Source organism: Paenarthrobacter sp. NCHU4564, from assembly GCF_052156435.1.
In the GTDB taxonomy this organism is placed as follows: domain Bacteria; phylum Actinomycetota; class Actinomycetes; order Actinomycetales; family Micrococcaceae; genus Arthrobacter.
Genome location: NZ_JBQLIS010000016.1, coordinates 1 through 57,671, shown reverse-complemented (window position 1 = coordinate 57,671; position 57,671 = coordinate 1). Strand labels below are relative to the sequence as shown.

The following is a 57,671-nucleotide window of genomic DNA, read 5'->3' as shown; positions in this document are numbered from 1 at the left end:
GTCCGCAATGACGGCAACCGCTCGGACATCGTCTTCCAAACGGCGGACCAGACCTGGCAGGCCTACAACTCCTATGGCGGCGCCGATTACTACCAAGGGGCCAACGGGCGGGCCTACAAGGTCAGCTACAACCGGCCCATGGCAACGCGCGGCGGCCCTGGCGGCCGTGATTTCTACTTTGCCAATGAGTACCCCATGGTCCGCTTCCTGGAACAGAACGGTTACAACGTCAGCTACATCAGCGGGCTGGACGCGGACCGCAACGGCGCCGAACTGCTGAACCACAAGGTGTTCCTGTCTGTGGGCCACGATGAGTATTGGTCAGGCCCCCAGCGCGCCAATGTCACGGCGGCACGCGACGCCGGCGTCAACCTGCAGTTCCTCTCCGGAAATGAGATGTACTGGCGGACCCGGTTCGAGCCCTCCAGCGTGGACGGCGCGGCGGGCCGGACGCTGACCTGCTACAAGGAAACCTGGGCCAATGAAAAGATCGACCCAACGGCGCAGTGGACGGGCACCTGGCGCGATCCACGGTTCGCCTCCCAGAGCAATGGAGGCGGACTTCCCGAAAACGGGTTGACCGGCACGCTCTACATGTCCAACTTCTCCGACCTGCCGGTGACGGTCTCCGCGGAAGAAGGCAAGACCCGGCTGTGGCGCAACACGTCACTCGCGTCCCTTCCGGCGGGAACATCCGCAGCGCTGGCACCCCATACGGTGGGGTACGAATCCAACGAGGACCTGGACAACGGCTTCAGGCCCGCCGGGTTGATCCGGCTCTCCACCACCACGGGCAACGTACCCCAGTATTTGCAGGACTTCGGCAACACCGTGGCGCCAGGCACGACCACCCACAACGTGACCCTCTACAGGGCGGCCAGTGGCGCACTGGTCTTCTCCGCCGGCAGCGTCCAATGGACCTGGGGCCTGGACCAGGAGCATGACGGAGACGGCGCGGCCGCCGACATCCGGATGCGGCAGGCCCAGGTGAACCTCCTGGCCGACATGGGTGCACAACCCGCCACCCGGGCCGCAGGCCTGGTCGCAGCCACCGCGAGCAGCGACAAAACTGCGCCGACCGCCGCAATAACGGCCCCTGCCAACGGCACTGCGATCGCCCATGGCGCCAAGGTGACCGTCACGGGAACCGCAGCGGACACCGGCGGCGTGGTGGCCGGCGTCGAGGTTTCCACCGACAACGGTGCCACCTGGCATCCAGCCCAAGGCAAACAGAACTGGACCTACAGCTACATTCAGCAGGGATTTGCAACCGCCGCCATCCAGGCCCGCGCGATCGACGACAGCGCAAACATCGGTGCCGCAACATCCCGAAGCCTCACAGTGAACGGTCCCTACAGCGTCTTCGGACAAACGATTCCTGCCAAACCGGATTCCGGCGACGGTGGATCCTACGAGATGGGACTGCGGTTCACCCCGACAGTGGACGGATTCATCACAGGAGTCCGTTTCTACAAGAGTGCAGCCAACACAGGAACCCACACCGGCTCCCTGTGGAACTCCAGCGGAAGCCGCCTGGCCACCGCCACCTTCACCAACGAGACATCCACCGGCTGGCAAACCGTCCTCTTCAGCCAGGCCGTGGCCGTAGCAGCCGGACAAAAGTACACCGTCTCCTACACCGCACCCAACGGCCACTACGCCGTCAAGGAATTCCAATGGGCAAGTTTCGGCTCCACCGCCGCGCCCCTCACGGTGGCCGGAGGCTTCGGCGCCGAACCCGCCGGTGTCTATGCAGGCGGGCAGGGCTTCCCCACCTCCAGCTTCAACGGCGGCAACTACTTCGTTGACGCGGTGTTCAGCACGGTGGACACCAGTCCCATGACCGTCTCCGGGCACAACCCGCTGCCGTCATCCTCCAGTGTCTCGGTCAACACCTCCGTCAGCGCGGTATTCTCCAAGCCCGTCGCAGCTGCGTCCGTGAAGCTCAACCTCGCCTCCAGCTCCGGACCAGTGGCGGGAACCACCTCGTACGACTCCGCCACCCGCAGGGCAACCTTCACACCGTCAGCAGCGCTCGCCTTCAGCACCCAGTACACGGCAACGCTGTCCGGGACCGACACCAGCGGTGGCGGGGTGACGGCCGGCGGCACGTGGTCCTTCACCACCGGTGCCACGATCCCCGTTCCCGGTTCGTGCCCGTGCAGCCTGTTCAACGACTCCGTCACCCCCGGGATCGAGGAACTGAGGGAAGGTGTTCCGCTGACCCTCGGCGTACGGTTCTCGAGCGTTTCTGCCGGTGAAGTGCTGGGTATGCGCTTCTATAAGTCGGCGGGCAACACCGGCACGCACAACGGCGCCCTTTACACAGCATCCGGGCAGCAGCTTGCCACGGTGAGCTTCACCAACGAATCTGCCTCCGGATGGCAGTCCGCCATGTTCAGCCAACCGGTCCAGATGGCAGCCAACACCGAGTACATCGTGTCCTACAAGTCATTGACCGGGACCTATTCGGCCACGCCCAACGGATTCGGCCAAGGCATGAGCGTAGGACCACTGCGGACGGGCTCCGACGCCGGCGCCTACACCTACAGCGGCGACTTCCCCGGTTCACGGTCCTCTACGAGCTACCTGGTGGATGTGATCGTCAACGTGCCGCCGCCCGCCTTCACGCCGACCAACAAGACACCGTTGCCAGGATCATCCAGTGTTCCGTTGGACACCGCCGTCAGCGCGGTGCTGTCCGAGGCAGCCACGGGAGTCAGCCTCTCCGTCAAGACGGCGGCCGGCGCCACGGTGGCCGGCACCTCGACCTACAACACGGACACCAGGAAAGTGACCTTCACGCCGAGCGCACCACTGGCCGCGGCTACCAGCTACACGGCCACCGTCACGGCAACAGCAGTGTCGCGGCAGGTACTGAGCGATGCCACGTGGACGTTCACCACGGTTCCTGCGCCGCGGACACCCGGCGCCTGCCCCTGCACGCTCTATCAGGACACGGTGACACCGGCAACGCCGGACGCCAACGATGGCGTTCCCCTGACCCTCGGCGTCAGGTTCGCCAGCGACACCGAAGGCCAGGTCACCGGCATCCGGTTCTACAAGTCGTCCGGAAACACCGGAGCCCACACCGGCTTCCTGTACACGGCAACGGGCCAACTGCTTGCCAGCGTTGCTTTCGCCAACGAATCGACCATGGGCTGGCAAACGGCAATGCTCAACCAGCCCGTCACCATCCAGGCGGATGTCGAGTACGTGGTGGCGTACAAGTCACCCACGGGCAACTACTCCTACACGGCCAATGGTTTCGGCCCGGGCTTCACCAGCGGACCCCTCCGGACCGCGTCCGACTCCGGCGCTTTCGCCTACGGCAGCGACTTCCCCAACGCCTCCTCCAGTTCGAGCTACCTGGTGGATCTGGTGTTCGCGGTAACCCCGCCTCCGTTCACCATCAGTGAGCAGGTTCCGGCACCCGGTGCCACGGGCATACCCGGCGACGTGAAGCCGTCCATCACCTTCTCCAGCGCAATCCGTCCCGGCGCCACGTTCACGCTGGGCACCAACGGGTCCTCCATCGCCGGAACCGCGGCATTGTCGGCCGACGCCCGTACGCTGGTCTTCACCCCCGCCACGGCCCTCCCCGCGAGCGCAACAGTCACGGCGACTGTTTCAAATGTGGTGTCCCAACAGGGCCAGACCCTGCCCACCACCACGTGGCAGTTCACTACTGCTGCTGCCACTATCCAGCAGTCCTCGATGTTCGGGTCTCTGGCTCCCCAGGTGGCAGCAGCGTCCGATCCGCAGCCCGTTGAACTAGGAACGGCCTTCACTGTGTCCCAGCCCGGCAACGTAACAGCGATCCGTTTCTACAAGGGGACGGGCAATTCCGGAACGCATGTGGGCTCGCTCTGGAATTCCGCGGGAACACGGATAGCCCAGGTGACGTTCACCAACGAGACGGCGACGGGCTGGCAGACAGCCACCTTGTCCACGCCGGTAGCGCTCACGGCGGGCCAGCGGTACGTGGTTTCCTACCGCGCACCCAACGGCCGCTACTCCTACACCTCGGGCTTCTTCAACCAAACCTGGACCAGTGGAGTCTTCACTGCGTCCGGACCCAACAACGGCCTCTACCGGTATGGCTCGGGCAGTGTGATGCCGGGCAACTCGTGGAATGCAACAAACTACTTTGTTGACGTTGTCTTCGCGACCACCGGAACCTCCCAAGCAGCACCAGCCCAGACACAGACGGCTACGGCAACCCCAACAGCCACCAGTACGGCAACGGCTTCCCCGAGCCCCACGCCAACACCCTCACCCACCACAACGCAATCCGGCGGACTGCTCTGCACGCTGTTGCGGACCTGCTGAAACCCAACCGCCCCTAAGCTGCCGGCGCCCGTTCCCCCGAACTCCAGGAGCGGACGCCGGCATCGTTGTGAAAGATTACCGAACCACGCTGGGCGACCACGCGTGCTTGATGAAGACGGACGGTTGGGACGCCGGATCGGTACCCAGCTTCCAGATATTGCTGTCGCCCTCCAGCGACTCGTCCGCGAGGCCATAGAGCAGGTTGTCGTTGTCCAGCCACTCAATCTGGTCATCCACGCTGCGCTTCTCAGCCAGGACTGTTTCCCGTCCTGAAGCGAGGTCAAGAACTGCGACGTTCCAGTGGGCGGCCAGCGTCCCGCCGTCGTTCTTCTTATAGGCAATCCTGGTGCCGTCCGGAGAGATGGACGGGCACTCGACGTTGTCGTGGACGGCGGTCAGGGTCTTAGCCGACAGGCTTCCCCGAACCAGCCAGATGCGGCCGGACGATGCTGCCGTTGCATAAAAAGCATCCTCCTGACCGGGCACGAAGGTGACACCCCAGATATTCCTGTCCGCCGCCGTCAGTTGCTGGCCGTTGACCATCAGGGCAAAGTCCTCAAGATTGCCGGTGGTGCCCGATGGCAGGGCGATTTCGGTGGCCGTGGAGAATCCGGCCGTGGCGTACGAGTGTCCTGTGACGAAGACGGTGGTGGCAATCATGGAGCCGTCGGGACTGGTCCGGGTCCGGCTGGGAATTCCAGGCAAAGGCCACGTGCGTTCGCGGTTCCAGTCCTTGTCCAGCACCTCGGCTTGAAAAGCTGTGACGAGTCCGCGGTTTGTCTTCAGGCAGACCACGCTCGACCTGGTCCCGTACACCCTGTCACAGGCTTGGCCACTGACGGCCCGGGTGCCGTCAGGCTCGGACAAGGGAACTGTTGCGGCGTTGCCGTAGCCTTGGCCCGCAGCGGTGTTCCTGAACAGGACAAAGGGAACCGAAGGAAGCTGACCGCCTGCAGTCACGCCAACGGAAGGGGCCGCCGTGAGGCTCTCCTGGAAGCGCTGATAGGCACTGGCAGCATAGATTCCCGCCGCCGCCAGCACCACTGCCGTCACGGCCAGCAGGATGCCCCAGCGCAGCCGCCCCGTGACGATCGTCCCGCTCACGCACTTGCCTTCGCGCCTTTGGCGCCGGGCAGGATGAAGAGCACAGCCACCACGGCGCATGCCAGCAAAGCGCCGGCAATGACCATGGCAGTGGTCGCACCCACGGCGAACCACAGCACACCGAATCCTGCTGAAGCGGCCATTCTGCTCAGCGCCACCACGGTCTGCGCCGACGCAATGCCCATGGCCAGCTTGCCATGCGGCGTCAGTTGGGCCGCCAGGGCGGCCAGCACGCCGTCGGTGGCCGCATAGAAAGCGCCGAGGAGGATGAGGCAGCCCGCGGTACTCCACAAGCCGCCCCATGGCAACGCAGCCAGGAAGTAGCAGGCGAGCAGAGCGACGTGGCCGCCGATGAACACGGGAACCCTGCCAACCCTGTCAGCCAACCGTCCCAAGGGAATCGCGAATGCCAGGAAGACCACGTTCGTCCCCACGAACAGCAGGGGGAACCACTGGACCGCAAAGGAATCGCGCGCCTGCAGGACAAGGTAGATGAACGCATCGCCGATCGTGAGGATGCCCAGGAGTCCGGCTGCGATGAGCAACCTGCCAAGTCCCGGTTCTTTGAAATGCCCCCACGAGAGAGCGAAGAGGCGGCGTTCGGTGCCCGGCCCTGTTTTGGCGCTCTGCGCGTCCCGCAGTCCGGGCGCCTTGAGGTCCGGCACCACCAGGGCCAGCACGGCCACGCCGATGACGGCAAACGCAAGCGAGACGACGAAAACCGTGCTGAAGCCGTTGGGGATCATCAGCAGGACAAGGAAGGCAATCATGGGTCCGGCAGCGGCACCGATGTTGTCCAGCATCCTGTGGACACCAAAAGACCTCGCCAGGTGTTCCGGTTGGGCAGAAACCGTAATAAGTGCGTCCCGGGGGGCGGTGCGGATGCCCTTGCCGATCCGGTCGCCCGTGACGATCGCCGCTATGGTCCAGAAACCGCCGGCAAACAGGAAACCGATGCGGGCCAGCATGGAAAGCCCGTATCCGGCCAAGGCCACACGTTTGGGATGGCCCGTGCGGTCGGCGGCCCAACCCGCTGCAATCCGCACGATCGCGCTGGCACCCTGGTTGATCGCATCGATAAATCCGAAGGCGATCGTCCCAAGTCCCAGGAACCCGGTGATGTACAGCGGCAGGACAGCGGCCACGGATTCGGAGGAAACATCCGTGACCATGCTGACGATGCCCAACCACAGAATGACCGGAGACAAACGAAACGGAACGTCGACCGCTGACATTCCGTCCACCGGCGCCGGACCGGCGCCCTTCGGCTTGTCCCGCTTACCTCCGCTGCGGTCAGAAAGAGAAATATACATCCATGCCCCTACCCTGCCGTACGGATGCTGCCCAGCAACTGGAAGCGTGAGCTCCCTGTTCCTGTCGTCGAAACCGATACCGTGACCGTGTCCCCGCCCCGGACAAACCTCTGCGCCAGGGAACCGTCGGGGGCGGGCGCGTCCTCGAACCAGAAACCCCGGCCCACAAGGGTCTGCCGGAAGTCGGCCAGGACGTCAGACTGGGAGGCGCCGACGATCCCGTCTGCGGTCAGCTGCACGATGTCCCCCGACGTCGAAATGCTGGTGGAGCCTACGGTGGTCCCTTTGGGCAGGGTGAGGATGTCTGCCGGCCAGCCGTCCACCACTTCTCCCTGGGCCGTGCCCGGCGCCGGTGGCACTCCTGTGAGCAGCGGGGCGGGCTCTGACGGAGCAGGAAGTCCCGTCGGCGTGGCCGTGACCGGCGGAAGGACCTCCAGGGGCTTGGTGCCGGAAGGTTGCTCTGCGGCGCCGTAGGTCGGATTGGGTTCGGAAGCGTTCGACGTCGGGCTGCCGGAGCCGGGTGCCGCGGCACTGGCGGAAGGGTCTGCACCGGCAGCACTGCTTGTACTGGTGGAGGGGGCCGGGGAGGCGGTACTCCCCTGCCGGGCCAGCTGATCGAAAACCACGGCAGCCACGGCAATCACCAAGGCAAGACACAGCCCCACGATCACCAGCCGCCGCGCCGTCATGGCCGGTCCAGCCCTGTCGCATCACCTTGCGCCAAGCTTTTCATGGGGACAGTCTGCCAGTTGCCACCCCTGATGCGGAACAGTTTGAACGGTGCGGAAAATTGCGCGGTCCGCGTGCTTGCCGGAGGGCTTTTACCAGCGCCCGTTCCTGGGACGCGGCTGGCAGACAGGGCACGTGTAGGAGGAACGGTTCATGAACTGTTCCCGCTTTATGATGCTGTGCAGCCCGGCGGCTTCACACCGGCTGCAGGCCTGGCCTTCCCGCCCGTAGGCATTGAGGGACCGCGCGAAGTACCCGGAGTCGCCGTTGACGTTGACGTACAGCGAATCGAAGCTCGTTCCCCCGGCAGCGAGAGCTTCATCCATGACGTCCTTGACCGCCTGCAGGAGCCGTTCCGTGTCCGCGCGCCGCAGCCTGTCCGTGGGCCGTGCATAGTGGAGCCGTGCCCGCCATAGGGCCTCATCGGCGTAGATGTTGCCGATCCCGGAAATGAGGGACTGGTCCAGGAGCGCGCGCTTCAAGCCTGTTTTCCTGGCCTTAAGCCTGCGGTGGAACGCATCCAGGGAGAACAGGGGATCCAGGGGGTCCCTGGCAATGTGCGAGGCTTCTTCGGCAATCTCCGGCAGCGGGGTCTCACCGAGACCGCCGGGGCCGTGGTCCGGGGTGGGCACCATGGACGTCACGAACAATCCGCCAAAGATGCGCTGGTCGACGAACCGCAGTTGCTCCGGCATGCCGGCGGACTCGCTGAGCCGGATCCTGACCTTGAGGTGTTTTTCATCCGGAACATCCGGGTCCTGCATGAGCAGTTGCCCGCTCATGCCAAGATGCGCCATCAAGGCAACCTTGGGCATCGGCGCTGTCATTGCCGGGCCGTCGTCCATGGCCAGGGGCATCCACAGGAACTTGCCACGGCGGACCACGTCCACCACCCTCGTGTGTTCCAGGTTGCCGACGAAATCTTCCACACCCAGGGCATGCCTGCGGATGGAACGTGGGTCCAGGACCTCCACGGCGGTGATCGTGCGGCCCCTGACCCAGCGGGCCAGTCCGCGGCGGACAACCTCGACTTCGGGAAGTTCAGGCATGGTTCAGGCGGAAGCCGGTCCGGCGGGCGCCTGGTCCGTCGCCGTCAGGGCGCGCCAGGCATCGGCTGCGGCTTCCTGCTCGGCTTCCTTCTTCGAGTGTCCGGACCCGCGGCCGTAGGGCATACCGCCGATGTTCAGTACGGCCTCAAAGGTGCGCGCGTGGTCGGGGCCGGAGCCTTCCACGGCGTAGTGGATAGTGCCAAGCTGTCGGCTGGCGGTCAGCTCCTGGATGCTGGTTTTCCAGTCGGTTCCCGCGCCCAAGGCACCGGCGTCTTTAAGCAGCGGCCCCACCAGGCGCATGACCAGCTGGCGGGCGGTCTCAATGTCATTGGACAGGTAAGTTGCGCCGATCAGCGCCTCCATGGTGTCCGCGAGGATTGAGGCCTTGTTCTTGCCATCGGTCAGTTTCTCGCCCTGGCCGAGATAGATGAACTCCCCAAGGCCAAGCTGACGGCCGATACCGGCCAAGGCCCGCGTACTCACGACGGCGGAGCGCCGCTTTGCGAGCTCGCCTTCGGGCAGCTCGGGGTTCTCCCGGTACAGGGAATCTGTGACGGAGAAACCCAAAATGGAGTCGCCGAGGAACTCAAGGCGCTCGTTGGTGGGGATCCCGCCGTTCTCGTACGCGTAGGAGCGGTGTGTCAGAGCAAGACGAAGCGTCTCGGTGTCAATGGAGACACCGAGACGCTTCAGAAGCTCTTCAGTTGAAGACATCCTTGGTCAGCCTTTGACGGCAGATCAGGCGTCTGCGACCTTGCGGCCCTTGTATTCAAGGAACAGCGCGGTACCGGCGGAGTCGGTGACGACCTTCGCCTGGTGCGGCAGGCTGTAGGTAACGCGACCGTTTTCGACGGTCTTGACCAGGTTGGGGGCAGTTGCCTTCCACTGGGCACGGCGTGCGCGCGTGTTTGCGCGAGACATTTTCCGCTTGGGAACAGCCACGGCTATCTCATTTCTCTCTTAGTCCAACACTTACTAATCAGTTTGCCGGTCATTCTTAGCCAGATCAGCTAGGGCAGCCCAGCGAGGGTCAATGACCTCGTGGTGGTGCCCCGGCTCGTCTTCCAGGCGTATTCCACATTCGGAACAAAGGCCCTGGCAGTCTTCCCGGCACACCGGCTGGAACGGCAGCGTGGTTACCACTGCGTCCCGCAACACCGGCTCAAGATCGATCAGATCGTGCTCGACTCGACGTTGCTCTTCATCGTCTTCTCCTTCTGAAAGCTCAACACCTTCATAGAAGAAAAGTTCTTGCACATTGACCTCAAGGTCATACGCAAGGGGATCCAGGCATCGCCCGCATTCGCCGGTAACTTCGACGATCGCGGATCCGGATACCAGAATTCCTTCGTGTACGGCCTCCAGACGAAGGTCCAGCTCGACATCCGAGCCTTCCTCCACGCCAATGAGTGCCACACCAAGGTCACTTGGTGCAGGTACATGCTCGTTGAGTGTCCGCATTGTGCCCGGGCTGCGCCCGAGGTCCTTGACTGACAGCGCCAAGGGCGAACTTGCATCGCTCTTAATGAGAACTCCTGTAGAACATATGACCGACGTACCATCTTAGCCTGATCGCGAGTGAGGACTCAAACCGGCGCCGGGGCGCGCAAAAGCACGGCGGTTTCCGTTTGGATCCCCGGGGCATCAAGCCATCGAGGCACCTGACAAGCCTACCCCTTGCGCGGACTGTCCGACGGAGGCTCGCCAGCCAGGAGGCGCTTGAGCACCGATTTGGGCACGAAGTCCGAGATGTCACCACCGAGGACGTTGACCTCTTTGATCAGTGTGGAGGACAGATGGACATAATGCGCTTCCGCCGGAAGGAACACGGTTTCGACACCGGACAATTGCCTGTTCATCGTGGCCATGGGCAGTTCGTAGTCGAAGTCGGAAGACGAGCGCAGACCCTTGACGATCGCCGACACTCCACGGTGACGGCAATACTCCGCCAGAAGCCCCTCCCCCATGGGCTCCACGATGATGCCACGCAGCGAGGCCAGGGTCTCCCGCGCCATTTCCATCCGGTCCTCCAGGCTGAAACGGTACTTCTTGGCGTAGTTGGTGGACACAGCCACGATGACTTCGTCGAACAAGCCGGCCGCGCGGGCAATGACCTCGAGATGGCCGTTGTGGATGGGGTCAAAGGATCCGGGGCATACCGCGCGTCTCATGAGACGAACCTACCCCAAAGCTTCGCCGGGATACCATGGCTGACATGTCATCCGCAGGCAGCACCGTCCCCTTGGCCGCTCCCGGCAGTTCCGCCAGCCCGTGGCAACGCGCAGCCAGCGGAGCCAACCTGTTGTCCGCGGACGGAACGCTGGGCATGACGATCTTCGAAGAGATGACCACGCTGGCCAACTCCACAGGTGCCATCAACCTCGGCCAGGGTTTCCCCGACGAGGACGGACCGGCCGACATCAAGGCAGCGGCGCAGGCGGCTATCGCCGCCGGCGCCAACCAATATGCGCCCGGCAAGGGCGTCCTCGAACTCCGTGAGGGCGTAGCCGCCCACCAGCACCGCTTCTACGGGCTGGATGTTGACCCGCAAGCTGAAGTCGTGGTCACCACCGGAGCCACGGAAGCCATTGCTGCATCGCTGCTGGCTTTTGTACAGCCCGGAGACGACGTTCTCACCTTCGAGCCTTTCTACGACTCCTATGGGGCCATCATCGGGATGGCCGGCGCCCGCCACGTGACCGCTCCCCTGCAGGCCCCGGATTTCCTCCCCGATCTCCAGGCCCTCGAGACCGCCTTCACCGACCGCACCAAGGTGGTTCTCCTCAACAACCCGCACAATCCCACAGGCGCCGTCTTCCCCCGGGAAGTCCTGTCCAGGATCGTGGAGCTGGCCGTCAAGCACGACGCCATCATTGTCAGCGACGAGGTCTACGAGCACCTGACCTTCGGCGTGCCGCACATACCGGTAGCTACGGTGCCCGGCGCCGCTGGACGGACAATCACGATTTCCTCGGCGGGCAAAACCTTCTCCTTCACCGGTTGGAAGGTCGGCTGGCTCACGGGGCCGGCAGACCTCGTGGCGGCGATCCGTACGGTCAAGCAGTTCCTGACCTACAGTTCCGGGACACCGTTCCAGAGCGCCATTGCCGTGGGCCTTGCCCTTCCCGACGACTTCTACACCGGCATCGCCAGGGAACTTGAGCAGAAACGGGACATCCTTTCCGAGGGACTCCGCGCGGCAGGGTTCGGCGTCTACACCCCCAGCGGGACATACTTCGTTAACGTAGATACTGCCCCGCTGGGAATAGCGGATTCCGTGGACCTGGCCCGGCGCCTGCCGGAACTGGCAGGAGTGGCGGCCATACCAGTTCCGGTGTTTTGCCATGCCGAAGGTGCTGAACGGACGCGGACCCTCCTGCGGTTCGCATTCTGCAAGAAACGCGAAGTCCTGGAAGCTGCTGCCGAACGGCTCGCAACCCTGAGGGACCGGCTCTGAAAGGCACCGGAGGTCCCCACGCTGCAAGCCGCTTCCTGCGTGCCACGGGACAACATGCCACCATCGAGGCCGACACCTTGGTGGAGGGCGCCTGCATCCTCAGCATCGGCGGGGCTGAGCAGTCCCACGTCAACCTGGCCCACCCCGAGGACATCTTCTACGAATACCTCCGCAGGATCGGACATCTTGTGGACCTGGCCGCCCGCCCAGGCATCCCCGTCACCGCGCTGCACCTCGGCGCCGGCGCCCTGACGCTGGCCCGGTATATCCAGGCGACCAGGCCGGGCTCGGAACAGTACGCCGTGGAACTGGAACGCGAACTGCTGGACTTCGTCCTGCATCACCTGCCCATGCCGGAGGGCACCCGCCTTCACACGCACATCGGCGACGCCCGCGACGCACTGGCAGAGCTTCCCGCCAAGCTGCGCTTCGACGTCGTCATTCTCGATATCTTTTCCGGTCCCGAAGCCCCGGCACATATTGCGTGCCGGGAATTCTACGAGGAAGCGGCGGCCCGTTTGCAGCCCTCCGGAGTCCTGATCGTCAACGTCGGCGATGAAGCAGCTTTGACCTTGGTGCGAAGCCAGGTGGCCGCGCTCAGGGAAAGCATGGCGGACGTTGCTGCGTTCGCCGAAAGCGGCATGTTTGACGGCCGCTACCCGGGAAACATCGTGCTGGCCGGCACACTGGCGCCCTGGCCACAGGACTGGACGACGCAACTGCTGGCCCGCGGCCCGCACCCCGCCGCCGTGCTGACGGGCGTGGACCTCGACAAGATCACCGGCTAGGCCGGTTCAGCAAACCACAACCTGGTTTCGCCGTACTTCTTCTCCGCAAAGCACTCCAGGCTTTCCGGCCACTGGGGCTCCGCACTGCGGGCGGATCTTTCCACCACCACAACGGCGCCTTCGTCCAGGTGCGGCGCAAGCTTGCCGAGCACCGCACCCAGTGCCGGTTCGGCCAGCGGGTAGGGCGGGTCCAGGAACACCAGATCCCACAAGTCGCCCGGCCCTGCCCGGTCCAGATACGACTCCACTTTGGAACGGTGGACCGAAACTTTCCTGCCGCCAAGGACCTGGTTGACCATGTCTGCGTTGCGCTGGCACACATCGCTGGCGCGGGCATCGAATTCCACCAGGTCAACGCTGCGTGCACCGCGGCTGGCGCTCTCTATGCCCAGGGAACCGGACCCGGCGTACAAATCCAGGACACGGGCGTCCTCCACCACGTCCAGTGATTCCAGACGGGAAAACAAAGCCTCCTTGACCCTGTCGGTGGTGGGCCTGGTGGCCGTTCCCGGAACGCTCGTCAGCGGGTTCCCGCCTGCAACGCCGGCGATAACGCGGCTCATGCACGTGCTCCTTTAACCGCGTTCAAGGAACGCCTCTTTCTCAGGGTTCAGGTACTCATCAATGGCAGCAGCCAGCGAAGGCTGGCCCCGCAGGGTGGGATCGACGGCCACCAGGTCCTGGGCGTCCGATCGCGCGCGCACAATGAGGTCTTCGTGCTCAAGGACCCGCAGAAGCTTCAACGTTGACCGCCCACCTGACTGTGAGGCACCCAGGATGTCGCCTTCGCGGCGGAGCTTCAAGTCCTCCTGGGACAGTTCGAAACCGTCCGTGGTCGAGGCGACCGCATCAAGCCTGCGCCGGCTCGGATGGCCCGGTTCCAGCGTGGTGACCAGGAGGCAGGTTCCGGGCAGTCCGCCACGGCCCACCCGGCCACGCAGCTGATGGAGCTGCGAAATGCCAAACCTGTCCGCATCCAAAATCACCATGAGCGTGGCGTTGTGGACATCCACACCGACCTCGATAACGGTGGTGGAAACCAACAGCTTGGTCTGGTTCCCGGCGAACGACGCCATGGTCTCTGACTTGACCACCGGGTCCTGCCGCCCGTGAAGCGGGGCCAAGGGAACTCCCGCCAGCGAAGGCTCCTGGAGGAGGCTTTCGACCACGGCCGTGACGGACGCGAGCTCGCGGGACGGTCCTTCAGCCGACAGTTCGGCATCGCCCGGTTCAGCCTCCCCCGGACTGAAATCGCCGTCGTCGTCCGTTCCGATCTTGGGGCAGACGACGTACACCTGGTGCCCGGCGTCAATTTCCTCACGGGAGCGCTTCCAGATCCGGTCCACCCAGCCCGGGTTTTCCGCCAGGCCTACCACGTGGGTGGAGATCGGCGCCCGGCCTGCCGGCAGTTCATCCAGGACGGAGGTCTCCAGATCACCGAACACCGTCATGGCTACCGTGCGGGGAATGGGGGTGGCGGTCATGACCAGCAGGTGCGGCGGCCGCTGCGCTTTGGCCCGCAGCGCATCACGCTGCTCCACCCCAAAGCGGTGCTGTTCATCCACCACGATCAAGCCAAGGTCCTGGAAACTGGTCTTGTCGCTCAACAGGGCATGGGTGCCGATCACGATGCCCGCATTGCCCGACGCGGCATCGAGCATGGCCTGCTTGCGGGCGGCCGTGGGCATGGATCCGGTCAGGAGCACCACCTGGACGCCTTCCTCTGCGGCATCACCGCCCAGCATCCCGGAACCACCGAACAGCGTATCGCGGGCCAAGGGGCCGAGGGTCCGGCGGATGGAATCGTAGTGCTGGGCCGCGAGTACTTCCGTCGGGGCAAGGAGGGCGGCCTGGCCGCCGGCATCCACCACCTGCAGCATGGCCCGGAGCGCCACAATCGTCTTGCCGGACCCCACTTCCCCTTGCAGGAGGCGGTTCATGGGTGTGTCCCGTGCGAGTTCTTCGGACAAGGTCTTTCCCACGGCCGCCTGCCCCGCTGTGAGGGTGAAGGGAAGGTTTCGGTCGAACACACCCAGGATGCCCTCGGCCACGGGACGGCGTGCGGTGGCTTCCTCCGCCGCAAGCTGTGCACGGCGCCGGGCAAGCGCGGCCTGGAGGACCAACGCCTCCTGGTACCGGAAGCGTTCCTGGGCACGTTGCCAGTCCCTGGCTGTTTCCGGCATGTGGATCAGGCGGTAGGCCTCAGCCACGCCCAGGAGCTTGTCCCGGTGGACCACCGGCTGCGGCAAGGGGTCAGGGAGTGACTGCAGGTCCAGCGTCTGCAGCAGGGTGGTGATGACCTTGTGGATCGACCAACTGGTCAGCTTGGCAGTGGCCGGATACACGGGAATGGGCATGGCTGCCAGCTTTTCCGGATCCATGGCGCCTTCGACATCCGGGTCCTCGTCCAGCAGCAGGAAATCGGGATTGGTCAAGCCAAGTGCCCCTCCGTAACGGGTCACTTTGCCGGAGAACATCGCACGCCGGCCCGGCAGGAGTTCAGCCTTGGCCCGGAATCCGTTGAAGAAGCTCACTTTCAGCGTCCCGGCCACGGTGCTGCCGCCGGCTTCGTCCGTGACCACGACGTCGGTAATCGAACCGCGGCGGGCACGCATCTGACGCGTGCTGTTGGAAATGACCCGTGCGATCAGGGTTACTTCTTCGTCCAGCGGCAGCTTGGAGATAGGAGTCAGCTCGCCGCGGCTGAGGTAGCGCCTGGGAAAGTAGTTGAGCAACGCACCCGTGGTTTTAATGCCCAGGTGTTTCTCCAGCACCCCTGCCGAGCGTTTGCCGATCCGGCGTTCCAGGGGCAGTTCGAGCTCAGTGTTCATGCGGCGAAGGGTGCGCTGCGGGCCCGGCATCCTGCACTGCCGCGGGCTCCCGGGGAACTGCAAGTTGGCTCACGGCAAGGTCCGTGGGCTCCCCCAGGGAGCGGATCAAGGCCACTGCGGGCTCAGGGTCGGGGACGTGGACATGGACGCGCCAGCGGTACCGCACCTCCGCCGCGGAGTCGTCGTCTTGGTGATGGTTTGCCGAGCTGCCCACCTGGCTCATGATCACCGAATCCCCCATCTCATCAAGCCGCTGGCGGAGGATCGCCGCATCCAGGGGCAGGAGGTCGATGGTGCACATCACTTCAACGCCGTCATCTGCCGGCATGTGCTGGTGGATGTGCGGGTCCTGCAGCTGGTAACCGTGCAGGCCGTCCAGGAGCTCGTCCTGCAGCTCCTCTCCCAGCACTGCGGACCGGAGGCAATCGAGAACCAACAGCATGCCCACCCCGCCGGCATCCACTACATGGGCATCGTGGAGCGGTGCCAGTTGGTCTTCGGTGCGCACCACAGCCTGGAACGCTGCCTCCACCACGGCATCCAGCGCAAGGCCGAGCGCATGGTTGGAGTCGTCTCCGTTCTGGGTGGCGTCTACCGCCTGGGCAGCGTGGGCTGCTGCTTCCAGGACGGAGAGCATGGTTCCGGAAACGGGCTCGCTCAGTGCGGACCAGGCCCTGATTTGGGCCCGGTGCAGCGCGGCGGCAAGCAAAGGGGCACTCAGCCGGGTTTTTCCGGCCAGCGGTTCGGCGGCCGCGCACAGGAAGACGGCCAGCAACGTCCCGGAGTTGCCACGGGCTTGTTCGATGGCAGCCTGGCCGGCGTGTGCAAGGACCGCTCCGACGTCGGCACCGGCTTCGGTATTCCCGGCCGGAGAGTCGTCGAGGGCGCCAAAGGCTGCACGGGCCGTCAGATAGAGGTTCGTACCGGTGTCGCCATCAGCGACGGGAAAAATGTTGATCGCGTTGAGGCGGTCGCTGTGGTTGCCCAGGACCACCTCCGTTTTGCCTAGCCAACGTCTCATGGCGTGCGCATTCGCGGCGATCTTAGTCTGCAAAATGATCCCATCCCACGGTGTCGGCAGCTTGCCCGGCAATCCGGACCCCGTTGTCTCCCGGCGGTGCAACGGCATGCACTGAGCCTATCGCAGTGAACCCCTCCGGCAGCTGAATTCCGGCTGGGAAAGTGGCCAGCAACCCGTGGTCCTCTCCCCCGCCCAACACCCACTCCATGGCATCGGCGACCAGCAGGGCAGCGGCAGGTTCGAGCGGCGTGGCATAGCTTTTGAGGACGCCAGGGTCGAGGTCGATCAGCACGTTGCTGGCTGCGGCGAGCCGGGCGGCGTCACGGATGAGCCCGTCGGAAATGTCCATCATGGCGGACACTCCGGAGGCCGCCGCCAGGGGGCCCGCGGCCAGAGGTGGCCAGGGCCTGCACTGGCTGTCCATGAGGTCCCGCTGTTCAAGCGTGAGGCCAGTGACCGCCATGCCGCTTTCCAGCAGGGCCAGGCCGGCGGCAGCGCGACCCACGGTTCCGGCCACGGCCACGGAATCCCCGGGCCGGGCACCTGAGCGGAGCACCGGCGGCTTGCCCGCCAACGTGCCCATGACGGCCACGGTCACGGACAGTTCACGCCCCCGGCCCAAATCGCCCCCCGCCACGGAACATTCCGCTGCCCCTAAACCTGAGATGCCCGCTGTGAGCCCGTCGGCAAACTCCTCCACCCATGAGACGGGAGTGGCCGGCGGCATGCTGAGGCTCACGACGAGGGACGTGGCGGTTCCGCCCATGGCATTGATGTCGCTCAGGTTTTGTGCGGCGGACTTCCAACCGACGTCGAAGCCCGTGGTCCGGTACCCGTTGTTCCACTCGACACGGAAATCCTGGTCCTGGGTCTGGGTATCAATGGAGATGAGTGTCCTGCCGTCCGGTGCAGCCACCAGCGCAGCATCATCGCCCGGGCCCAGGAGGACCCCCGGGCCCTGATGAAGCCGCGGAAAAATCCGGGCAAGGAGCTGTGGCTCCGACAACTGGCCGACGGTGAGGTGATCTTCGTGCACGCATCTACGCTATCGCGGCCGGCCGACAGAATAGCCGTGGCCATTGCCAGCGCCGGGATACCGCCTTCCCGGAGGTTATGTGACCAGCGCAACGTAAAGCCGGCGGGTCCGGCGGGCCGGGATAGTCTGGACTGATGCACCAGGATTTCGTTCGCCGTACCAGCCTTGTCCTTTCGCTGGGTGCGGCTTCCGCGCTGGCTTTGTCGGCGTGCGCCCCCGCTGTGGACGTCCCGGCCGCTGCCGACGCGGCCAACCCCGCCTGCGCCCCCATGATGGTCGCGCTGCCGGATTCAATCGGCGACGCAACGCTCCGGAAAACCAACAGCCAGGCAACAGCAGCCTGGGGTGACCCTTCCCAGGTGATCCTCCGGTGCGGGGTCAACGTACCCGGTCCCACCACCGACCGCTGTGTCAGCGTCAACGATGTCGACTGGGTTATCAAGGAAGGCAACCCCGTGTGGACGCTGACCACGTTCGGCCGCGAGCCCGCCACTGAAATCCTGATCGACCCCGCCAAGCTCGAATCGGCCAATATCAGCTCTGCGACCGTCCTGACGGAACTGGCCAACGCCGCCGGCAAGATCAAGGCAACCAAGGGCTGCGTAGGCCAGGAAGAACTGCAGGACCTGCCCTCAAGCCAGTAGCCGTCCCCGGCCGAGCGGCACGGCCTGCCCCGCTGACTGTTGTCCGGTTCTAGCGCAGGCCGGTCTTCCGGGTCAGCGCCAAGTGGATCAGTTCGTCGATGAGTTCGCTGTAGGAAAGCCCGGACGCAGCCCACATCTGCGGGTACATGCTCTTGGGAGTGAACCCGGGCATGGTGTTGATCTCATTGATGATCAGCTCACCGGACGGCGTGTAGAAGAAGTCCACCCTGCTGAGTCCCTCGGCGCCCACGGCATCGAAGGCCACAGCGGCCAGCTCACGGACCCTGGAAATGGCCTCCTCCGGCATGTCTGCCGGGCAGCTCAGCGCCGCTGCGCCGTCCTCGACATACTTGGCGGCAAAATCGTAGAACTGGTGCTCGCCGGCAGAGACGGCGATTTCCCCTGGCATGGACGTCCGCGGAGCATCGGTGCCGCGTCCCTGGAGCACGGCGCATTCAATTTCCCGGCCGCTGATACCGGCTTCAATGACCAGCTTGAGGTCGTGGCGGCGTGCCTCTTCAATGGCCGAATCCAGGCCGTCCAGGGAGTCCACCTTGGAAATGCCCATGGAGGAGCCTGCCCGGGCGGGCTTGACGAAAACAGGGAAACCAAGCTTGTCCACCCGTTTCCGGACACCGTCGGCATCGGTCAGCCATTCGCGGTCCGTCACCGCGATGTATGGTCCCACCGTCAATCCCGCGGCTTCGAAGACCACCTTCATGTAGTGCTTGTCCATGCCCACTGCGGAAGCCAGGACACCGGCTCCCACATACCGCGTGTCGGACAGTTCCAGCAGTCCCTGGATGGTTCCGTCCTCGCCAAAGGGGCCGTGCAGCAAAGGGAAAACCACATCCACGGAGCCGAGCTCCTGCGGAACAGCGTTGGGAGCGGTGACGATCAGCTGGTGCTCGCCTCCGATCTCGGCCAGGGTGACAGTCTTGTCCGACGGCGGGACTTCCGGCAGCGCTGCGGCGCTCAGGGACCACTGGCTGGTGTCGCCCGCCGCCAGGACCCATTGTCCCGACTTGGCGATGCCGATCGGGACGACATCGTACTTGCTCTTGTCCATGGCGCCCATGACGCCTGCCGCTGTGACACAGCTGACGGCATGCTCACTCGAACGTCCGCCAAAGAGGACCGCCACGCGGGGGCGGCGTCCAGCGGGAAGATTTTGTTCAGTCACCATTCAGTAGTCGCCTTCGGACTTCAGCGCCCGGGCCAGCAATCGTGGCCCCAGGTCGTCAACGGACATTTTGCCTTCAAGGACGGCCACCACTGCTGCAGTGATCGGCATTTCCACGTCAAGCTTGCCTGCGAGTTCGTGCACTGCAGGCCCTGATTTGATGCCTTCGGCGGTCTGCGTCATGCGTTCACCCACCTGCTCCAGGCTGAGGCCTTCACCCAGCAACCGGCCGGCCGTGTGATTCCGCGACAGCGCCGAAGAGCAGGTAGCCACGAGGTCCCCAAGGCCCGCCAGGCCGGCCATGGTGTGGGCTTCTCCGCCGAGGGCCAAGGCCAGCCGCGAGGTTTCGGCCAGGCCCCTGGTGATCACCGACGCCTTGGTGTTGTCACCCATCTGGCGTCCTTCGCAGATACCTACGGCAAGGGCAATCACATTCTTCACGATGCCCCCGATTTCCACGCCCACGACATCAGTGCTCGTGTATGGGCGGAAGTATGGCGCCGTGCAGCACAACGCCACAGAAGCAGCGGTTTCGGCATCACTGCAGGCGACCACGGACGCCGTTGGCTGTTCCCTGGCGATTTCCATCGCCAGGTTGGGACCTGAAACCACCACAACGCGCGACGCGGGAATGCCCAGCTCCTGCGCGATGACCTCGCTCATACGGGCATCCGTAGTGAGTTCCAGGCCCTTCATCAGCGAAACGACAACGGCGTCCTGCGCGATCAGCGGCTTCCACTCGCCCAGCTGTGGCCTGAGGGATTGGGCCGGCACTGCGAGCACCACCAGCTGCGCATCCTTCAGGACTTCGGCGACATCCGTGGACGCCGTGATACCGCCGGGCAGCTCGATGTCCTTGAGGTATTGCCCGTTGCGGTGTTCCTTGTTGATCTGCTCAACGACTTCAGCGCGGCGTCCCCAAATGCGGATGTCGCGCACGGCGCCCGTAGCGGCAGCAGAGTCTGCAAGGACTTTGGCAAACGTGGTTCCCCACGAGCCTGCACCCAGGACCGCGATTGTCTCCGGTGTTCCCGTGCTGCCCGGGGCAATCGTCATTTCGTGTCCCCTTCCGGGGCGCCGGGTTCAGCCTGGTCGCGGGCCGGTTCGGTACCCCGCTCCACGAACCGGCCGTGCTTGGACTGGTTGTTGCTGGCCGGGTCCCACCTCTCGGCGGGCGGCTGGCTACCCCTGAGTTCGGCCAGGAGCGCGGTGATGGCGTCCATGATCACGTCGGTCGCTTCCTGCAGCGTCGTGCGGTCAAGCGGCCGGTCGGCGAAAGCGCTCAAATCAACGGGATCACCCACCAGGACCCGGACGGTCTTCCTGGGGAAGATATGGAACCGCTTCGCGTAGCGCGGAAAAACTTCCTGGGCGCCCCAATGGGCGATCGGTACCACAGGCGCCCCGGTCTTCAACGCCAGCCGCGCAGCTCCGGTGTGCCCCTTCATGGGCCACATGTCGGGATCGCGGGTCAGTGTCCCTTCGGGGTAGATGATGATGGCGCCTCCGGCGTCCACCACCTCACGGGCCACTTGCAGCGAGCGGTTGGCACCCGCCGTCGAACGTTCAACGGGGATCTGGCGGGTTGCCCGCAACAAGGAACCAAGCACGGGAGCCTTGAACAGGCCGGACTTGGCCAGGAAGTGCGGCGGGCGGTTTTGGTTGTACAGCATGTGGCCGACCACGATGGGGTCGATCTCCGTGCAGTGGTTGGGTGCTGCGATGAAACCTCCGGCGGGAAGCTTCTCCGTTCCCTCCCACTTCTTGGCCATCAGGATATTCATGAGCGGACGGGCAATGCCCGCCAGGAACACGAACGTGGCACGGCTCTTGGCCGATTCCTTCAAAGGAGTCCCCCGCTAGTTGGTGGTGAGGTCGAAATCGGCGCCCAAGGCGGCGAGCTTTTCCGTGAACCGTTCGTAGCCACGGTTGATGATGTCGATGCCCGTCACCCGGGAGGTGCCGGTTGCGGCCAGCGCAGCGATGAGGTGGCTGAACCCGCCGCGGAGGTCCGGGATATCGATCTCGGTACCCCTGAGCGGCGTGGGCCCGGAAATGACGGCCGAATGCAGGAAATTGCGCTGGCCGAACCGGCACGGGACACTGCCAAGGCACTCACGGTGCACCTGGATGTTGGCTCCCATCCGGGCCAGGGCGTCCGTGAAGCCGAATCGGTTCTCATAGACCGTCTCGTGGACAATGGACACCCCTTCGGCCTGGCTCAGGGCAACCACCAGCGGCTGCTGCCAGTCCGTCATGAACCCGGGGTGGACGTCTGTCTCAAGCACCAGCGGCGTGAGCTTGCCGCCGGGGTGGTAGAAACGGATGCCGTCATCCCCGATGTCCATGCCTCCGCCGACCTTGCGGTAGGTGTTCAGGAACGTCATCATGTCGCGCTGAGAGGCGCCCTCGACGAAGATATCTCCACGGGTCACCAGGGCGGCCGAGGCCCAGGACGCGGTCTCGTTGCGGTCCGGAAGGGCACGGTGGTTGTAGCCGCCAAGGTCCTTGACGCCTTCGATCCTGATGGTGCGGTCCGTTTGGACGCTGATGATGGCGCCCATCTTCTGGAGCACGGCGATCAGGTCAATGACTTCCGGCTCGGTGGCGGCACCGCTGAGTTCAGTGATGCCCTCTGCCCGGGTGGCACTGAGCAGGACCTGTTCCGTGGCCCCCACCGACGGATACGGCAGGGAAATCTTGGCCCCGTGGAGGCCGTTCGGGGCGGAGATGTGGATGCCGCCGGGGCGCTTCTCCACCACCGCACCGAACTGGCGCAGGACATTCAGGTGGTAGTCGATGGGACGGTCGCCGATTTTGCATCCGCCGAGATCGGGGATGAAGGCTTCACCGATCGCGTGAATCAGGGGACCACACAACAGGATCGGGATCCGGGAGTCGCCCGCATGGGCGTCGATGGCGGTACTGGAAGCCGTCTTGGCCTCTTTGGGGTCAAGGGTCAGGTCCCCCGTGGCCGGGTCCTTTGCCACAGTGACCCCGTGGAGCTGCAGAAGGCTGGTGACGACCTCGACGTCCTTGATCTCCGGGACGTTCCTCAGCACTGATGGTTCATTGCCCAGCAAGGCCGCAACCATGGCCTTGGGTACGAGGTTCTTGGCACCGCGAACGGTCACTCGCCCAGTCAAAGGCACGCCACCGCGGATTGTCAGAACACTACTCATCTATACCGGTTTCCTCACGACTACTCGCCCCCCAAACTAACAAAGGCTCCAGCTAAGCATAGAAGCTCGCGTTACCGAACCGAAATGCATCCGCGCCGTGCCGGGGAGATCTCCAGCCCCGGCAGCGGAAACGGAAATGGGCCGGCGGGCTCCCGGAAAGGAGCCCGCCGGCCCATGGCCGGCAGCAATTCAGTGCCGTTGTCTATCAGCTTTTCGCCGGCAGCGTGGTCGGTTTGAAGGCAGGCCGGGTGGCCTCGTACGCCGTAATGTCTTCCTCGTGCTGCAGGGTCAGGCCAATGTCGTCGAGGCCTTCCAGCAGGCGCCAGCGGGTGTAGTCGTCGATATCGAACGGAGCCACGACGTTGCCGCATTCGACAGTCTTGGAGACCAGATCCACTTTGACTTCGGCGCCCGGGTTGTTCTCCAGGACCTTCCAGATGAGCTCGATGTCGTCCTGGGCCACTTGCGCCGCCAGGAGGCCCTGCTTGCCGGAGTTGCCCCGGAAGATGTCGGCAAAACGGGAGGAGAGGACGGCCTTGAAGCCGTAGTCCTTCAGGGCCCAGACCGCGTGTTCACGCGACGAGCCGGTACCGAAGTCCGGTCCGGCCACCAGCACGGAGCCGGCGTTGAACGGAGCCTGGTTGAGGATGAACGACTCGTCCTTGCGCCACGCTGCGAACAGGGCGTCTTCGAAGCCCGTGCGGGTGATCCGCTTGAGGTAGACAGCGGGGATGATCTGGTCCGTGTCCACATTGCTCTGGCGCAGTGGGACCCCGATACCGGTGTGGGTGGTGAACTTTTCCATGGGGATCCTCCTAGACTGCGGTTCCGGTCAGCGTTCCGGCCGTTGCGGGCTCAAGGTCCGACGGCGAGCTCAGCGTCCCCCGGATGGCAGTGGCTGCAGCGACCACGGGTGAGACCAGGTGGGTCCGTCCACCCTTGCCCTGGCGGCCTTCGAAGTTACGGTTGGACGTTGATGCGCAGCGCTCACCCGGTTCGAGCTGGTCCGGGTTCATGCCCAGGCACATGGAGCAGCCGGCAAAACGCCATTCGGCGCCGAAGTCCTTGAACACCTTGTCCAACCCCATTGCTTCGGCTTCCAGCCTGACGCGGGCAGAACCGGGAACCACCAGCATGCGCACGTTCGGGTCCTTCTCCCGGCCACGGATGATGTCCGCGGCGGCGCTCAGGTCCTCAATGCGGGAGTTGGTGCAGGAGCCCAGGAAGACGGTGTCCACGCGGATGTCTTTCATGGGGGTTCCCGCTTCCAGGCCCATGTAGTGCAGGGCACGCTCTGCCGCGAGCTTGGCGTTCTCATCACCGAAGTCTTCCGGCGAAGGCACCTTGGCAGAGAGGGAGACGCCCTGGCCCGGGTTGGTTCCCCAGGTCACGAACGGCTCCAGCGTGTTGGCGTCCAGGTCAACTTCGACGTCGAACGTCGCGTCTTCGTCGGTGTGCAGCGTGTTCCAGTACTCGACGGCGGCATCCCAGTCCGCGCCTTCGGGCGCATGCGGGCGGCCCTTCATGTAGTCGTACGTCGTCTGGTCCGGAGCGACCATGCCTGCGCGGGCGCCGGCTTCGATGGACATGTTGCAGATGGTCATGCGGGCGTCCATGGACAGCGAGCGGATCGCCGAGCCACGGTATTCCAGCACGTAACCCTGTCCACCGCCGGTGCCGATCTTGGCGATGACCGCCAGGATGATGTCCTTGGCCGTCACGCCGGGACGCAAGGTACCCTCGACGTTGATGGCCATGGTCTTGAACGGCTTCAGGGACAGCGTCTGGGTGGCCATGACGTGCTCCACCTCGGACGTGCCAATGCCCATGGCCAGGGCTCCGAACGCTCCGTGGGTGGAGGTGTGCGAGTCACCACAGACAACTGTCATGCCCGGCTGCGTCAGTCCCAGCTGGGGACCGACCACATGCACGATGCCCTGTTCCTTGTCGCCCAGGGAGTGCAGGCGGACGCCGAACTCCTTGCAGTTGGCGCGCAGGGTTTCGATCTGCGTCCGGCTCGTCAGGTCGGCGATCGGCTTGTCGATGTCCAGCGTCGGCGTGTTGTGGTCTTCGGTGGCAATGGTGAGGTCCACGCGGCGCAGCTTGCGGCCGGCCAGCCGCAGGCCCTCGAACGCCTGCGGGGAGGTTACCTCGTGGACCAGGTGAAGGTCGATGAAAAGAAGGTCGGGCTGGGCATTGGCTCCTTCGCCTTCACCCTTGCGCACCACGTGCGCGTCCCAGACTTTCTCGGCCAGTGTCTTTCCCACGGCCTTGCTCCCTTCACTGCGGTTGGTTGTTCCAGTTCACCGGAATGTTCTTCATCCACTGAAGCAGCACCTCCGGCGAACAAGCCAGCGAAACAACTTGCATCTCAGATATTGAGACGGCAATATCATTACATGGACAATTCTAGTGGAGTCGGTGTCATTGATAAAGCGGCCCAGGTACTCGATGCACTTGAGGCCGGACCAACGACTCTTGCCCAGCTTGTAGCCGCCACGGGATTGGCCCGCCCCACCGTCCACCGCCTGGCGCTGGCCTTGGTGCACCATCGCCTGGTCAGCCGTGACATCCAGGGCCGCTTCGTCCTGGGCAGCCGCCTCGTGGAGCTCGCCTCCGCGGCCGGCGAAGACCGGCTCATCGCTTCGGCAGGACCGGTCCTCATCCAATTGCGCGACGCCACCGGCGAGAGCGCGCAGATCTTCCGGCGCCAGGGCGACTGGCGGGTTTGCGTCGCATCCGCCGAACGGCCTATCGGCCTTCGGGACACCATTCCCGTCGGAACCCAATTGTCCATGAAGGCCGGCTCAGCTGCCCAAGTCCTGCTCGCCTGGGAAGATCACGACCGCCTCTTGGAAGGACTGCAAAACGCGCGGTTCACCCCCACTGTCCTGGCAGGAGTACGACGGCGGGGCTGGGGTCAGAGCCTTGGCGAACGCGAGCCCGGGGTCGCCTCGGTGTCGGCTCCGGTCCGTGGACCGTCCGGCCGCGTCATCGCCGCCGTTTCGATTTCGGGTCCAATCGAGCGCCTCACCCGCCAGCCCGGTCGACTGCACGCGGAAGTTGTCTGCAACGCCGCACGGGTCCTCACCGAAGCACTGCGCAAGAACAACGACTAACTCCAGGAGTGGCATGGAAAGCTACGCGGTTTTCCTCCGGGGCATCAACGTTGGCGGCATCAACATCAAGATGGCCGACCTCAAGGCCGCGCTGGCGGACTACCCCTTCAGCAAGGTCAAAACGCTCCTGGCCAGCGGCAATGTGGTCCTGCAAAGCGACCTCGCCGCCAAGGACGTGAAGGCGGAATTCGAGGCTTGCCTGCGGAAGGCTTTCGGATACGACGCATGGGTGGTCGTCCTGACCGCTGCCCGCGTTGCTGAACTGGTGGACGCTTGCCCCTACCCGGCGGACGACAAGGCAACCCATAGCTACATCACGCTCGCCTCGGACACTTCGATGCTCGATGAACTCTTCCAGGCAGGCCAGGAGCTTGGCGGCGTGGAACAGGTACGGCTGGGTCCGGAGGCCTCTGCCTGGTTGGCGCCGGCAGGCGGAACCTTGGACAGCCCCTTCAGCAAACTGTCCGCCAAAGCCCGCTACAAGGCATCAACCACCACACGGAACCTGCGGACCCTGGTCAAGGTCCGGGACGCAGCCGCTGCACTGTAGGGCTGAATGAGCGGGGGCGCCTGTCCCTTGGGGCGGGGACTCTCAGCTGCGGGCGTCCTTCAGCGCCGCGTTGAAGTCCCTCAGGCGCTTGATACCGGCGTCCACGGGCGCAACGATCCGCTGGTTTGCCACCGCAGCCACTGCCGCCCGCAGTCGCCTTCCGGCTCCCCTTGCCCTGACCCTGGCGGCCCATCCTGAGATGATCCTGCCCAGAAGGCCCAGGGCGATGCCCAGCCCGACCCCTCCTGCCACCATGAGAGTCGGCCACGGCCAGCCCTCAGTCCTGGGAACGTCCGGCACCGGCATCTGGAAGTAGGCAAGCAGGGCAAGGATACCCAGCCAGCCCAAGCCTCCCGCGGCAAGCAGCAGGGCAGTCCATTGCAGGACATTGAACAGCATCCACCAAGCCGGGCGCCTGGACGCCTTCAGATCAGTGCCGGCGATCGCCTGGTCCAAGGCGTCCGGCAGTTGCTCCCGCCCTTCCCGGGCGGCGTTGCGGATGCTGGCCCGCCAAGGGCCCGGAGCCCCTTCCGATGCCGTGTCTGCAAATTCCCGGACAGCAGCATCCGTCCGGGCGCGCTCAGGCGCTCCCGCTGCCGGAAGGGAAGTCCGGTTGAGGTCCGGCCGTACGTCCTTCCTGCCAAGGTTCAGCCTTCGGAGGGGGTCTGCACGGAACCGAAGCAGCCAGCGGACAGCGGGCCATCCGGTCCGCCGGGCTGACTCGAGCCGGTAGGAGCGCGCCACTGCATCGACCACCACGGGAACATTCGCCGCCGTCGCCAATTCCGCGGCCAGTCTTGCCGTGGCACTGCCCTTGACGCCCCGGGCTTCCCCGGTTCCGGAGGCTGCGGTGAGACCGGCGGCAACCCCGTCGACATCGGCGGACAGCCTCCTGGTGACAGCGTCCCGCTGCGTCACCACCCGCTCTATGGCGCCCCTGACCTCCCCGACGCCGGCCCCGGTCACCGCTGAGGCGCCCAGCACGGTGACACCGCCGAGCCCGTCGCGGTCCAGGATGCCTTCCAGGGATGCCATGACCGCAGCAGCGTCCACATCATTGAGCTTGTCGATCTGGTTGAGTACCACAAGGGTGACTGCCCCGTGCGAGGCCATGGGGCGGAGGAACCCGTGATGGACTGCTGCGTCGGCGTACTTTTGCGGGTCAAGGACCCATACCAACACGTCCACCATTCCCGCGAGCCGCTGGACGATTTCCCGGTTTGCCACCGCGGTGGAATCAAAGTCCGGCAGGTCCAGCAAAATCAGGCCTGAGTCCTCCGACGCCAGCCCGGGCACAGCCGGAAGAACGTGGCGCTCCTGGACATCGAGCCAGTCGAGCAGGGGTCCGCTGTCCTGTTCGCCCCAAATGCCGGCCAGCGGAGCCGACGTCGTGGGCCGGCGGGCAGCCGCGGTTGCCAGCGAAGTGTTGCTCACAGCGTTGAAGAGGGACGATTTGCCACTGCCGGTGGCACCGAAGAAACCCACTACCGTGTGGCCTGCGGACAGGGAACGGCGCGAGGAGGCTCGTTCCAATACCTCGTAGACTGCCTGAAGCTCCGGCCCGGGAAGAATGCCCTCCGCGAGTTCCCGCGCAGTGTTCAATGCCTCCAACCGTTGCTGGAGGCGGGACGCTTGCCTGACCTGGCTGTGTCGGCTCATGCGGCTCCTGCCAGGCGCCGGAGGGAAGTTGCGTGGGGGTGGAGGTCCACACCGTCTCCGGACTGCATGCCATCCAACTTGTCCAGGAAGCGCCCGCGCTCCCCGTCCAGCAGCCGCTGGCAGGTGGTGTGCAGGTCCTCCCTCGCCTGATGCGCCAGCCGGCGGACGGCGTCCTCACCAAAAACGGCTTCCAGCAACCGCTGCCCTACCACGGCGGTGCCTCCTGCGATGCCGATCTCCAGTCCGGTGAGGCCCGCGGTCATGGAGAACACCACCACCATGAGCGCGGCTCCCAGGCCGTTCACGCCGAACGAAAGCCACCGCGCCTGGGTTCTCTTTCCCTGGCCCTGCGTCCGGATAAGGTCCATCAGGCCTTCCTGCCAGGCCCGGATGGCCGCCGCAGCACGGGCATCGAATCCCGGACTTGTTCCCGCCAGATCGTCCGTGCCCAACAACTGCCGTCCCGCAGGATCGGCCCGCCACCGCCGGTCAACATTTTCTGCCGCGTTGGCGGCCTCGTCCAGGATGACGGCCTGAAGACCGGTTTCGATGGCGGTTTCCACCTTGATCGCGGGCGCCGGCTCACCTCGAAAGAAGGCGCTGACCCTGTCCCGGAAGCGACCGATGTTCTGTTCAACGGCCCGGAAGAACTCGCCGGTTCCTACAAAGTCCTGCCACCGGGCGAGCACCTCGCCCCGCAGCAGGGCACCATCCTTGGTCGCCTCGAGAATCCGCGAGAGTGCCGCCCCGTACTCGTCCGTGCAGGCGGTGCGAAGTTGCCGGTCAGCAGCGTCCTGTTCTGCGGCTGCGGCTGCAATCTCTTCGAAGCGGCTGCTGATCGCCTTCACCGCACCATTGAGCGTCCGCCGCGCAACGCCGGACCTGGCGGCCGCGTCGGCTGCCAGCTCCGACAGCCAGGCCTGCAGCTCCGAAGCGGCGTCGGCGGGCAGCATGCCCATGGCGTCCAAAGTGGTTTCGCGGACCACGAAGAGTTGTGCCGCTCCGAGTCCCTGCCGGTGCAGCATTGCCTGCAGGTCCGTCCGGACCTCCTCTTCCGCCTCGGCGGGCACCCTGTCCAGCACTACGGCAACCGTAATGTCCCGGGAAGCTGCGTCCAGCAAAAGGCGCCATGGGACGGCGTCGGCGTACCGGTTGGCAGTGGTCACGAACACCCAGAGGTCGGCGGCGGCAAGCAGTTGGCCTGCGAGCCTGCGGTTGTCGTCGGATATGGAGTCAACGTCCGGGGCATCCAGCAAGGCAATCCCCCGGGGAACGTTGGGGTGGCCCACCAACACCAAGGACGATACGGCCTGGGCATCAGGCGAGGCACCGGCCTGGCTGGCGGGCATGGGTTCCTGGGAAACAGTCGCGTGGATCCTGCCCAGGCCGGGGAGGATCCGCTGCCCGCGGAACCACTCGGCATCTTCGGGATGGTGCAGGAGGATCGGCTGGCGGGTTGTGGGGCGGATTGCACCGGCACGGGTGACAGGCCACCCCACCAGCGCGTTGACCAGCGTCGATTTGCCGGCCCCAGTGGAACCTCCGACGACGGCCAGCAGCGGAGCGTCGAGGCTGCGGTACCGGGGAAGAATGTAGTCGTCGAGTTGGGCCAACGTCTCCTTGATCCGGCGCCGGTCGGCGTCGGCTCCCGGCAGTTCCAGCGGAAGGGTGGTGGCGGCAAGTGCTTCGCGTGCGTCCTCCAGGGTCCGGACAGCAGGGGTCAAGTCCTCGCGGTTCGGATCCGGTTCGTGATGTGTCACAAGGATCATCATGCCAGCCACTGGCCCCGGTGCTTTGCATTCGCACAAGCAGCAAACAAGAAATCCCCCGGAACGTGATGTTCCGGGGGATTTGCTGGTGACCCCAGCGGGATTCGAACCCGCGTTACCGCCGTGAGAGGGCGGCGTACTAGGCCGCTATACGATGGGGCCTTGCACTTTTGATCATCGTTTCCGCTGATCAAGCTGAACGAGTATTTCACACTTTCAGCTCTCATCCAAATCGACTCAGCGATTTGAATTTCCGAATTTCACCGTTCCAAACGGTGATATTCAGAGCTGGGATACCAGGACTCGAACCTAGAATGACGGTACCAGAAACCGTAGTGTTGCCAATTACACCATATCCCAAAGCACTTTTTGGACCGGAGTTCCTTACCGCGGTTTCCCTTGGTTTTTCCCTCCGTGCCCCTCAGCACGAGTAATTACTCTACCCGACACTTTTGACCTGCACAAATCGTCAGGCCGTTACCTGCATCACACCGACGCGGGGCCCGTCAGGACTCCACTGGCCAGCAGTTCAGACAGGGTGCTGACCTGCCGCCCGCTGAATCCCTCCACGAACTCTCCGGTTCGGTTCAGCCACACTCCCACCAGCCCCGCCGCGGTGGCGCCGTCCGCATCCAGCAGTCTGTTGTCCCCCACGTAGAGGGTCTCCCCGGGGGCAGTGCCCAACAGGCGGACGCCCTCCAGGTAGATCGCCGGATCAGGTTTGGGGACACCCACGGTATCCGTACCGACCAAGGTCCGGATCCTGGAGAGTCCGGCGCCATCCAGCTTGGCCCGCTGGTAATCATGGACATTGTTGCTGACGGCCCCGTAAGGGACACGGGCTGCGTCCAGGGCGTCGAGCACCCCGGCAACATCTTCGAAGGCGCGGACATACGCCGTCTGCCGCTCGTGGTAGTCGGCTACCCAGGCCCGGGACTCTTCACCATCGGCAAGTTCCACGCCGAAGTGACCCAGCGCCGCCCGGCCACGCAGCAGCCGCTGCTCATTGAAGGTCAGTTCGCCCGCAAGGTAACGGTCGTAGAAGTGCGTCGTTTCATGGGTGAAGATGCGTCCGAACTTCACCCACCCGGCCTGGTCCAGGCCGGGCAGGTGATGTTCGCTGACGTCCCGCAACGCAGTGGTCATGGCGTACTCAAGGTCCACCAAGGTGTCGTCGATGTCGAAAAGCACACCGCTGATGGTGCCAAAGGAACTTGCGATCGCCATGCCGGTTCCTCCTAGCCGCGGAAGGCGCGGACTCGGGCCAAGGAAGACTCCTTGCCCAGAATGACCATGGATTCAAAGAGCGGCGGCGAGATCCGGCGGCCGGAAATTGCCGTGCGAACGGGGCCAAAGGCCGCTCGGGGCTTGATGCCCAGGTCTTCCACCAGGGCCTGCTTCAGCGCGGCCTGGATGTTCTCCGCGGTCCACTCCCGGATCGGCTCAAGCGCTGCGAGGGCGACATCAAGGACTTCATCGAGATTCGCCGGTAGTCCCTTGCGGGCGTCGTCGGCAACGTCGATCGCGTCGTCTGCCTTGAACAGGAAGGCCAGCATTTCCGGTGCTTCGCCGAGCAGGGCGATGCGCTCCTGGACCAGTGGAGCTGCCTCCCGCAGGATCTCCTCCTGGCGCGGCGTGAGGATCTCCCCCACGAAACCTGCAGCACGAAGGTAGGGAACGAGCCGTTCCTCGAATACTTCGGGCGAGAGCATGCGGACGTGGGTACCGTTGATGGCTTCGGCCTTTTTCAGGTCGAAACGTGCAGGATTGCCGAGGACATCGTGGATGTCGAAGTTGGCCACCAGCTGCTCCACCGTGAAGATGTCCTCGTCCGCGCTGAGCGACCAGCCCAGAAGGGAAAGGTAGTTCAGCAGGCCCTCAGGAATGAAGCCACGCTCGCGGTGCAGGAACAGGCTGGACTCGGGGTCGCGCTTGGAGAGCTTCTTGTTCCCCTGGCCCATGACATAAGGCAGGTGGCCGAACTCCGGCATGTACTCGGCCACACCGATGGCGTACAGCGCGCGGTACAAAGCGATCTGGCGGGGCGTGGAGCTTAGCAGGTCCTCGCCGCGGAGGACATGGGTGATGCCCATGAGGGCGTCATCCACGGGGTTGACCAGCGTGTACAGGGGTGCGCCGTTGGCCCGGACCACCGCGAAGTCCGGAACGGAACCTGCTTTGAAGGTGATCTCACCGCGAACAAGGTCAGTAAAGGTAATGTCTTCATCCGGCATCCGCAGGCGAAGGACTGCTTCACGGCCTTCGGCCTTGAACTGCGCGAGCTGCTCCTCGGTCAGGTGGCGGTCGAAGCCGTCGTAGCCGAGCTTGGGGTCGCGGCCTGCAGCCTTGTGCCGTGCTTCGATTTCGTCCGGAGTGGAGTACGACTCGTAGACGTGTCCGCCGGCCTTCAGCTTCGCGATGACGTCCTGGTAGATGTCGCCCCGCTGCGACTGGCGGTAGGGCTCATGCGGCCCGCCGACCTCCACGCCCTCGTCCCAGTTGATGCCAAGCCACTTGAGCGCGTCCAGCAACTGGTGGTAGCTCTCCTCGCTGTCCCGGGCGGAGTCCGTATCTTCGATCCGGAAGATCAGCTTGCCGCCGGTGTGGCGGGCGTAGGCCCAGTTGAACAGGGCGGTGCGGATCAGTCCAACGTGCGGCGTACCTGTGGGAGACGGGCAGAAGCGGACGCGGACCGGAGTCTCGGCGTTGACGGCAGGGATGTCGCTGGAGGCAGCGTTCGACGCAGAAGCAGTAGTCATAGTGCTTCAACTTTACCGCTTGGCTTCCTTTCGTTTTCCCGCTTAACCGCACGACGGCGGCACTCGCCTTCCGTACGAAAGGCGGGTGCCGCCGTCGTGCTTTGGGCGGGGCCGGGTGCGTCAGCGGCGGACGGCCGGGTTGGAAAGGCGGCCGATGCCTTCGATCTCCACCTCAATGCGGTCGCCTTCGGAGATCAGGCCTACCCCGGCCGGCGTGCCTGTCATGATCACATCGCCCGGGAGCAAGGTAAAGGCGTGGGAGACGATCGAGACCAGTTCGCGGACACCGCGGATCATCTGCGTGGTGTTGCCGTCCTGGCGGAGGTCGCCGTTGAGGCGCGCACGGATGTCCAGGTCATCCGGGTCGAGTTCAGTCTCGATCCAGGGCCCCAACGGCGCGGAGGTGTCGAACCCCTTGGCGCGGGCCCACTGCAGGTCGGTTTTCTGGACATCGCGGGCAGTGAGGTCGTTGCCGCACGTGTAGCCAAAGATGACGTCATCAACGCGGTCCTCGGGAACGTCCTTGCAGATCCGGCCAATCACCACGCACAGCTCTGCCTCGAACGAGATCTCCTCGGAGAACTCCGGCAACACGATTGGATCGTTGGGACCGATCACGGCCGTATTGGGCTTGAGGAACAACAGCGGCTGCTGGGGAACTTCGTTGCCAAGTTCGGCGGCGTGCTCGGCAAAGTTCCGGCCCACGCCGATGACCTTGCTGCGCGGGATGATCGGAGCCAGCAGCCTGACGTCCTCAAGCTTGTGCTTGGTGTGGGTTCGCTCAACACCGTTGAAGAAAGGGTCGCCGTTGATGACAGTGATGTCCTCACTGCCGGGCTCGCCTTCGACAATGCCGTAAAGGGGATCAGAATCAACTACAAACCGGGCGATACGCATGGGCTCAAGCCTACCGTCAGGCTGGAGGCGTTCAGCTGCGCAGGTAGTCCAACTGGGCCGCCACCGACGTTTCAGCTGCCCAGCGGACGGAAGGATCGACGTCGGCATAGACAACGTCGGTGACCTGCGCGATGGAAGCGTCCTCCCCCACCTGGGCGAGTGCGGCACGGATCTGCTCCAGCCGTTGCTCGCGGTGCGCACGGTATTCCCTGCATTTGGCGTCAAGAGCCGGCAGCACGGGGCCATGGGCCGGGAGCAGGGTCGCAGGTCCGAGTGCTTCGAGCCGGTCGAGGCTGGACAGGTAGTCACCCAGGCGTCCGTCCGGGTAGTCAAGGACCGTTGTGCCGCGGCCGAGGATAGTGTCGCCGGTCAGCACCGACCCCGTGGGACCGTCAGCAGGCAGGTGGAAGCAAACAGAATCCGAGGTATGGCCAGGGGTTGCAAGAACGCGGATTTCGACGCCGGCTGCATGGATCACCTCGCCATCAGTGAGTGGCTCCCCACCATGGCAATGTTCTGCGAGGGCGGCCCGGACAGGCGCTCCGGTCAACTCATGGAACCGGGCGGAGGCCTCGGTGTGGTCGGCGTGGCGATGCGTAATCAGGACGACGTCGACCTTTCCGGCCGCAGCCAGTGCGGCCAGGTGCGGCCCGTCCTCCGGTCCAGGATCGACGATGGCCACGTGGTCCGATCCCGGCGCACCGATGACGTAGGAGTTGGTGCCATCCAGGCTCATGGGCCCGGGATTGGGGGCCAGCCGGAAGCGGGTCAGCCCGCTGCTTTGCTGGAGCGAGCTGTCGGGCCGGCTCTCGGGCTGATGGAATGCGTCGCTGGAAGTCACCGTCCTATCTTGGCACCCTCCGACCCTCTCTCACCTATCGCCACCTTCCTGCCATCCCTCTATCACCTAATCACCCCCTCCACTGGACGCTCTCTCACCGAAGGCCCCCTTACAGCCAACCCTCTCTCACCCGCCTGGCATCGGTGAGAGAGGGTCCGCGGGAAGTGGGGCTTGGGTGAGAGAGGGTCCGCGGGAAGTGGGGCTTGGGTGAGAGTGGGTCCGCGGGAAGTGGGACTTTGGTGAGAGAGGATCGGGGAGTACGACGGCGGCCGGTCACCTTGAAAGCCCAAGGTAACCGGCCGCCGTCGTGGATTCTGCTGCTAGACCAGGCGGGTCAGCCAGCCGTGGCGGTCCTCGACCGTTCCGGTCTGGATGCCGAGAAGCTGTTCACGGATGGCCATGGTGGTCTCGCCGGCCTTGGCGTCCTCGGAGCCGATGAACTCGGTGGCGTCCTTGAGCACCCCGATCGGTGTGATGACGGCGGCGGTACCGCAGGCAAAGACCTCGGTGATCTCGCCGGACGCGACGCCCTCACGCCATTCGTCCAGAGTGATCTTGCGCTCGGAAACTTCACGGCCCATGTCCTTGGCCACCTGGATGACGGAGGAACGGGTGACGCCTTCGAGGATGGTGCCGCTCAGCGCCGGCGTAGCAAGCGAGCCGTCCTTGAACACGAAGAACACGTTCATGCCGCCGAGCTCTTCCACGGCGTCATCGTTGAAGTGGTCAAGGAAAAGCACCTGCTTGCAGCCGTTGGCTTCGGCTTCCTGCTGGGCGATCAGGGACGCGGCGTAGTTGCCGCCGCACTTCGCCGCACCCGTGCCACCGCGGCCTGCGCGGGCGTACTCGCGGGAAATCCAGATGGAAACGGGCTTGAGCTCACCGCCAAAGTAGTTGCCCGCCGGCGAGGCGATGACGCGGAAGGAAACTTCACGGGCTGCCCGGACGCCAAGGAACGCCTCGGTGGCGATCATGAACGGACGCAGGTACAGGGCCTCGCCGTCACCGGAGGGTACCCATTCCCTGTCGGCCTGGACCAGCTCACGGATAGCACCCAGGAAATACTCCTCGGGCAGTTCCGGCAGCGCCAGGCGACGGGCGGATTTGTTCAGGCGCGCCGCGTTGGCCTCCGGACGGAACGTCCAGACCGAACCGTCGGCGTGGCGGTAGGCCTTGAGGCCTTCGAAGATTTCCTGGCCGTAGTGCAGAACCGCAGCCGAAGGATCCAGGGCGATCGGTCCGTAGGGTTCGATGCGGGCATTGTGCCAACCTCCCTTGCCTTCGGCGTCGACCTTGTAGTCGACGACGGCGGTGTGGTCGGTGAAGTAGTCGCCGAACCCCGGGTTCGCCAGGACGGCTGCACGCTCCTCAACAGACTTCGGGTTGGCCGAAAGCTGCTGGCTGAATTCGACGCCATGGGCAGTCTGAGTCATGTTTCCTCCACAGTCAGCTACCTGGCAGTGCGAACCGCGGCCCCCTTAAAGAGGGTGTGGTTCAGCGATGGACCAAGGAAGCAGGTAAATAATTCAAGACAAGCTTACGCCTGGGTAATGGGCCTAAAGTGCGGCCGCAATGGCGTCGCCGATCGCAGCGGTGCTGCGCGGCTCGCCGGTGCGGCTTTCGACGTCGGCAATGACTGCCGCTTCGATCTTGCGGGCCGCCGAGGTGTAGCCAAGGTGGTCCAGCAACAGCACTGCTGACAGGATCGCAGCAGTGGGGTCTGCCTTCTGCTGGCCTGCGATGTCCGGGGCGGAGCCATGGACGGGTTCGAACATGGACGGTGCGGTGCGGTCCATGTTGATGTTGCCTGACGCGGCGAGTCCGATGCCCCCGGTGACGGCAGCTGCAAGGTCGGTCAGGATGTCGCCGAAGAGGTTGTCGGTGACGATGACATCGAATCGGGCGGGGTCGGTCACCAGGAAGATGGTGGCAGCATCGATGTGCAGGTAGTCATGGGTGACCTCGGGGAAATCCTTGGCCACGGCCTCGACGGTGCGCTTCCACAGGTGTCCGGCAAAGACGAGGACGTTGTGTTTGTGCACGAGGGTGACGTGCTTGCGCGGACGCTCGTTGGCGCGGCGGAAGGCATCGCGGACCACCCGCTCCACACCGTGCGCCGTGTTCAGGGAGACTTCGGTGGCAACTTCATGCGGAGTTCCGCCGCGGAGGGTGCCGCCGTTTCCAACGTAGGGTCCTTCGGTGCCTTCGCGGACCACGATGAAGTCGATCTCGCCCGGGTTTGCCAGCGGACTTCCCACCGTGCCGTACAGCCGGGAGGGGCGCAGGTTGACGTAGTGGTCCAGGCTGAAGCGGAGCTTGAGCAGCATCTCGCGTTCGATGATGCCGGAGGGAATCCGGGTGTCACCCGGGGCTGCCCCCACCGCGCCGAAAAGGATGGCATCGCGCGTGCGGAGGTCCTCGAGTACCTCGTCCGGAAGTGTCTCGCCGGTCTCAAGCCAGTGCTGGGCACCGAGCTTGTAGTGGGTCTGCTCAAGGGTGACGCCTTCGGCGGCCACAGCCTTTTCCAGGACCTTCACGGCTTCTGCAATGACCTCGGGGCCAATGCCGTCGCCGGGGATGACAGCAAGATTGATGGACGATGCACTCATGACTCCATCTAGCCGTGTCATCCACATGCTGGTCAAAATCGTCTCATCTTGTGAACAGCCGCCCTGAACCTCAGACCCTGGCATGATGCCCGGAGCGGTCCCGGCACATAGAGTCGTGGGGTGGACAGAAGGCACGCGTTATATGAATGGTTCCGCTTAAACCGCTTTACGGTGGACCTGACGGCCACCATCCTCCTGCTTCTGTTGTTTGGCCCTGTCTACCTGCTGGCCGACCGCCCCCTCCTGTTCCTCTTCTCCTGCGGCCTCCTGTTGCCGCTCGCCTGGCGACGCACCCGCCCGGTGGTGGCGGCCGGCGTCGTGGTCCTTGTGTGCCTCGTCCAATGGGCGGTGGGCGCAGAACCGGTAGCCGGCCAAATCGCCGTCCCGCTCATCATCTATGCGACAGCCGCCTATGGTCCCGCATGGGCCAGCCGCACTGTCCTGCTGCTGGGACTGCTGGGTGGCGTCATGCTTACCACGCGGGAATACTCCGGTTCGGCCGAGTCCGGCATCATGGGTCTCACCATCGGTGCCCTCTACACCGTACTGATCTGGATGCTGGTACTGGTCAGTTGGACGCTGGGCGACCTCACCCGGGTCCGGCGGCTGCAACTGCAGGCCCTCGAGGACAGGACGCGGCGGATGGAAGTCGAGCAGCAGCAGGAACGCCAGTTGGCTGCCGCCGATGAACGCTCCCACATCGCCCGTGAAATGCACGATATCGTGGCCCATTCCCTGTCCGTGATCATCACCCAGGCCGACGGCGCACGTTATGCTGCCGCGGCGAAGCCCGAACTCGCCACCGAAGCCTTGGCGACCATCGCTGCCACAGGACGGGACTCCCTGGCCGAGATGCGCCGCCTTTTGGGGGTACTGCGCTCCGACGACGACTCCCCCACCAGGCCGCAGCCGCGGCTGGCCGACCTGGACGAACTCCTCCTGGGCTTCCGCGCGGCCACCCTCCAGGTCACCTTCGAACAGAGCGGCCTCCCCCGCCGCAACCTTCCGGCCGGTGCTGAACTGACCGCCTACCGGATCATCCAGGAAGCCCTCACCAACGTCATGAAGCACGCCGGTCCGACGGCGACCGCAAAGGTCTCGCTCGCGTGGCAGGGCCGCGGCCTGCAACTGGACATCCTCGACGACGGCCGCGGAGCCGCTGCTGATCCGCCGCCCCCCGGGGGCGGCAACGGACTGCGTGGCATGGGCGAGCGGATCTCCCTTTACGATGGTTCCTTGACCGCAGGCCCGGAACAGGGCGGCGGTTTCCGTGTGTCCGCATTCATTCCCTACTCGGAGGCTTGACCCCATGCCGGATGTTCTCCCGCCCATCAGGGTGGCACTCGTTGACGACCAGCACCTGGTCCGCTCGGGTTTCGGCATGCTGATCAACTCGCAGCCGGACCTGGAGGTTGTTGCCGAGGCCGGCAACGGAATCGAAGCCGTGCAGGCTTTGAATGCTACTGCTGCCGACGTCGTACTGATGGATGTGAGGATGCCGGGCATGGACGGCATCGAAGCCACCCGACGCCTGCTGGAGCAGGCCGCCGCCCAGCCTGCAGGTTCCCGGCGTGCCGACGTAAAGATCGTGGTGCTCACCACCTTCGACCTTGACGAATATGCCCTCGCGGCCATCCAGGCGGGGGCCAGCGGATTCCTCCTCAAGGATGCTCCCCCGGAGGAACTCCTTGATGCCATCCGTACGGTTTACCGCGGGGATGCTGTCATCGCGCCGTCCACGACCCGCCGGCTACTGGACCACGTCGCCCCCTTGCTGCAGGCGCAAACACCGGAACGAAGCAAGCACGCTGCCGCCGTGGAAAGCCTCACCGCCCGCGAGCACGAAGTGTTCAAGCTCATCGCACAAGGCCGGTCCAATCCGGAGATTGCCGCCGGGCTCTTCCTCTCCGAGGCCACCGTCAAGACCCACGTGGGGCACATCCTGGCCAAGCTGGGCGCCCGCGACCGCGTGCAGGTTGTGGTCATTGCCTATGAGACCGGAGTCGTGTCGCCGGGAACGTAGCCCTCAGACCTGGGTATGAGTGGACCGCCGGAAGGATGGTACTTCTGCCCGATCCGGCAGGGCGGGTCCGGAAAATAGCGTGAAACCATGACAACTTTCACGTCCATACCCCACCCGTCCGGTCCGGACCGCGGACCCGCTGCCGCCCAGCCCACCGCACGGCCCGCCGTCGAAGCTTTCGCGTTGACCAAAAGCTATGGCCGCAGCGCCACCCGGGTCATGGCCCTCAACGAGGTCTCGGTGAGCTTCGAGGCCGGAAAGTTCACCGCCATCATGGGCCCTTCGGGCTCCGGCAAGTCCACCCTGATGCATTGCCTGGCCGGGCTGGACACCGCAGACTCGGGCCGCATCGTCCTGGGTGGAACCGACATCACCGGACTCGACGACCGCCAACTGACAGCCCTTCGTCGGGAACGGATCGGGTTTGTGTTCCAGGCCTTCAACCTGGTGCCCACGCTCACCGCCGAGCAGAACATCACCCTGCCGCTGGCGCTGGCGGGCACAACAGCCGACGCCGGGTGGCTGGATACCGTTGTCAGTACCCTGGGCTTGAGGGACAGGTTAAAGCACCGGCCGCACGAACTCTCTGGAGGCCAGCAGCAGAGGGTCGCCGTGGCCAGGGCGCTGCTGACGCGTCCGGACGTCGTGTTCGGTGACGAGCCCACGGGAAACCTGGATTCCAAGTCCGGCGGCGAGGTCCTGTCGCTGCTGCGCCGCAGCAGCATTGAGATGGGCCAGACCATCATCATGGTCACGCACGACCCCGTGGCCGCCAGTTACGCAGACCGGGTGGTGCTGATGAGCGACGGCGGACTGGTGGGCGAGATCCACCAGCCATCAGCCGACTCGGTCCTGGCAGCCCTCGGCAAACTGGGGGCATGAGCCGTGCTTCGTGTTGCCATGTCCCAAGTGACGACTCACTTCCGGCGGTTCATCGCCATCGGCCTGGCGGTGATGCTGTCCGTCATGTTCCTCGCTGCCACCCTCATGGTGGGGGCAAGCACTACCGCTTCCCTTGGCGCCAGCATCGGCGAGGCCTACCGGAAGGCAGACCTCGTGGCCACGTCCGCTGAAGGCGTTCCCTTCACACAGGCCGCCGTTGATGCTGCCGCGTCCTCCCCTGCCGTGGAGGAAACCTACGCCGAACGTTCGGCCTACGTGACCTTCCAGGCCGGCGACGGCGAACAGTACGGCAAGGTGCGGACTGCCGCGCCGCCCGCGTTGGAACCAGCCGTCCTGACCTCCGGGTCCATGCCGTCCGGCCCCTTCGACGTCGTTATCGACTCCAAGACAGCCCGGCATCTGGGCCTCGAGACCGGCAGCACCCTCGAGCTGCACGGCCCAGGACCGGTCAAGAACGCCAAAGTGACCGTTTCCGGCTTGATCCAGCCGACGAACGACCCGTTTTCCTCCTCCGCTGCCCAGCTTGTAGCCTCCGCACCTGTCCTGAACGCAGTGCAGGACGCCGGTACCGGCTACTCGGGGCTGCAGTTCACCATTAAGCCCGGGGAAGACACGGCGGCCGCCAAGGACTACATCACACATCGGATGAAAGCCGCAGGAGCCGGGGACACCACCGTGGAAACGGCCCAGGAAAAGGTCACATCGACCGTCGCCATGCTGAGCGCGGGGCAGGACCAATTGACTCTGGTCCTGCTGGCCTTTGCCGGGGTGGCCATCCTGGTATCCACGCTGGTGGTCGCGAATACCTTCTCGGTACTTATTGCCCAACGGACCAGGGAACTGGCCTTGCTGAGGTGCCTCGGTGCGGGCCGGTCGCAGATCCGGAACTCCGTGATACTTGAGGCCCTGGTGGTCGGCTTCCTGTCCTCGGTGCTGGGAGTGGCGGCTGCTGTGGGCCTGATGTCCGGCCTGATCGCCTGGGCACGAACGCAGCCGGAGCAGTCCTTCGCGACACTGGCCGTACCGCCCTCGGCCGTCATCGCGGGGCTCGCCGCAGGAACCGTGTTGACCATCCTGGCAGCACTGGTTCCGGCCAAGGCCGCAACCGCCGTCGCACCCCTGGCAGCCCTGAGGCCTGCGGACGAAGCTTCGGTGAGCAACCGGCGCGGACGGCTCCGGTTGGCACTGGGGTTGCTCAGCGCAGCCGGCGGTGCGTCGCTGCTGGCATGGGGAAGCATGAATGTTGCGCTGCCCGTGGCCCTGCTCGGCGGAGCGGCGTCGTTCATCGGCATCCTGCTCTGCGCATCGCTCTTCATTCCTCCCGTGGTTGCCCTCGCCGGACGGCTGGCATCGCCGGCAGGTGTTCCTGGACGGCTCGCCGCACTCAACGCCATCAGGAACCCGGCCCGGACATCGGCCACGGCTGCTGCCCTGCTGATCGGAGTGACCCTCGTGTCGCTGATGATGACCGGTGCGGCCACGGCACGGCAGGCGTTCAATTCGACGCTGGCGGAGAACTACCCCGTGGATTTGGCTGCACAGACCGCCGTGGACGGCACGACCGGGCCGTTGGATACGGACCAGGCCCTTGCCCGCATCTCTGCCCTGGAGGGCGTGGAAAAAGCAGTCCTGTTGCCCGCCGTCGGAACCCTGGCTGACTCTCCCGTCCATGCCCTTGACGCCGCCGATGCCGCTTCCGTCATGCGGGACATCACCTTGCAGCAACTGCGTCCGGGCGTCATTTACCTTCCGGAGGACTCGCCCGCAGGCACCGCCACGGTGTCAACCGGGGCGGGGCCTGTCGCTTTGGACGCCACCGTGCTCCGGACCCGGCATGTCCCTGCTTTCGTGGACAGTTCCACGATCAAGTCCGCGCCCCTTCCGGGTACTGCCGGGATGGTGTGGGTGAAAGTGCCCGACACGGTAGGCGCCGACCAGGTCCTGGCCATCCAGAAGGACATCGCCGCAGCCTTGGGAGTCCCCGAGCGGAGCGTCAGTGGTGCCGCGATTGAACGCGCAACGTTCAACAGCATCATCGATGTCCTGCTGCTGGTGGTCACCGGGTTGCTGGGCGTGGCCGTGGTTATCGCCCTGATCGGTGTGGCCAATACCCTCTCCCTATCGGTCCTGGAGCGGACGCGGGAGAACTCCCTGCTCCGCGCCCTCGGCCTGACCAAGGGACAGTTGAGGGGGATGCTGGCCCTCGAGGCCGTGCTCGTGGCCGGCGTAGCCGCCGTGCTGGGCGCAGCCCTGGGCATCGTGTACGGCTGGCTGGGCGCCCAGTCAACGCTGGGCGGGGTGGCCGACGTCGTCCCGTCAGTGCCGTGGCTGCAACTGGCGGCCGTCTTCGGAGTGGCAGTGGTAGCCGGCCTCCTGGCATCGGTGCTTCCCGCGCGGCGGGCAGCCCGCTTGTCACCGGTTGAGGGCCTCGCTACCGCCTGACGCTCTCTCACCAAAACGGCCCCAACGCCAAACGCTCTCTCACTTCCGTCAGCCTGACGGGCGGGAAGTGAGAGAGCGTTGGTGTGAAAGGGGTAATAGGTGAGAGAGCGTTGGCTAGGCTTCGGCCGGTTCCTCGTAGCGGGGGAAGACCGGTGCCGGGGCGGGCAGTTGCGTCCTGGCCACGATGGGGGTGGCGATCGCGGAGAACTGCCGGGCTTCGCCCTCAGGCTGGCCGAGCACCTCAAGGAGCTTCGCGGACGACGACGGCATGACGGGTTGGGCAAGGATCGCCACAATGCGCACCACTTCGAGGGTGACGTAGAGAACCGTGTTCATTCGTTCGACGTCGGTCTTGCGCAGGACCCATGGTGCTTGCTCGGCGAAGTAGGCGTTGGTATCCCCGAGCACGGACCAAATGGCCTCCAACGCGCGGCTGAACTCCTGCTTGTCGAAAGCCCCTCGGGCTGTTTCCAGCAGTTCTCCCGCCTTTGCCAGCAACGCTTTGTCCTCGGACGTGAATTCGCCGGGGACGGGGACCTTGCCCTCGCAGTTCTTGGCCACCATGGACAGCGAACGCTGGGCCAGGTTGCCGAAGTTGTTGGCGAGGTCGGAGTTCATGCGGCCCACGATGGCCTCGTGGTTGTAGCTGCCGTCGGCGCCGAAGGGCACTTCGCGCAGGAAGAAGAACCGGCACTGGTCCAGGCCATACTGGTTCACGAAGTCCTGCGGTGCCACTACGTTGCCCAGGGACTTGGACATCTTCACGCCGTTGTTGGTCAGGAAGCCGTGGATCATCACGCGCTTGGGCAAGTCCAGCCCGGCACTCATGAGGAACGCCGGCCAGTAGATGGCATGGAAGCGGGAGATGTCCTTGCCAATAACGTGAACGTCGGCAGGCCAGAACTTCCTGAAGGACTCCGATTCGATGTCCGGGTATCCGGCGCCGGTCAGGTAGTTGGTCAGGGCGTCCACCCAGACATACATGACATGCTTTTCATCGCCCGGGACCGGAACGCCCCAGTCGAAAGTGGTCCGGCTGATGGACAGGTCTTCAAGGCCACGCTTGACGAAGCTGATGACTTCGTTGAAGCGCGACTGCGGCGCACCGAAATCGGGCTGCTCTTCGTACAGGGCGAGCAACCGCTCCTGGTAGGCGGACAGCCGGAAGAAGTAGCTCTCCTCCGCCGTCCAGGTGACCAAGGTATCCGTCTCCTTGGAGTAGCGAAGGCCGTCCTCCTTGACCACGGTGTCGTCCTCGACGTAGTAGGCCTCGTCGCGCACCGAGTACCAGCCCTCGTACTTGGACAGGTAGATGTCCCCGTTGGCTTCCATCTTCTTCCAGATGGCCTGAGACGCGGTGTAGTGGTCGGGGTCCGTGGTGCGGATGAAGCGGTCGTGGGAGATCCCCAGGTCCTTGCTCATCTGCTTGAACGCGGCGGAGTTCCGATCGGCCAACTCCTTGGCGGTCAGGCCTTCCTTTTCAGCCGACTGCTGCATCTTGAGTCCGTGCTCGTCCGTTCCGGTCATGAAGAACACTTCATGGCCGTCCAGGCGCTTGAAACGCGCCATGGCATCAGTGGCGATGACCTCGTAGGCGTGGCCGATGTGGGGCACACCGTTGGGGTAGCTGATGGCCGTGGTGATGTAAAACGGGGGTTTCTCTGCAGACGTCACTCTAAGAAGTTACCTTTTTTTCGAATGGAATGGCCGGACCGGCCGCATATGACGGCCGGTCCGGCTGGTGCCGGCGCACCCGGCGACATATGCCTGCCTGGACTAGTTCAGTTCGGTGAGCGTATCGCTCAAGCGGACCAACTCGTGGTCGTGGGACGCCACCAACACGGCGATGCCGTCGCTGGTGGTGTCCTTCAGGATACCGATGATGCGGTTGGCCGCTGCCCGGTCGAGGCTGGCCGTTGGCTCGTCAACAACCAGGACACGCGTGCCCAGGATGAGGGCACGGGCGATGGCCACGCGCTGGCGCTCACCACCGGACAACTGGGCGGGACGGTGCCGCATGCGACGACCCAGGCCCACCAGGTCCAGGAGGTCCTTGGCCATCTCGGTGCGCTGCTCGACTTCGCCGTCGGGAACCGCCGGGAGCAGCACGTTTTCCAGTGCGCTCATGCCGTCGATGAGGGCCCCGCCCTGATCCACGTAGCCGATCAGCGCCCGGCGGCGGTCGGCAATTTCGTCATCGCCCATGGCCTCCAGGGACTGGCCTTCCCAAAACACCTTGCCCGACGTCGGCAGGGTCAGGCCCGCGCTGACGGTCAGGATACTCGTCTTGCCGGAACCGCTTCGACCGGCGATGCAGTGCATTTCGCCTGCGTGGAGCGTCAGGTTGAAGTCGTCGACGACGTCAACTTCCTCTGCGCCGCCCTTGTCCCCGCCGTAGTGGATGGTGACGCGGCTCAGCTCCAGAGGCGTTGCGTGGTCGGCGGCCTTCACGATCGTGTTGGCCCTGGTCTGCAGCGACTCTTCCGTGGATTCCGGGGTCGCCGCCAGTTCGGGGTTGTGATTGTCCGTCATTTGACTACTTTCGTTGCAATCGGAATCCAGCAGATCACGGCGAGCAGGCCAGCCAGGCCAGCCCACAGCGCCGCATATGGAGCAAGGAGCAGGCCCAGCCCCAGGGCGCCCAGAACGCCCAGGGGAAGGGCCACCGTGCCCACCAGTGCGTTTTCGAAGAACCGGACCTGCCCCAGCATGTCCGGATTCCATCCCATGGCACGCAGCGTGCCAAGGTACTCGCGCTTTGCGTGAAGCTCGAAGCGGCCGGTCACCAGGGTCAGCAGCAGGCCCACCACCACACCGAACACAGCAAGGATCACGCTGGGCAGCGCGATGCTCGCAGCAGCCAGACCGCTGAGGGCACTGGCGCCGGCGGCACGGGGAATATCAATCAGCAGCGCGATGAGCGCACCGACGGCCGCGCCGAAGACACCCACAGCGACGGCCAGTGACACAGAGTTGAAGCGGTTGGTGGTGAGCTGCCTGTTGGCAAAGGTCAACGGCGAATCTACGGTCACCAGACGGTCGTCATGCTGCGGTTCCTGGTCCACCACCACGCGGTGCCGCAACTGCTGGGAGGCAAGCAAGGCTGCACCGCTGTAGATCAGCAGCATGGTCACCGAGACGATCACCGTGGCGAGGTTCCAGCTGAGCAGGCTCAGGATGATGCCTGCAGCCGCGAGGGCAGCAGCGCCCACGGCGAACTCTTCCAGCACCCAGGTCCTGATGCGCTTCTGGGTCCAGCCCATGGCCCGGAGGATCCCGGCCTCGCTCCGCCGTTGGCGGATGTAGCTGACCGTTGACGCGGCAGTGAGGAGCGTGGCACCGAGCAGCGTCAGGAAGAGCAGTGTGATGTTGGTGCCCGTCAGGGAGCCGGAGACGGCATCGGCGGCGTCCTGCCGCACCCACGACTGCTGGACGGTGCCCAGCGCAGATTCCTTGCCGGCGTCGTCCTTGCTGTAACCGGGGACGAAGATGTTGGCGTCTTCACGGGCGGAACCTGCCACGACAGTGGCTTCCAGGCCCATGTCGCGGATCTGGGCAGCGAGCTTCTCGACCTCGGGCTGGGCTTGCTTCCAGTTGCCGGTTGCCGTGGCACGAACCCGCACGGCATCGATGACGTTGGCGTTGGAATCGTATCCGCGGGCTGCCGCCAGACCGTAGTAGTCGGTGATGGCTCCGGCGGACTGGCTGACCAGGCCCGTAGCGCTCAGCGAGGGCTTGAGGCCGGTTTCCGTGACGTCCTTGCTTTCGGCGTCCTTGATGAGGGTCATGGGAGCGGGATCGTAGCCGCCCAAGGGCAGCTTGTTGACGTCGCCCGCAGCTTCCTGCACGGCGGCGGGATCGAACGTGCCGTACACCATGGGCATGGGAGCAGCCGGCTTTTTGCCGGTTTCCAGGTCCTCGCGGTAGGAACGCTCGTCCACCGGCTTGCGCTGGGTCTGGTCCACGGCCGCGCCGAAGGACGATTTCTCCGGGAGGCGGTTGACGGTTACCCATTCTCCAGGGGTGGCCGTCTTGTCGGAGGCACCGTTGGAAGCCTCGTCGCCATCCTGGTACGTGGGGGCCGCGGCAAAGTCGGTGCTCCACGTTGCCGGGTTGTACAGGCCCTGGCTGAAGGAGGCCGTGCTGCCCAGAAGTTCGCTGTGGTCCTTGGAACCGGGCCATTCAAGGTCGAAGGGCGCCTTGGATACGAAGGGCAGGTAATCCTTGTCCAGGGACTTGGTCACGGTGCCGACCTCGTTGACCACCTTGCCTGAGTCGTCGATTTCCTCGATCTTGACCGAGTATTTAAGGTCCAGCGAGGTCCCGGTGCGGACGATCAGCGGGATGGCCTGGGAGTCGTCTGTCAGCAGGCCATCACGCTTGGCCTGCTGGTACTGCGTCATCAGCGGAGCCCAGTACTTCAGTTTCACGCCCAGGAAATCCGGGCCCTCTTCCAACTGCTCCATGCTAAGGCCTGTGGTGAAGAGGCTTTCGAAGTGGCGGCCGATGGCTCCGGCATTGCGGGCGTCGGCCGGAGGGGCCTTCTCCAGCGGTGACAGGAAGTCGCCTGCGGACCCCAGCAGGGCGCGCTCGGCGGCAGGGTCGACGGCGACGACGGACTCGGTCACCTCGGGCGCCAGAGGAAGGGCAACCGAAAGATTGAAGAGGTTGTGCTCCGAGCCCAGTGCGGGGGCCGGGAACTTGATGCCCGTCTCGCCTTCCGGACCAGCGATGCGGACGTTGGAGCCACCGGCAGTCTTCTCCTGGACCAGCCTGCCCTTGCCAAGGCTGCCTTCGGCGCTGGTCTTGAACAGAGTCTGTTCGTTGACGCCGTCAGAGCTGGTGGCCGAGGCGGTCAGGCGGTACTTCTTCGCGGTATCGGACAACACGGACTCGGCAGCAGGCCACTTGCTGGAGTCCAGGGCGGACGGATCGCCCGCCGTGACGGCACCGGCGAGGGCCGCGTTGTAGCCGAGGTAGTCCATGGCGTTGAGCCGGGGCGCTTCAAGGTTTTGTGAGACGCGGGAGACGAGGCTGATGGGCGCCGCCACCGCGGTCTGGCCCATTTCACGGATGGCATCAAGTTGTTCGAAGCTGATGCCGCCCTGGCCATTGGCGATCTCCGGCTGGATGAGGGAACCACCGTCGCCGTCCTTGGATTGGTCCGGCTTGGCCTGGACCAGGATGTCGTACAGACCCCGCGAGTTCTCGTCCACGGTCCTGTTCAGTGCTGCCTGCGACTGGCTCTGGACGAGGACGGACAAGCACATCGCGACGATCAGAATGGCCGCGGTCAGCAGCAGCACACGGCTTCTGATGAACCTTTGGACGGCGTTCATTGGGCTCCCTGTGACCTTGATTGCGGGCGCGCACACGTAGTCCGTGATTCCTCGAAAAACACAAAGGTATCCCGGGCCTGGTGTGCAAAAAGTAGTGGCCGGCCTGCTGCCGGGTCCGAATCCCGGACCCAGCCATTGTAAGCAGACCGGCCACCCTTACGTGTCAGGGGTGTGTCCCCGGCACGTCAACCTGGCGGTAGTAAGCAGGCTTAGTCTTCGAGGTCCACTTCGCGGACCATTTCTGCCCCAATACCGGCCTTAATGGCTTCCAGAACCTGCTGGGGAACGGAGCTGTCGATGGTCAGGAGGGCCAGAACCTGCCCACCTTCGGTCTGGCGCGCCACCTGCATGCCACCGATGTTGATGTTGTTCATGCCAAGGATGTGGCCGATGGTTCCGATGACACCCGGACGGTCGGCGTAGGCCACCACGACGAGGTGCTCGCTGATGGGGATTTCAACGTCGTAGCCGTTGACGCCCACCAGCTTCTCCACCTGCTTGGGACCGGTCAGGGTGCCCGCCACGGAGATCTGGGAGCCATCGCTGAGGGCACCGCGGATGGTCAGGACGTTGCGGTAGTCCTCGGCATCCGGGGTGGTGATCAGGCGGGTGTTGATGCCGCGCTGCTCCGCAATCACCGGAGCGTTGACGTAGGAAACCTGCTCCGTTACGACGTCCGCGAAGACGCCCTTCAGGGCGGCCAGCTCGAGGACCTTGACATCCAGGGCAGCGATTTCGCCGGCGACCTCGACGTCGATCTGGGTCAGGGAGGCGTGGGTCAGTGCGGTGAAGATGCGTCCAAGCTTTTCGATCAGCGGGATGCCTGGACGGATGTCCGGTGCGATCACGCCGCCGGCGACGTTGACTGCATCCGGAACGAGTTCCCCGGCCAGGGCCAGCCGGACGGACTTGGCTACCGATACGCCGGCCTTTTCCTGGGCCTCGTCCGTGGATGCACCCAGGTGCGGGGTGACCACGACGTTGTCCAGCTCGAAGAAGGGCAGGTCCGTGCTGGGCTCCTTGACGAAGACATCGACGCCGGCACCGGCAATCTGGCCTTCCTTGAGGGCAATGTAAAGTGCTTCCTCGTCCACCAGACCGCCACGGGCAACGTTGATCACGTAGGCCGTTTCCTTCATCTTGCGGAAGGCGTCTGCGCCCAGCATGCCGACGGTCTCAGGCGTCTTGGGCATGTGGATGGTGATGAAGTCGGAGTTTTCCAAAAGTTCATCAAGGGTGACGAGCTTGACGCCAAGCTGGGCAGCGCGGGCAGCCGTGATGTAGGGATCGTAGGCCAGGATTTCCGTGTCGAAACCCTGCAGGCGGGCAGCCACGAGCGCGCCGATGCGGCCAAGTCCGATAATGCCGATCTTCTTTTCGAACAGCTCGATGCCGGTGTACTTGGAGCGCTTCCATTCGCCGTTCTTGAGGGCGCTGCTGGCCTGGGGAATGTGGCGCGCAAGACTCAGGATGTGGCCCACCGTGAGTTCGGCCGCGGAGACGATATTGGAGGTGGGCGCGTTGACCACCATGACGCCGGCCTGGGTGGCGGACTTGATGTCCACGTTGTCCAGCCCCACGCCTGCACGGGCGATGACCTTGAGGTTCTTCGCGGCGGCGATGGCTTCGGCATCAACCTGGGTGGCCGAACGGACCAGGATAGCGTCGACGTCGGCAATGGCGGACAGCAACTGGGAGCGGTCGGCGCCGTCGGTCTGGCGGATCTCGAAATCCGGGCCCAATGCCTCGATGGTGGCGGGCGAAAGTTCCTCGGCAAGGAGGACGACGGGTTTGGTGGCTGACACGGGGTGGCACCTTACTTTGGACAACTTGGGAACAGTACTGGACAAGGAGCGGATGCGTGGCCCGGGCACGACGCCGGGACCAGCCCAGAATATCGAATCGGGGCTGTGAATCCGCTGCCGGGGGGTGATGTTACGGCCTGGGCAGGCTGTGTTGTGAAGAAGTTCACAGTCCTCCGCTGGGAGACGGACCACCGTGAAAACAGCAATGCCCGTCCGGCTGTGGAACGCCGGACGGGCATTGCTGGTGAACGGATCAGCGTGCAGCCGAGCCTTCAACGTAGTCCTCGTCCTGCTGCTGCCAGGAGAAGAGGGAACGCAGCTCGCGGCCAACGCCTTCGATCGGGTGCTGCTCTGCCTTGGCGCGCAGTTCCTTGAACTCGACGGCACCGTTGTCCTGGTCGTCGATGAAACGCTTGGCAAACGCACCGGACTGGATGTCGGCCAGGACGGCCTTCATGTTTTCCTTCACCTCGGGGGTGATGACGCGCGGGCCGGAGACGTAGTCGCCGTACTCAGCGGTGTCGGAGACGCTCCAACGCTGCTTGGCGATGCCACCCTCCCACATGAGGTCGACAATGAGCTTGAGCTCGTGGAGCACCTCGAAGTAGGCGATCTGCGGCTGGTAGCCGGCTTCGGTCAGGGTTTCGAAGCCGTACTGGACCAGCTGGGAAACGCCACCGCAGAGGACGGACTGCTCGCCGAACAGGTCGGTTTCGGTCTCTTCGGTGAAGGTGGTCTTGATGACGCCGGCGCGGGTGCCGCCGATGGCCTTCGCGTAGGACTTGGCGAGGTCCCAGGCGGAACCGGAAGCGTCCTGCTCGACGGCGATGATGTCCGGGATGCCACGACCGGCTTCGAATTCGCGGCGCACGGTGTGGCCCGGAGCCTTCGGGGCAACCAGGATCACGTCGACGCCGGCCGGAGCCTCGATGTATCCGAAGCGGATGTTGAAGCCGTGGGCGAAGGCGAGGGCCTTGCCTTCAGTCAGCTTGTCCTTGATGGAGTCGTTGTAGATCGAGCGCTGGTGCTGGTCCGGCGCGAGGATCATGATGACATCGGCCCACTCGGCGGCGTCGGCAACGTTCTTGACGGTAAAGCCGGCATCCTGTGCCTTGGGTGCGGACTTGGAACCGTCCTTGAGCGCAATGACAACCTCGACGCCGGAATCGCGCAGGTTGAGCGCGTGGGCGTGGCCCTGCGAGCCATAGCCGACGATGGCAACCTTGCGACCCTGGATGATCGACAGGTCGGCGTCGTCGTCGTAGAACATTTCAGTCACTTGCGTAACTCCTCTTGAGTGTTTTCTGGATATTGATGTGGTGCTGCGGTTCGGGACACGACGGTCCGCTAGGCGGAGCGAAGCGCCCTGTCACTCATGGAGCGGGATCCCCGTCCAACGGCCAAGGTGCCGGACTGCACAATTTCGCGGATGCCGAAGGGCTCCAGCACTGAAAGCAATGCTGCGAGCTTCTCCGGGGTACCGGTGGCCTCGATCACCAACGAGTCTGTAGAGACGTCGACGACAGCGGCACGGAACAGATCTGCAGCCTGGGTGACCTGCAGACGTGTTGCGGCATCCGCACGTACCTTGACCAGGATGTGGTCGCGTTGTACGGAAGATTCGGAAGTCAGTTCCACAATCTTGATCACGTTGACCAGTTTGTTGAGCTGCTTGGTGACCTGTTCGATGAGGTCGCCGTCGGCATCGACGACAACCGTCATGCGGGACATGCCTGGAACTTCGGTGGGTCCCACTGCCAGGGAGTTGATATTGAAGGCGCGGCGGGCGAAGAGACTGGCAACGCGCGTCAACACACCCGGCTTGTCTTCAACCAGGACGGACAATGTGTGGCGGCTCATGGTTTAGTCCTCTTCTTCCCATTCCGGGGTCATGTTGCGGGCAACCTGGATCTGGTCATTGCTGACGCCGGCGGGGACCATCGGCCACACCATCGAGTTGGGGCTCACCACGAAGTCGACCACCACGGGGCGGTCGTTGATTTCAAGGGCCTTCCGGATGGTGGCGTCGATGTCCTCGTCCCGCTCGCAACGCAGGGCGGCGCAGCCGTAGGCCTCTGCCAGCTTGACGAAGTCCGGGATGCGGATGGTGTCGTGCCCGGTGTTGAGGTCGGTGTTCGAGTATCGGCCCTCATAGAAGAGGGTCTGCCACTGGCGGACCATTCCCAGCGAGGAGTTATTGATGATCGCGACCTTGATCGGGATGTTGTTGATGGCACAGGTTGCCAGTTCCTGGTTGGTCATCTGGAAACAGCCGTCACCGTCAATGGCCCAGACCACGCGGTCGGGTTCACCCACTTTGGCACCCATGGCGGCAGGGACCGAGTAGCCCATGGTGCCCGCTCCCCCGGAGTTCAGCCAGGCGTGCGGACGCTCGTAGTTGATGAACTGGGCAGCCCACATCTGGTGCTGCCCCACGCCCGCGACGTAGACGCCTTCGGGGCCGGTCAGCTCACCAATGCGCTTGATGACCCGCTGCGGGGCGCTCAGGCCATCTTCCGGTTCGGTCCAGCCGAGCGGATAGGTGTCCCGCAGGTTGTTCAGGAACGCCCACCACGTGTCGAGGTCCGGGGTGCCGGTCTGCTCGAACTGTGCCTTCACGGCCTCAGTCAGTTCCGGAATGATTTCCTTGACCGAGCCCACGATCGGCACATCGGCCGTACGGTTCTTCGAGATTTCGGCGGGGTCGATGTCCGCGTGGATGACCTTGGCAAAGGGGGCGAAGGTCTTCAGCACGCCCGTGACCCGGTCATCGAACCTCGCACCGAGGGTGATGAGGAGGTCGGCCTGCTGGAGCGCCGTCACAGCGGATACCGCTCCGTGCATGCCCGGCATGCCCACATGCTGCGGGTGGGAATCGGGGAATGAACCGCGGGCCATCAGCGTGGTGACCACGGGCGCACCGGTGGCTTGGGCCAACTCCATGAGTTCAGCGGAGGCGTGGCCCTTGACGACGCCGCCGCCCACGTACAGGACCGGCTTGCTGGCGGCGGCAATGAGCTTGGCCGCCTCGCGGACCTGCTTGTTGTGGCCGCGGACCACAGGCCGGTAGCCGGGCAGGTCCACCTTGGGGGGCCAGGAGAAGGTCATCTGGCCCACCTGGGCATCCTTGGCAATGTCCACGAGGACGGGGCCCGGACGGCCGGTGGAGGCCAGATGGAAGGCCTCGGCCATGACATGCGGGATGTCGTTGGGGTCCGTCACCAGGAACGAATGCTTGGTGATGGGCATGGTGATGCCCACGATGTCGGCTTCCTGGAAGGCGTCCGTACCAATGACGCCACTGGAGACCTGGCCGGTGATGGCCACCATCGGCACGGAGTCCATGTGGGCATCCATGATGGCGGTAACGAGGTTGGTGGCACCGGGGCCCGAGGTGGCGATGCAAACGCCAACCCGTCCGGTAACCATGGCGTAGCCTTGCGCGGCGTGGCCGGCTCCCTGTTCGTGACGGACCAGGATGTGATTCATCCGGGAGGCCATCAAGGGGTCGTAGGTGGGCAGGATCGCGCCACCGGGCAAACCGAAAATATCGTCCACGCCGAGTTCTTCGAGCGAACGGACAATTGCTTGCGAGCCGGTCATCACCGTTGGGGGTACAACGTTGTTCGGCCCAAGGACAGGAGAGAGAGGTGCAGCAGCGTCGACGACGACGGCCTCGGCCGAACGGTCGAACTTTTCCGGAGCTTTAGTGGCTCCAGCGGACTTTGCAGCCATCAGCGAGGGGCTGATCGGCGATCCTTTGCTCATCGGACTCTTCCTTGTGGATCTTCTGTTGAATGGGTCTTGCAAATAAAAAAACCCCTCAGCCTTGCGGCTCTTCGAGGGGTTTGCGCGTGACAGTTCGTTACCAGTCGGGCTATGCCACGCGCTTGGTAAGGACGACGACGCCGACGGTAACGAATGAGATCATGCGTTCAGTGTTCCCTCTAAGTGAGATACGTGTCAATCGAGCACCATCGTATCCCACTATTTGGACAACGGTGTCCAAGTGCCGGACTCCGCCCCGTGGAGAAGGCGGAGCCCAGGCCAGGTATTCAGCCGCAGTACGCGCCGGTGGAGGCGCTGTGGACGAGCTTGGCGTACTTCGCCAGGACACCCTTGGTGAACTTCGCCGGCAAGGGTTCCCAGCCGGCCCTGCGGGCTTCGAGCTCCGCGGCATCGACGAGCAGGTCGAAGGAACGGGCCGCGATATCCACCCGGATCCGGTCGCCGTCCCGCACGAAGGCGATCGGACCGCCGTCGACGGCTTCCGGCGCAACGTGCCCGATGCACAAACCGGTGGTGCCGCCGGAGAAGCGGCCGTCCGTGAGCAGCAGGACATCCTTGCCCAAACCAGCCCCCTTGATGGCACCGGTAATTGCAAGCATTTCACGCATGCCGGGACCACCCTTGGGGCCTTCATAGCGGATCACCACGACGTCGCCCTTGTGGATTTCGCCATGGTCCAAGGCATTCAGGGCACCCTGTTCCCGCTCGAAGACACGCGCGGTGCCCTCGAAAATGTCGGCGTCGAAGCCGGCGGTCTTCACGACGGCCCCTTCAGGAGCCATGGAGCCGTGGAGGATGGTGATGCCACCGGTCTTGTGGATGGGGTTGTCCAGGGCGCGCAGGATCTTCCCGTCCAGGTCCGGCGGATTGATGGAGGCGAGGTTCTCCGCGAGCGTCTTGCCCGTGACGGTGAGGCAGTCGCCGTGCAGCAGACCGGCGTCGAGCAGTGCCTTCATGATGACCGGCACGCCACCGATCCTGTCCACGTCAGTCATGACATAGCGCCCAAAAGGCTTGAGGTCGCCCAGGTGCGGGATCTTGTCGCCGATCCTGTTGAAGTCATCCAACGACAGCTCCACCTGGGCCTCGCGGGCGATCGCCAGCAGGTGCAGGACCGCATTGGTGGAACCGCCGAACGCCATGGTGACGGCGATGGCGTTTTCAAAGGCCTTCTTGGTCATGATGTCGCGCGCGGTGATTCCCAGGCGCAGCAGGTTGACGACAGCCTCGCCCGACTTGCGGGCAAATTCATCACGACGGCGGTCTGCCGAAGGAGGCGCCGCGGACCCCGGCAGCGACATGCCCAGCGCCTCTCCGATGCAGGCCATGGTGTTCGCCGTGTACATGCCGCCGCACGCACCTTCGCCCGGGCAAATGGCTTTCTCAATCCGATCCAGGTCTTCGCGGCTCATTTTCCCCGCTGCGCAGGCCCCCACGGCTTCGAAGGCATCGATCAGGGTGACTTCCTTCTCCGAACCGTCCTCAAGCTTGACCCAGCCGGGCATGATCGACCCGGCATAAAGGAAGACGCTGGCAAGGTCCAGCCGCGCGGCCGCCATGAGCATCCCTGGCAGGGATTTGTCACACCCTGCCAGGAGAACCGAGCCGTCAATACGCTCCGCCTGCATGACGGTTTCCACCGAGTCGGCGATGACCTCGCGGGAAACCAGCGAGAAGTGCATGCCCTCGTGGCCCATGGAGATGCCGTCCGATACGGAGATCGTCCCGAACTGCATCGGGAACCCGCCGCCTGCATGGACGCCTTCCTTGGCGCCCTGGGCGAGTCGGTTGAGGGAAAGGTTGCAGGGCGTGATCTCGTTCCAGGAGCTCGCCACACCAATTTGGGGCTTGGCGAAGTCGTCGTCACCCATTCCGACGGCACGGAACATGCCGCGGGCGGGCGCGGCATGGATACCGTCCGTGACTGCCCGGCTCCGGGGCTTGATGTCCGGCTTGGTGGCTGTGGGAGTAGGGGTGGCGTCACTCATGAGCCAAAGTCTATGTGTCCGGCCCTCCCCCGGCGACGGGAAACCCGGATTAAGTGGGAAACGTGCGAATATTTCAGGCGCTGCCGGAGCGGCCCCTGGATGCGCCGCGAACTGAAGGAATCCCGGCGCACAGCCATCCCGCCTCTCCGGCGGCGGGATGCTGGACAGCCCAATTCCGGCGACGTAACGTCGGGAGCACCACTAACTGCACCCTGTGAGCAGAAGGGCTACACCATGGATTGGTTGATCTGGGTCATCGTCATTGTTGTCGTGGTAGCCGTCGTCTGGTGGCTGATGAGCCGCAACACCGGCAAAAACCAGGTACCGGCGTCCTCGGGAGAAGCCCCCGCGGGCGCACCGGGCCGGCCCGGTGCCACTTCGCCGGCCGCTACGGAACCGGCCAATACGCGTTCCGTCCCCGAGACAGCTGCCGCAGCCGCAGGCGTGGCAGGACTGGCAGGCGTTACCAACCTGGGCAAGGCAGCTTCGGAGGGCAGCGGCCCCGTCGATGAAGAACCCACCGGAGTACATCCACCTGCTGATTCGCCGGCCATCCAGGAGCCAGTGCTCGACAAGCCTGAAGTGGCCGAACCTGCGTTGGACGGGCCCGTGGTGGATACGGCCGCTGTCGATTCACCGGCCGCCGACCCAGCTTCCCCCGCCGGGGCCGCCACGGGCGGCGACGTGGATGACTGGGAGGACTCCCCTGCAGACGCGTCCGCAAACACCTCTGCCGACCGGGCGGAGTGGGAATCGTCGTGGACTGACGCCCAGGGAACCCCCGTCCACCACCACGAATACACCGATCCACACGCCCCTACCCTTCCGGGCGCAGAAACGGCCGCCGCAGAAGAAGAAGGTACGGTGGCGCCCGACACCGCCGCAGCATCAGGGCATCTCGCCGCGGACCACCCCTATGGTGTCGGTTCGGCCGCGCCGGCCCAGGACGGTTCAGGCCCGGAGGGATACCGCGTCAAGGCAGAAGCCGCTTCCATGACCTACTACGACGAAGATTCAACCGGGTACGCAGAGGCCGGAGCTGATGTGTGGTTCGAATCGCCGGCCCATGCCGAGGCTGCCGGCTTCCGGCCACCGCGCCGCACCCGTTATTGAGGAGACTGCGGCAAGGGAACCGGAGGGACCAGCGTGACCGGCGTCAAACATCACCGCGGCAGGGCTAAAGCTCTGCGTGCACGGTCCGCCGGTGCACTGGCGGCGGGGATGCTGCTGATCGCCGGATGCACAGGCACCCCCTCCCAGCCGGGCACCGCCGCGACCCCGGGCTCCGGAGCCACGCCCGGATCCGGGTCGCCCGGCGCAACCGCCCCGACGGCGGGCAGGACCTCAGCACCGCCAGCCGCTGCCACACCGCCCGCCTTGGTGGTGGAGCAAAAGCTCGACGCCGGCCTGCAGCTGCCATGGTCCGTCGTCTTCCTGCCGGACGCCACGGCGGTAGTCTCCGAGCGCGACTCGGCGCTGGTCAAGAGCATCCGGGACGGCCGCACCACCACGGTCGGCGAGGTTCCCGGCGTCGACCCTGGCGGCGAAGGGGGCCTGCTGGGACTGGCCCTGTCCCCTACCTTTGCCAGCGACCGCTGGCTCTACGCGTATTTCACGGCTGCGAGCGATAACCGGATAGCCCGGATGAAACTGACAGAAGATGCCTCCGGGAACCTGGCACTGGGCACTCCCGACGTCATTTTCTCCGGCATGTCCAAAGCTTCCACCCATAACGGCGGACGGATCCGGTTCGGTCCCGATGGTTATCTGTACGTGGGAACGGGCGACTCACAGCGCCGGGAACAACCCCAGGACACGAACGCCCTGGGCGGCAAGATCCTCCGGCTGACCGCGGAAGGAAAGGCCGCTCCGGGCAACCCGTTCGGCGACAACCCCGTCTACAGCTACGGGCACCGGAACGTGCAAGGCCTGGCCTGGGACAGTGAGGGCCGCCTCTGGGCCAGTGAATTCGGTCCTGACGTTGATGACGAGCTCAACCTCATCATTCCCGGCGGCAATTATGGCTGGCCTGCTGTTACCGGCGCCCCGGGCCGCAGCGGCTTCCTGGACGCCAAGGTCGTCTGGCCGTCCACCTCGGAAGCATCGCCCAGCGGACTGGAAATCGTGGACGGAGTCGCCTACACCGGCGCCCTGCGTGGTCAACGCCTCTGGGCTGTGCCGCTTGATGGGGAGACAGCCGGCGCCCCGGTGGCTTGGTTCACGGGTGAGTACGGCCGGCTCAGGGACGTCGCTGCCTCGCCGGGGGGTGCTCTGTGGGTGCTGAGCAACAACAGAAATCCCGATTCTGCGCTGGTATTGCGGCCGTCCCGCTAACGCCTTCCAGCCGATTTCACACATCCGGCGTTCTCGTGTAGAGTTACTTGTCGTTGCGGAGATCGCTGAGGCAGAAACTGCCCGGGGATTACCAATCAACAGCTGCACCTCTAGCTCAACTGGCAGAGCAATTGACTCTTAATCAATGGGTTCCGGGTTCGAGTCCCGGGGGGTGC

46 protein-coding genes and 3 tRNA genes (1 of these 49 running past the window's edge) are annotated in these 57,671 nt (G+C 64.7%); 13 read left to right on the top strand and 36 right to left on the bottom strand.

All coding sequences use genetic code 11. The features are described 5' to 3' along the window. A protein-coding gene (locus ACSVIE_RS15660; protein ID WP_442424440.1) for a DUF4082 domain-containing protein crosses the window boundary here: on the top strand, positions 1-4,332 show its 3' portion. 543 nt of this gene lie to the left of the window's left edge; only the last 4,332 of its 4,875 coding nucleotides appear in the window; its start codon lies beyond the left edge, outside the window; its stop codon occupies positions 4,330-4,332. Positions 4,333-4,407: 75 nt separating this feature from the next. On the opposite strand, the gene ACSVIE_RS15655 is transcribed toward ACSVIE_RS15660, so the two are convergent. The 8 genes from ACSVIE_RS15655 to coaD all read right to left on the bottom strand — a co-directional run bounded on the left by ACSVIE_RS15655 (position 4,408) and on the right by coaD (position 10,698). Next, the gene (locus tag ACSVIE_RS15655) at positions 4,408-5,436 is read right to left on the bottom strand and encodes a TolB family protein (RefSeq protein ID WP_426003045.1); all 1,029 of its coding nucleotides are present in this window, start codon (positions 5,434-5,436) and stop codon (positions 4,408-4,410) included. Then, the gene (locus ACSVIE_RS15650) at positions 5,433-6,749 is read right to left on the bottom strand and encodes an MFS transporter (RefSeq protein WP_442424439.1); all 1,317 of its coding nucleotides are present in this window, start codon (positions 6,747-6,749) and stop codon (positions 5,433-5,435) included. The genes ACSVIE_RS15655 and ACSVIE_RS15650 overlap by 4 nt, the downstream gene beginning before the upstream one ends. 8 nt (positions 6,750-6,757) lie before the next feature. Then, the gene (locus tag ACSVIE_RS15645) at positions 6,758-7,438 is read right to left on the bottom strand and encodes a hypothetical protein (protein ID WP_442424438.1); all 681 of its coding nucleotides are present in this window, start codon (positions 7,436-7,438) and stop codon (positions 6,758-6,760) included. A gap of 132 nt (positions 7,439-7,570) precedes the next feature. Then, positions 7,571-8,527: a bifunctional DNA-formamidopyrimidine glycosylase/DNA-(apurinic or apyrimidinic site) lyase gene (gene mutM / locus ACSVIE_RS15640; protein WP_426003050.1), complete on the bottom strand. Its 957-nt coding sequence runs from the start codon at positions 8,525-8,527 to the stop codon at positions 7,571-7,573. Positions 8,528-8,530: 3 nt separating this feature from the next. Then, the gene (gene rnc / locus ACSVIE_RS15635; protein ID WP_442424437.1) at positions 8,531-9,241 is read right to left on the bottom strand and encodes a ribonuclease III; all 711 of its coding nucleotides are present in this window, start codon (positions 9,239-9,241) and stop codon (positions 8,531-8,533) included. Between the two features lie 24 nt (positions 9,242-9,265). After that, positions 9,266-9,469, bottom strand: a complete 204-nt coding sequence (gene rpmF, locus ACSVIE_RS15630; protein ID WP_426003053.1) for a 50S ribosomal protein L32 — start codon at positions 9,467-9,469, stop codon at positions 9,266-9,268. 33 nt (positions 9,470-9,502) lie between these two features. Further along, positions 9,503-10,030, bottom strand: coding sequence for a YceD family protein (locus ACSVIE_RS15625; RefSeq protein ID WP_426003054.1), 528 nt, complete (start codon positions 10,028-10,030; stop codon positions 9,503-9,505). 167 nt (positions 10,031-10,197) lie between these two features. Further along, entirely contained in the window at positions 10,198-10,698 is a 501-nt protein-coding gene (gene coaD / locus ACSVIE_RS15620) for a pantetheine-phosphate adenylyltransferase (RefSeq protein ID WP_426003056.1), read from the bottom strand. 35 nt (positions 10,699-10,733) lie between these two features. Here coaD and ACSVIE_RS15615 point away from each other — a divergent pair, with 35 nt between their 5' ends. Both ACSVIE_RS15615 and ACSVIE_RS15610 read left to right on the top strand, forming a co-directional pair. Then, positions 10,734-11,984 (top strand): aminotransferase class I/II-fold pyridoxal phosphate-dependent enzyme, encoded by a 1,251-nt coding sequence (locus ACSVIE_RS15615; RefSeq protein WP_442424436.1) that lies wholly within the window; start codon positions 10,734-10,736, stop codon positions 11,982-11,984. Beyond that, complete coding sequence (locus ACSVIE_RS15610; protein WP_426007558.1) at positions 11,981-12,772, top strand: spermidine synthase; 792 nt, start codon at positions 11,981-11,983, stop codon at positions 12,770-12,772. Before ACSVIE_RS15615 ends, ACSVIE_RS15610 begins: the two co-directional genes overlap by 4 nt. Here the strand turns inward: ACSVIE_RS15610 and rsmD are convergent. The 4 genes from rsmD to thiL are packed head-to-tail and all read right to left on the bottom strand — an operon-like array spanning position 12,769 to position 17,660. Continuing rightward, entirely contained in the window at positions 12,769-13,335 is a 567-nt protein-coding gene (gene rsmD, locus ACSVIE_RS15605; protein WP_442424435.1) for a 16S rRNA (guanine(966)-N(2))-methyltransferase RsmD, read from the bottom strand. The two genes, ACSVIE_RS15610 and rsmD, sit on opposite strands and share 4 nt — an antisense overlap. Positions 13,336-13,347: 12 nt before the next feature. Further along, positions 13,348-15,603, bottom strand: a complete 2,256-nt coding sequence (locus tag ACSVIE_RS15600) for an ATP-dependent DNA helicase RecG (protein ID WP_442424434.1) — start codon at positions 15,601-15,603, stop codon at positions 13,348-13,350. Beyond that, on the bottom strand, positions 15,593-16,624 hold the full coding sequence (locus ACSVIE_RS15595; RefSeq protein ID WP_442424433.1) for a DAK2 domain-containing protein: 1,032 nt from the start codon (positions 16,622-16,624) through the stop codon (positions 15,593-15,595). The genes ACSVIE_RS15600 and ACSVIE_RS15595 overlap by 11 nt, the downstream gene beginning before the upstream one ends. Positions 16,625-16,646: 22 nt before the next feature. Then, a complete protein-coding gene (gene thiL / locus ACSVIE_RS15590) occupies positions 16,647-17,660 on the bottom strand; it encodes a thiamine-phosphate kinase (protein ID WP_442424432.1) in 1,014 nt (337 codons plus the stop codon). 134 nt (positions 17,661-17,794) lie between these two features. Here thiL and ACSVIE_RS15585 point away from each other — a divergent pair, with 134 nt between their 5' ends. Then, positions 17,795-18,304, top strand: coding sequence for a DUF3515 family protein (locus ACSVIE_RS15585; protein ID WP_426003067.1), 510 nt, complete (start codon positions 17,795-17,797; stop codon positions 18,302-18,304). Positions 18,305-18,353: 49 nt separating this feature from the next. Here the strand turns inward: ACSVIE_RS15585 and ACSVIE_RS15580 are convergent, their stop codons facing one another. The 6 genes from ACSVIE_RS15580 to leuC form a co-directional block, all read right to left on the bottom strand. Then, complete coding sequence (locus ACSVIE_RS15580) at positions 18,354-19,490, bottom strand: D-alanine--D-alanine ligase family protein (RefSeq protein ID WP_442424431.1); 1,137 nt, start codon at positions 19,488-19,490, stop codon at positions 18,354-18,356. After that, positions 19,491-20,543 carry an NAD(P)H-dependent glycerol-3-phosphate dehydrogenase gene (locus ACSVIE_RS15575; RefSeq protein ID WP_442424430.1) on the bottom strand — a complete coding sequence of 351 codons (1,053 nt, stop codon included), beginning with the start codon at positions 20,541-20,543 and terminating at the stop codon, positions 19,491-19,493. Beyond that, positions 20,540-21,334, bottom strand: a complete 795-nt coding sequence (locus ACSVIE_RS15570) for a lysophospholipid acyltransferase family protein (RefSeq protein ID WP_442424429.1) — start codon at positions 21,332-21,334, stop codon at positions 20,540-20,542. Before ACSVIE_RS15570 ends, ACSVIE_RS15575 begins: the two co-directional genes overlap by 4 nt. 12 nt (positions 21,335-21,346) lie before the next feature. Beyond that, positions 21,347-22,669 carry a UDP-N-acetylglucosamine 1-carboxyvinyltransferase gene (gene murA, locus ACSVIE_RS15565; RefSeq protein ID WP_426003073.1) on the bottom strand — a complete coding sequence of 441 codons (1,323 nt, stop codon included), beginning with the start codon at positions 22,667-22,669 and terminating at the stop codon, positions 21,347-21,349. 205 nt (positions 22,670-22,874) lie between these two features. Beyond that, positions 22,875-23,474 carry a 3-isopropylmalate dehydratase small subunit gene (gene leuD, locus ACSVIE_RS15560; protein WP_426003075.1) on the bottom strand — a complete coding sequence of 200 codons (600 nt, stop codon included), beginning with the start codon at positions 23,472-23,474 and terminating at the stop codon, positions 22,875-22,877. A gap of 10 nt (positions 23,475-23,484) precedes the next feature. Beyond that, positions 23,485-24,936: a 3-isopropylmalate dehydratase large subunit gene (gene leuC / locus ACSVIE_RS15555; protein ID WP_426003076.1), complete on the bottom strand. Its 1,452-nt coding sequence runs from the start codon at positions 24,934-24,936 to the stop codon at positions 23,485-23,487. Positions 24,937-25,068: 132 nt separating this feature from the next. Between leuC and ACSVIE_RS15550 the strand changes: the two genes are divergently transcribed. Both ACSVIE_RS15550 and ACSVIE_RS15545 read left to right on the top strand, forming a co-directional pair. Then, entirely contained in the window at positions 25,069-25,788 is a 720-nt protein-coding gene (locus ACSVIE_RS15550; RefSeq protein ID WP_014922101.1) for an IclR family transcriptional regulator, read from the top strand. Positions 25,789-25,801: 13 nt separating this feature from the next. Further along, positions 25,802-26,338, top strand: a complete 537-nt coding sequence (locus ACSVIE_RS15545; protein ID WP_426003079.1) for a DUF1697 domain-containing protein — start codon at positions 25,802-25,804, stop codon at positions 26,336-26,338. Between the two features lie 42 nt (positions 26,339-26,380). Here ACSVIE_RS15545 and ACSVIE_RS15540 read toward each other — a convergent pair whose 3' ends face one another. The 10 genes from ACSVIE_RS15540 to ACSVIE_RS15495 form a co-directional block, all read right to left on the bottom strand. After that, entirely contained in the window at positions 26,381-27,997 is a 1,617-nt protein-coding gene (locus ACSVIE_RS15540; protein WP_442424428.1) for a GTPase, read from the bottom strand. Beyond that, positions 27,994-29,766 (bottom strand): dynamin family protein, encoded by a 1,773-nt coding sequence (locus ACSVIE_RS15535; protein WP_442424456.1) that lies wholly within the window; start codon positions 29,764-29,766, stop codon positions 27,994-27,996. Before ACSVIE_RS15535 ends, ACSVIE_RS15540 begins: the two co-directional genes overlap by 4 nt. An 86-nt stretch (positions 29,767-29,852) precedes the next feature. Continuing rightward, positions 29,853-29,928: transfer RNA gene (locus tag ACSVIE_RS15530), tRNA-Glu, on the bottom strand. A 126-nt stretch (positions 29,929-30,054) separates the two neighbouring features. Beyond that, positions 30,055-30,126: transfer RNA gene (locus ACSVIE_RS15525), tRNA-Gln, on the bottom strand. Positions 30,127-30,252: 126 nt separating this feature from the next. Further along, positions 30,253-30,993, bottom strand: coding sequence for an HAD family hydrolase (locus tag ACSVIE_RS15520; RefSeq protein ID WP_442424427.1), 741 nt, complete (start codon positions 30,991-30,993; stop codon positions 30,253-30,255). Positions 30,994-31,004: 11 nt separating this feature from the next. After that, complete coding sequence (gltX, locus tag ACSVIE_RS15515; protein WP_442424426.1) at positions 31,005-32,525, bottom strand: glutamate--tRNA ligase; 1,521 nt, start codon at positions 32,523-32,525, stop codon at positions 31,005-31,007. Between the two features lie 120 nt (positions 32,526-32,645). Beyond that, positions 32,646-33,422, bottom strand: coding sequence for a fumarylacetoacetate hydrolase family protein (locus tag ACSVIE_RS15510; RefSeq protein WP_426003084.1), 777 nt, complete (start codon positions 33,420-33,422; stop codon positions 32,646-32,648). A gap of 31 nt (positions 33,423-33,453) precedes the next feature. After that, a complete protein-coding gene (locus ACSVIE_RS15505; protein WP_426003086.1) occupies positions 33,454-34,263 on the bottom strand; it encodes an MBL fold metallo-hydrolase in 810 nt (269 codons plus the stop codon). 320 nt (positions 34,264-34,583) lie between these two features. Beyond that, a complete protein-coding gene (locus ACSVIE_RS15500; protein WP_426003088.1) occupies positions 34,584-35,696 on the bottom strand; it encodes a branched-chain amino acid aminotransferase in 1,113 nt (370 codons plus the stop codon). Between the two features lie 123 nt (positions 35,697-35,819). Continuing rightward, on the bottom strand, positions 35,820-36,872 hold the full coding sequence (locus tag ACSVIE_RS15495) for a 3-isopropylmalate dehydrogenase (protein ID WP_426003089.1): 1,053 nt from the start codon (positions 36,870-36,872) through the stop codon (positions 35,820-35,822). 120 nt (positions 36,873-36,992) lie between these two features. Between ACSVIE_RS15495 and ACSVIE_RS15490 the strand changes: the two genes are divergently transcribed. From ACSVIE_RS15490 to ACSVIE_RS15475, 4 genes are all read left to right on the top strand, one after another. Then, the gene (locus tag ACSVIE_RS15490; protein ID WP_426003091.1) at positions 36,993-38,177 is read left to right on the top strand and encodes a sensor histidine kinase; all 1,185 of its coding nucleotides are present in this window, start codon (positions 36,993-36,995) and stop codon (positions 38,175-38,177) included. Between the two features lie 4 nt (positions 38,178-38,181). Further along, positions 38,182-38,895 (top strand): response regulator, encoded by a 714-nt coding sequence (locus tag ACSVIE_RS15485; protein ID WP_442424425.1) that lies wholly within the window; start codon positions 38,182-38,184, stop codon positions 38,893-38,895. Between the two features lie 87 nt (positions 38,896-38,982). Beyond that, positions 38,983-39,777 (top strand): ABC transporter ATP-binding protein, encoded by a 795-nt coding sequence (locus tag ACSVIE_RS15480; RefSeq protein WP_442424424.1) that lies wholly within the window; start codon positions 38,983-38,985, stop codon positions 39,775-39,777. Positions 39,778-39,780: 3 nt separating this feature from the next. Then, positions 39,781-42,240: an ABC transporter permease gene (locus ACSVIE_RS15475; protein ID WP_442424423.1), complete on the top strand. Its 2,460-nt coding sequence runs from the start codon at positions 39,781-39,783 to the stop codon at positions 42,238-42,240. Between the two features lie 114 nt (positions 42,241-42,354). On the opposite strand, the gene metG is transcribed toward ACSVIE_RS15475, so the two are convergent. The 8 genes from metG to ilvD all read right to left on the bottom strand — a co-directional run bounded on the left by metG (position 42,355) and on the right by ilvD (position 55,161). Next, positions 42,355-43,914 carry a methionine--tRNA ligase gene (gene metG, locus ACSVIE_RS15470; protein ID WP_442424422.1) on the bottom strand — a complete coding sequence of 520 codons (1,560 nt, stop codon included), beginning with the start codon at positions 43,912-43,914 and terminating at the stop codon, positions 42,355-42,357. Between the two features lie 102 nt (positions 43,915-44,016). After that, positions 44,017-44,772 carry an ABC transporter ATP-binding protein gene (locus ACSVIE_RS15465; RefSeq protein WP_426003100.1) on the bottom strand — a complete coding sequence of 252 codons (756 nt, stop codon included), beginning with the start codon at positions 44,770-44,772 and terminating at the stop codon, positions 44,017-44,019. Further along, complete coding sequence (locus tag ACSVIE_RS15460) at positions 44,769-47,579, bottom strand: FtsX-like permease family protein (protein WP_442424421.1); 2,811 nt, start codon at positions 47,577-47,579, stop codon at positions 44,769-44,771. The genes ACSVIE_RS15465 and ACSVIE_RS15460 overlap by 4 nt, the downstream gene beginning before the upstream one ends. Positions 47,580-47,788: 209 nt before the next feature. Further along, positions 47,789-49,384 carry a phosphoglycerate dehydrogenase gene (gene serA, locus ACSVIE_RS15455; protein WP_426003103.1) on the bottom strand — a complete coding sequence of 532 codons (1,596 nt, stop codon included), beginning with the start codon at positions 49,382-49,384 and terminating at the stop codon, positions 47,789-47,791. Between the two features lie 253 nt (positions 49,385-49,637). Further along, positions 49,638-50,663 carry a ketol-acid reductoisomerase gene (ilvC, locus tag ACSVIE_RS15450; protein ID WP_426003105.1) on the bottom strand — a complete coding sequence of 342 codons (1,026 nt, stop codon included), beginning with the start codon at positions 50,661-50,663 and terminating at the stop codon, positions 49,638-49,640. A 68-nt stretch (positions 50,664-50,731) separates the two neighbouring features. After that, on the bottom strand, positions 50,732-51,244 hold the full coding sequence (gene ilvN, locus ACSVIE_RS15445) for an acetolactate synthase small subunit (RefSeq protein ID WP_011775174.1): 513 nt from the start codon (positions 51,242-51,244) through the stop codon (positions 50,732-50,734). A 3-nt stretch (positions 51,245-51,247) separates the two neighbouring features. Continuing rightward, positions 51,248-53,152, bottom strand: coding sequence for an acetolactate synthase large subunit (locus ACSVIE_RS15440; protein ID WP_442424420.1), 1,905 nt, complete (start codon positions 53,150-53,152; stop codon positions 51,248-51,250). Between the two features lie 287 nt (positions 53,153-53,439). Further along, positions 53,440-55,161 (bottom strand): dihydroxy-acid dehydratase, encoded by a 1,722-nt coding sequence (ilvD, locus tag ACSVIE_RS15435; RefSeq protein WP_442424419.1) that lies wholly within the window; start codon positions 55,159-55,161, stop codon positions 53,440-53,442. A 234-nt stretch (positions 55,162-55,395) separates the two neighbouring features. Here ilvD and ACSVIE_RS15430 point away from each other — a divergent pair, with 234 nt between their 5' ends. The 3 genes from ACSVIE_RS15430 (at position 55,396) to ACSVIE_RS15420 (ending at position 57,671) form a co-directional block, all read left to right on the top strand. After that, the gene (locus tag ACSVIE_RS15430; protein WP_442424418.1) at positions 55,396-56,274 is read left to right on the top strand and encodes a sunset domain-containing protein; all 879 of its coding nucleotides are present in this window, start codon (positions 55,396-55,398) and stop codon (positions 56,272-56,274) included. 108 nt (positions 56,275-56,382) lie between these two features. Further along, the gene (locus ACSVIE_RS15425; protein ID WP_442424455.1) at positions 56,383-57,495 is read left to right on the top strand and encodes a PQQ-dependent sugar dehydrogenase; all 1,113 of its coding nucleotides are present in this window, start codon (positions 56,383-56,385) and stop codon (positions 57,493-57,495) included. A 104-nt stretch (positions 57,496-57,599) separates the two neighbouring features. Further along, positions 57,600-57,671, top strand: a tRNA-Lys gene (locus ACSVIE_RS15420).

Bases quoted from the DNA above. Each gene is read 5' to 3' on its own strand.
- ACSVIE_RS15650 (WP_442424439.1), bottom strand. From the start codon at position 6,749: ATGTATATTTCTCTTTCTGACCGCAGCGGAGGTAAGCGGGACAAGCCG.
- ACSVIE_RS15645 (WP_442424438.1), bottom strand. From the start codon at position 7,438: ATGACGGCGCGGCGGCTGGTGATCGTGGGGCTGTGTCTTGCCTTGGTG.
- mutM (WP_426003050.1), bottom strand. From the start codon at position 8,527: ATGCCTGAACTTCCCGAAGTCGAGGTTGTCCGCCGCGGACTGGCCCGC.
- rnc (WP_442424437.1), bottom strand. From the start codon at position 9,241: ATGTCTTCAACTGAAGAGCTTCTGAAGCGTCTCGGTGTCTCCATTGAC.
- coaD (WP_426003056.1), bottom strand. From the start codon at position 10,698: ATGAGACGCGCGGTATGCCCCGGATCCTTTGACCCCATCCACAACGGC.
- ACSVIE_RS15615 (WP_442424436.1), top strand. From the start codon at position 10,734: ATGGCTGACATGTCATCCGCAGGCAGCACCGTCCCCTTGGCCGCTCCC.
- rsmD (WP_442424435.1), bottom strand. From the start codon at position 13,335: ATGAGCCGCGTTATCGCCGGCGTTGCAGGCGGGAACCCGCTGACGAGC.
- ACSVIE_RS15600 (WP_442424434.1), bottom strand. From the start codon at position 15,603: ATGAACACTGAGCTCGAACTGCCCCTGGAACGCCGGATCGGCAAACGC.
- ACSVIE_RS15595 (WP_442424433.1), bottom strand. From the start codon at position 16,624: ATGAGACGTTGGCTAGGCAAAACGGAGGTGGTCCTGGGCAACCACAGC.
- ACSVIE_RS15585 (WP_426003067.1), top strand. From the start codon at position 17,795: ATGCACCAGGATTTCGTTCGCCGTACCAGCCTTGTCCTTTCGCTGGGT.
- ACSVIE_RS15580 (WP_442424431.1), bottom strand. From the start codon at position 19,490: ATGGTGACTGAACAAAATCTTCCCGCTGGACGCCGCCCCCGCGTGGCG.
- ACSVIE_RS15575 (WP_442424430.1), bottom strand. From the start codon at position 20,543: ATGACGATTGCCCCGGGCAGCACGGGAACACCGGAGACAATCGCGGTC.
- murA (WP_426003073.1), bottom strand. From the start codon at position 22,669: ATGAGTAGTGTTCTGACAATCCGCGGTGGCGTGCCTTTGACTGGGCGA.
- leuD (WP_426003075.1), bottom strand. From the start codon at position 23,474: ATGGAAAAGTTCACCACCCACACCGGTATCGGGGTCCCACTGCGCCAG.
- ACSVIE_RS15550 (WP_014922101.1), top strand. From the start codon at position 25,069: ATGGACAATTCTAGTGGAGTCGGTGTCATTGATAAAGCGGCCCAGGTA.
- ACSVIE_RS15545 (WP_426003079.1), top strand. From the start codon at position 25,802: ATGGAAAGCTACGCGGTTTTCCTCCGGGGCATCAACGTTGGCGGCATC.
- ACSVIE_RS15540 (WP_442424428.1), bottom strand. From the start codon at position 27,997: ATGAGCCGACACAGCCAGGTCAGGCAAGCGTCCCGCCTCCAGCAACGG.
- ACSVIE_RS15535 (WP_442424456.1), bottom strand. From the start codon at position 29,766: ATGATCCTTGTGACACATCACGAACCGGATCCGAACCGCGAGGACTTG.
- ACSVIE_RS15520 (WP_442424427.1), bottom strand. From the start codon at position 30,993: ATGGCGATCGCAAGTTCCTTTGGCACCATCAGCGGTGTGCTTTTCGAC.
- gltX (WP_442424426.1), bottom strand. From the start codon at position 32,525: ATGACTACTGCTTCTGCGTCGAACGCTGCCTCCAGCGACATCCCTGCC.
- ACSVIE_RS15510 (WP_426003084.1), bottom strand. From the start codon at position 33,422: ATGCGTATCGCCCGGTTTGTAGTTGATTCTGATCCCCTTTACGGCATT.
- ACSVIE_RS15500 (WP_426003088.1), bottom strand. From the start codon at position 35,696: ATGACTCAGACTGCCCATGGCGTCGAATTCAGCCAGCAGCTTTCGGCC.
- ACSVIE_RS15495 (WP_426003089.1), bottom strand. From the start codon at position 36,872: ATGAGTGCATCGTCCATCAATCTTGCTGTCATCCCCGGCGACGGCATT.
- ACSVIE_RS15485 (WP_442424425.1), top strand. From the start codon at position 38,182: ATGCCGGATGTTCTCCCGCCCATCAGGGTGGCACTCGTTGACGACCAG.
- ACSVIE_RS15480 (WP_442424424.1), top strand. From the start codon at position 38,983: ATGACAACTTTCACGTCCATACCCCACCCGTCCGGTCCGGACCGCGGA.
- ACSVIE_RS15465 (WP_426003100.1), bottom strand. From the start codon at position 44,772: ATGACGGACAATCACAACCCCGAACTGGCGGCGACCCCGGAATCCACG.
- ACSVIE_RS15460 (WP_442424421.1), bottom strand. From the start codon at position 47,579: ATGAACGCCGTCCAAAGGTTCATCAGAAGCCGTGTGCTGCTGCTGACC.
- ilvN (WP_011775174.1), bottom strand. From the start codon at position 51,244: ATGAGCCGCCACACATTGTCCGTCCTGGTTGAAGACAAGCCGGGTGTG.
- ACSVIE_RS15440 (WP_442424420.1), bottom strand. From the start codon at position 53,152: ATGAGCAAAGGATCGCCGATCAGCCCCTCGCTGATGGCTGCAAAGTCC.
- ilvD (WP_442424419.1), bottom strand. From the start codon at position 55,161: ATGAGTGACGCCACCCCTACTCCCACAGCCACCAAGCCGGACATCAAG.
- ACSVIE_RS15430 (WP_442424418.1), top strand. From the start codon at position 55,396: ATGGATTGGTTGATCTGGGTCATCGTCATTGTTGTCGTGGTAGCCGTC.
- ACSVIE_RS15425 (WP_442424455.1), top strand. From the start codon at position 56,383: ATGCTGCTGATCGCCGGATGCACAGGCACCCCCTCCCAGCCGGGCACC.